Below are 56,979 nucleotides of genomic sequence, written 5' to 3' on the forward strand. Positions count from 1 at the left end.
CGGGCAAGAGCATGTGCGACGACCCCGGTTACCTGGCTTACCTGCGCCAGGTCTTCGAGCTGCCGCAGCCGGCGTAATCGCGCCGACCTTCAGGGCTGCTTACAGGTAGTCGACAACGACCAGGTAGGCGCCCTGCAACGGCTGCTGCTTCGAGGCCTGCACGCTGTAGCGCTCGGAGAAGGCGATATCGCCGGCGCGCATCGCGCTGGCCGACACCGACAGCTTCTGCCCCTGGCGCTTGCCATCGCGCAGCGTTGCGGCCTGGCCATCGGCCAGCGCCGTCACAGCCACCGTCGAGCCCTTGGCCGACGGCGGGCAGGCCGCCAGGCTCAGCTCGCCCTGGGACAGGTTGGTCGTGCAGCCCGGTTCGACAATGCGGCCGCTGAAGCGGATGCTGCCGCTGCTGGCCTGGGCCACGGCACTGATTGACATCAGGGCCACGCACAGCAGAAGGGAGGTTCTCATGACACGTTCTCTGGTTCGGTGTGTCCTAGTTAGCGACAGCTTCGATCAGCCTTTAATAGGACGATTCCGAATCTGCTAGGCCCATCACCAAGAAAGAGTGATGCGCATCAAAGAAGTCGATTTCCACCTGAAAAAGGCCTGTTTCCATGCATGCCGAACGCGCCACCCGAAGCGTCATCCAAGGTCGTTTCCAACCTCATCCAGCGACCGTCACCTTCCCGCACCTCCAAGGTCATCATTGCGCCTATCACGTCACATTTGCAGCGTCAATGAATTGACGTTCAGAAAAATAATGAGACTTTCATCACACTTGTGCATATACGTGCGTCACGGATTCAGGGGGCGTATGTCCGAATCCGGCCACAGGTGAGACGCAAGGATGGGTCTTGTTCGCCCGGCAGTGCTCCTTGCTTCCTCCTCTACTTCCATCTCTTCAGTAGGGTTAGGTAAAAGCGAATGCACAAGATCAACCTCATTGCCGCTCTGATGCTGGCCGCCGCTCCGCTGGCCGCCAACGCCGCCGACGGCACCATCACCTTCACCGGCAAGGTGACCGACAAGACCTGCACCATCTCGACCCCGGGCGGCAAGGACTTCGCCGTCAACCTGCCGACCGTGTCCAAGAACACGCTGGCCGCCGCCGGCAACGTCGCAGGCCGTACCCCGTTCGCGATCAACCTCACCAAGTGCAGCGCCGGCAACGTCGCGACCTACTTCGAGCCGGGTTCGACCGTTGACTTCAACACCGGCCGCCTGCTGAACCAGGCCTCGGCCAACGCTGCCACCAACGTGCAGCTGCAGCTGCTGGGCTCGAACAACCAGGTCCTGCCGATCAAGGCTGCAGGCGCTGGCCAGGCCCAGACCAACTCGCAGTGGGTCACCGTCGGCACCGACGGCTCGGCCGACCTGAACTACTACGCCGAGTACTACGCCACTGCCGCCGCCACCCCGGGCGACGTCACCAGCAGCGTCAAGTACACGATCATCTACAACTGATCGCAGCCGTACCCGCATTGGCCGGCGTACGCGCCGGCCAGTGCCTCGCGGCCTCTGGCCCCATACCTCGAGCGTAGTACTTCCGATGAAAGCATTCTTTCCCCGGGCGCTGCTGCTGGCAGCGTTCACGCTGCCCTTCTGCCAGGACGCACTGGCCGGCGTGGTGGTCAATGGCACGCGGGTGATCTATCCGGCGCAGGCACGCGAAGTCACCGTGCAGGTCGACAACGTTGGCGAATCGCCCGCCCTGGTCCAGGCCTGGATCGACAGTGGCGACGCCAACCAGACCGCCGATACCAGCGACGCCCCGTTCGTACTGACGCCGCCGATCGCGCGCGTCGAACCGGGCCGCAGCCAGGCGCTGCGCCTGATCTTCTCCGGTGCGCAGCTGCCGACCGACCGCGAGTCGGTGTTCTGGCTCAACGTGCTGGACGTGCCGCCGTCGCCGGACAACGCCGACAGTGGCGACCAGAACTACCTGCAGGTCGCGTTCCGTTCGCGCCTGAAGCTTTTCTACCGGCCGCAGGGCCTGAAGGGCGTCGCCAACGACGCGCCGGCAGCGCTGCGCTGGACCCGTTCGGGCGACCGTCTGCGGGTGGAAAACCCAAGCCCCTTCCACGTCACCCTGGCCGAAGTGCATGCCGTGACCGGCAGCACTGAAAAGGCTGTCGAGGACAAGGGCGCAATGGTCGCGCCGAAGCAGAGCCTGGAGTTCGCCGCACCGGCGGGCACCGACCAGGTCCGCTTCATCACCATCAACGACTACGGCGGCCGGGTGGAACACACGATCCGCCTCGGCAGCACCGGGGGCTGAACGCGCCGCGCTGGCCCACGGCCGGCGCATCCCGCCACCGCCGCCGTGCGGCGAACTGAAGGAATGTCAGTGTGATCGGAAACAGATTGACATTGTCGATCCATCAGGCGCTTTGCCTGCTGGTTGCTGGCATGGCCTGCCCAGGATGGGCGCTGGCTGCTCCGGCCAATCTCGGCGAACAGGCGCTGATGGCGCAGAGTGGTGCGGCCAATGCGCGTGCCCCGGAATCGGCCCAGTTCAACTCCAGCTTCCTGTCTGGCCAGGCCAAGCAGGTCGATCTGGCGGCCTTCAGCAACGGCAACCCGATGGTGGCCGGCAACTACCGTGTCGACGTCTACGTCAACGGAGCCTGGCAGGGCCGCCGCGACCTGCAGTTCAAGGCCGATGCGCAGGGCCGCGTAGACGCCTGCCTGCCGCTGCCGATGCTGGAAGAAATGGGCGTGGACAGCGAGGCCGTGCTGCTGCAGCAGGACCCGTCCGTGCCGACCGACAAGACCAGCTGCGTGCCGGTCCAGCAGCGCATGGCCAATGCCTATGGTGTCTACGACAGCGGCAACCTGCGCTACGACCTCAGCATCCCGCAGGTGTTCCTGCGCCGCGAGGCGCGTGGCTACGTCAACCCGGCACTGTGGGACCGTGGCATCAATGCCGGCTTCGTCGGCTACAGCTTCAATGCCATCGACAGCGACAGCCGCGTCGAAGGCGGCCAGCGCAACCGCAGTGCCTACCTGGGCCTCAACGCGGGCCTCAACCTGGGCGGGTGGCAGTTCCGCCACGATTCGAACCTGACCTGGTCCGAGGGCGACGGCCGTCATTGGCAGAGCATCGCGACCTACGCCCAGCGCGGCATCCCGCAGGTGCGCGGCATGCTCACCATCGGTGAGGCCTACACCACCGGCGAGCTGTTCGATTCGATCGGTTACCGCGGTGCCAGCCTGGCCAGCGACGACCGCATGCTGCCCGATTCGCTGCGCGGTTACGCGCCGGTCGTGCGCGGCATCGCCGAGACCAACGCGCGCATCGAAGTGCGCCAGAACCAGCAGCTGATCTATTCCTCGACCGTATCGCCGGGCAGCTTCGTCATCGACGATCTTTATCCGACCGGCTATGGCGGCGACCTGGAAGTAAGCGTGATCGAGGCCGATGGCCGTCGCCGCGAGTTCAAGGTGCCGTTCGGTTCGGTGCCGCAGATGCTGCGCGAAGGCGTGTCGCGTTACTCGCTGACCGCCGGCCAGGTGCGCAACAAGCTGCTGGCCGATGAGCCGTGGCTGGTGCAGGGCACCTACCAGCGCGGTATCGGCAACCAGCTGACCCTTTACGGCGGCAGTGCACTGAGTGATGGCTACCTGTCGCTGCTGTACGGCGTCGGCCTGTCCACGCCGGTCGGCGCGTTCGCCGCCGACGTCACCCATGCGCGTACCTCGTTCGACCACTACGGCAACCACACCGGTGCCAGTGTGCGCCTGAGCTACAGCAACATGATCGGCGAGACCGGGACCAACCTGACCCTGGCCGCCTACCGTTACTCGACCGAGGGCTTCTACAGCCTGCAGGACGCACTGTACGGTCGTGATTCGGACAAGCGTGGCATCGATCCGACCACCCGCGGCCGCCAGCGCAGCCAGTTCCAGGTGACGCTGAACCAGCCCCTGGGTCGTCGCGGCGGCGCGCTGTACCTGACCGGTTCGGTGCGCGACTTCTACGATCGCCCCGGCACCTCCAAGCAGTACCAGGTCGGCTACAACAATGCCTGGCGCTCGGTGAACTATGGCTTCTCGGCGCTGCGCACCGAAGAGGGCGTACTGGGCCGTTCCGATACCCAGTACCTGCTGTCGATGAGCGTGCCGCTGGGCCGTGGCACCCACCCGGTGTCGTTCAGCGCCGACCTCGGCGTGCGCGACCGCGGTGGCTACGACAACAGCCGCGTCGGCATCACCGGTTCGGCAGGCGTCGACAACAACTTCAGCTATGGCGCAGCCCTGTCCGACTCGCGCGAGGGTGGCACCACCGCGGTCGGCAACGTCGAATACCGCAGCCGCTACTCCGCGTTGAACGCCACCTACAGCCACTCGCGTGATTTCCGCCAGGCCTCGGTCGGTGCCAACGGCAGCGTGGTCGTGCATCCAGGCGGCTTCACCTTCACCCCGCAACGTGGCGACACCATGGTGCTGGTGGAAGCGCCGGGTGCACGCGATGCCATCGTCAGCAACGCCCCGGGCCTGCGTGTCGATGGCCGCGGCTACGCGGTGGTCCCGTACGTGTCGCCGTACCGCCTCAACACCGTCACCCTCGACCCGCAGGGCATGGCCCACGACGTCGAACTGGAGAGCACCAGCCAGGCGATCGCGCCGTTCGCCGGTGCCATCAGCTACCTGCGCTTCGATACCCGCAAGGGCAACGCGCTGCTGATCCAGGTACGCAACCCTGATGGCCGCACCATGCCGTTCGGTGCACAGGTCAAGGACGAGCAGGGCCAGCCGGTGGGCATGGTCAGCCAGGGCGGCCGCCTGTACGTGCGCAGTGAAAAGAACCAGGGCCGCCTGCTGGTGGAGTGGGGCGCAGGTGCCGACCAGCGCTGCACCGTCGATTACCAGGTTCCGGCGGACGCCGATGCGTCCAAGACCGGCTTCATCCCGCTGGAGGCAGCATGCCGATGATTTCTTCCCGTGGTCGCAAAGTGCTGGCCGCAATGGCACTGCTGGGCAGTGTGTTGATGGCGCAGCAGGCCAGCGCGGCCTGCCGCATCCAGATCAACGGTTTCGTTGCCCAGGATGTGCAGATGGACATGGGCCAGATCGTGATTCTGCCCAGCACCCCGGTGGGGGGCGTGATCAAGGAAATCAGCGTGCCGATCAACCAGCAGAACAGCGTCGCCCGCTGCGACTATTGGTATGGCGGCAGCTCGACCGGCGAGTATGTCAATGCCCCGCAGAAGCGGCCAGTGGCCGGCTTTGCCAACGTCTACGAGACCGGTGTTGCAGGCGTGGGTATCCGACTGTTCCGCGACTCCGGCGCGATCCAGACGTACTACCCGCATTCCATCAACTTCGGTGCCAACTCCACCATCTCGCTGATCGGTGGCCAGTTCCGCATCCAGCTGATCAAGACCGCCGCGCAGACCGGTTCGGGGGTGATCGCACCCAATGGCCGCTTCACTACCTATTACTTCGATGGGGATGGTCCCAGCCGCCCGGTACTGACCTCGACCTTCAGGGGCTCGGGCACCACCGTGGTCAGCCCGACCTGCGAAGTGCAGGCCGGCAGCCGCAACATCGCGGTCGATTTCGGCAGCGTGGCCAACACCACCTTCACCGGCGTCGGCTCGCGCGCGGTCGACCGTGACTTCGAGATCCGCCTGAACTGCCAGGGCAGCAACGTGGCCGCCTACCAGAGCAAGATCGGCATCCGCCTGGATGCCGATCAGGACAGCTCGAACATGCCCGGCGTGCTGAAGCTGAGCGCAGCCACCAACAGCGCCACCCGCATCGGCATCCAGATGGTCCAGCGCGACGGCAGCACCGAACGCGAGGTGCGCTTCGGCCAGACCATCAGTGTCGGCACGACCACTACCGGTACCAGTGTCATGAGCCTGCCGCTGCGGGCCCGCTATGTGCAGACCCAGGCCGGCACCGTCGGTGCCGGCACCGCCAACGGGCAGGCGACGTTCACGATCCAGTACGAGTAGTACGCGCTTTCCATTGCTGAGTTTCGAGCCTCACGTCGCCCGTTCCGCGGGCGGCGTTGACTGCGTCTTGATCCCGCAAACGTGAAGATCAGGGCTATCATTGCCGTACAGAAACATGAATGTGATGTACGTCATGAAAGTGACCTCCTTTTCACCGCAGCGCCTCCACTGCCGGGCTTTCCGCCCGGTTGAGGGGCAATGAAAGGATCCGGCGTGCCTGCGACCCACCTTGCCATTGCCGGATTGCCCGCCGAGTTCGTCGAGATGCGCAGCGGAGGCCTGTACTGGGTGGTGGCTGCCGGCAGCGCGCCGACGGACCTGCTCGGCGCCGGCGTGCTGGCAACGGCCGAGGCACTGGACGAGGCCGTGCTGGTCACGCTGGGGCGGGGGGCCGAATCGATGCTGGCGCTGCTGCCTGCCGACCAGGGGCCGGCCCGCCTGCGGCTGTTCCAGCGCTCGCACCACGGCATGCAGCAGGCGTTGCGCGGGCTGACCGGCGATCTGCCGCGCACCGCCTCGGCGCGCACCCGGCTCAGCCTGGTGCAGTTCCCGGTGGCGGCGCTGGACGGCTGGGATGATGCCCGGCTGGCGCGCTGGTGCCAGCAGCTGCAGGAATGGGCCGGACAGGCGCAGCAGGTGCTGCTGTTGCTGTGCCACGGCGAAGTGGCGACCCTGGCCCCGCGCTGTTGTCACTGAGCCGGAACTGCGCCGGTGTGGCCCAGCTGCATCCGCATCGTGGCGCTCTGCAGCTGCTGCTGCATTACTGGTCCAACAGCCATGGCGTGGTGGCCCAGCGATCATTCGGCGTCGAGCAGGAAAGCCGCGGGCTGCGCCACCTGGCCGAGGCCGATGCCGCCGACACTGGGATCGATGCGACCAGTGGCAGCGACCGCGATGTCTTCCTGGCCCAGGCCGAAGTACTGGAAGGTGCGCCGCCGTTGTCGGCGGCCTGGCGCCTGTATGACGGTTGGGCCGGATTGCTGCCGGCCGCGCTGCAGGCGCGCGAGGCCACCGTGGTGCTGGCCATCGACGAGAATGCCAAGGTGGATGCACTGGCCCGCCTGCTGCACCGCCTGCGCCGCGAACGTGGCAATGCGCTGAAGCTGGTGGTGCGCGAGCTGCAGCCCTGCCTGCGCTACGCCGATGAGCGGCTGCTGATGCAGTGCGGTTGCAGCCTGGTGGTGCCGTCAGCGACGCCTTTGCCGCGACTGCTGACCCTGCTGGAAACCGTGCAGCGGCAGCGTTGGCAGGGCCAGCTGGCGGAAGAACCAGAGCCGCTGATCCGTTCGCATCGACCGCCATCGGTGAGTGGCCTGGTCAACGCCGCACGCTTCCGCCAGATCGCAGGTGATCGCATCGACCAGGACGGTAGTGCGGTGGAAAGCGCCGTGCTGGCGCTGCAGCCGGTGGCCGGCCTGCGTGCCGAGCAGACCCTGCAGCAGCTGCGCATCCGCCGCCAGGGCGATCTGGCCTGTGTCTACCGCGGGCAGGTACGCCTGTTCCTGTTTGGTTGCCGGCGTGATGCGTTCGAGCAGGCCCTGGGCAATCTGTTCCGCCTGCCCTGGCGCGAGCTGTTCGATGGCTACCAGCGCTTGGCCGAGTACGACATTGCAGCGATGAACGCCCACGGCAGCGATCCGGAGGCCGAGGTACTGCCCGAAGCACCTGCGGCCCTGCCGGCTGTGGCCCCGGCGCTCGAGGCGCCTGTTTTCACCGCCCCGAAGCCGCTGCGGCTGGGAGATCGCGCATGACCACCGACCAGCAACTCTGGACCCTGATCGTCGCCTGCGCGCTGGTGATGATTCCCTTTGGAGCCATGCTCGGCACGCTGTGGCGCGGGCTGCGCCGCCGTGTCGCGCGCTGGCTGCCACCCCGCCATCTGCGCCGCGCCGGTGTACGCCAGCGTGCGCCGCGGAGGGCTGCATGAGTCCGCAGATGGCACCCGCATCTCCCTTCGCCTGGGCCGACCTGCGCGGCTGGAACCTGTATTTCCTGTCCAAGGTGGTACTGGCCTGGATGGGCGCGCTGGATCTGAAGATCCTGCCCAACCTGCTGTTCCTTGGCGCACTGCTGATTCCACTGCGCTGGCGCTGGGCACGCATCGCGCGCACCATCGTCGCGATACCGGTGGGCGTGGCCCTGTACTACCAGGACACCTGGTGGCCGCCGTTCCGGCGCCTGTTGGTGCAGCCTGGCGTGCTGGACTTCTCGGCGGACTACTGGCTCGAGCTGGCCCAGCGCTTCATCAACTGGCAGATGGTGGCGGTGCTGGCGATGCTGGTGCTGGCCTACGTACTGCTCAAGCCGTGGCTGCGCATCACCACCCTGAGCGTGCTGGGCATGCTTGGCCTGGCTGTGATGGCGATACCGGTGCCGGCGGGCTGGAACTGGGGGCAGGGTAGCGCCACCGCGGCCACCGCCAGCGCCGCAGGCACCTCGGGTGGCGGCCTGCCGCCGGCCAACAACGAGACGCTCAATGCATGGCTGGCCAGCTTCTACCAGCAGCAGGCCAGCCTCAAGACCAGCTTCCCGGCACCGGGCAGCGGCGCGCCGTTCGACGTCATCATCCTCAACATCTGCTCGCTGGCATGGAGCGATCTGGATGAAGTGGGGCTGCGCCAGAACAACCTGCTCGACCACATGGACGTGGTATTCGACGACTTCAACTCGGCAACCGCCTACAGCGGCCCGGCGGCGATCCGCCTGCTGCGCGCCAGCTGTGGCCAGACCTCGCACACCGCGCTGTTCGATCCGGTGCCGGCCGAGTGCCAGCTGTTCTCGAACCTGCAGCATCTGGGCTTCCAGAGCGAGCTGGCGATGAACCATGACGGCCACTTCGACGATTTCATCGGCGAACTGCACCAGTACGGTGGGCTGCAGGCGCAGCCGATGGACATCAGCGCGTTTCCTAAAGCGCTGGTGGCGTTCGACAAGTCACCGCTGCGCCGCGATGGCGATGTGCTGATGGCGTGGTGGAAACAGCGGCTGGCCGGGTCCAGCCAGCAGGTGGCGCTGTTCTACAACACGATCTCGCTGCACGATGGGAACCGCATCGTCGGTGCCGATGGCCGTTCGAATGCCGCCGACTACAAGGCGCGTGCGGAAATGGTGCTGGGCGACATGGCCGGTTTCGTCGATGCGGTGGAGAAGAGTGGTCGCCGCGCGATGATCGTGGTGGTGCCCGAGCATGGCGCGGCCCTGCATGGCGACCGCATGCAGATTCCGGGCATGCGTGAGATTCCCAGCCCGTCGATCACCCACGTGCCGGTGGGCGTGAAGCTGATCGGCATGGGCGCGCCGGCGGCCGGCGGCCCACGTCATGTCCCCGAGCCGAGCAGCTACCTGGCGGTGTCCGAGCTGGTGTCGCGCGTGTACGCGCTCAATGCCCAGTCGCCGCCGAGCGAGCGCAACTGGGACAGCCTGCTGAAGGGGTTGCCGCAGACACCGTCGGTATCGGAGAACGAAGGCGCCAAGGTCATCGAGTACGCCGGCAAGCCCTGGCTGCAGCTGCAGGGCAGCCAGACCTGGAGCCCCTACCCGGAGGAGGCGCGCTGATGCCTGCCGACATTCTTGCCGTGCCGGTCACGCTGTCCGTGGAAGAGGACGACATCGACCTGCTGCGCCGCAGCCTGGACATGCCGGGGTTGCCCTACGTGGACTTCTCGGCCCAGCAGGAACGTGCACGGGCGCTGGCGCGCTGGCCGTTGCTGGCTGAACTGGAGCCGCGCCGATGAGCACCGTGTTGTCGCTGCAGGGCATCCATGGCGGAACCGGCGTCACTACGGTGCTTGCCGCGCTGGGCCAGGGCCTGCACGCCCAGGGGCAGCGCGTGCTGCTGGTCGAATGCAGCCCGGACCAGATGCTCGGCCTGCACCTGGGCCTGCCTGCCGACGTGGACAACGGTTGGGCGCGCGCGCAGCTGGACGGTACGGATTGGCGTGATGCCGCCTACGCCGTCGCAGCAGGACTCGCGGTGCTGCCCTACGGTCGTGTCGACGCCGAGGCCGCGATGCACATCGAACAGCAGCTGCAGCAGGCACCTGCCACCTGGGTCGAACGCATTCCGCTGCTGGAGGCCCAGTTCGACTGGATCCTGTTCGACCTGCCGCAGCGCCTGCCGGCGCACGCTGCGGCCATCAACCAGCACGCACGCTGCACGCTGCCGCTGCGCCTGGCCTGTGTCGATCCGGTCAGCCATGTGTTCCTGCAACGACAGCCGGATGACACCCGCCTGCTGCTGGCCAACCGCTATGACCCGGTCATTCCGGTGCAGCGCGACCTGATGCAGCTGTGGCTGCACGCGCACGGCGCGCGGCTGGTGCCGCAGCCGCTGCACGAGGATGCGCGGGTACCCTCCGCATTGGCCAGCAAGCAGCCGCTGGGCCGCTATGCGACCGATTCGCTGGCTGCTGCCGATGTGGATGGCCTGGTGCTGTGGTGCCTGGCGGAGGCCGCACGGCGCCAGGCCACGGCGGGGGCACGCTGATGGGCGCCCGCGTCTACTACCTGGGCTGGGGGCGCCTGCGCGAACGCGTGCATGCGTCCTGGCCGACACGGTCGCTGCTGTGGCTGCTGCAGTGCGTGGGCTGGGCGTTCCTGCGCCTGGAAGGGCCGGCGTGGCAGGCACAGGCCCCGCGCCTGCGCAACGCCTTCCCGCAGATCCAGGGCGACCGTCGCTGGCGCCCGGGCGATCCGCTGCGGTTGCTGATCCAGGCCATGTGGCTGTCGGTGGTGCGGTTGGTACCGCAGCCTTCGCTGAGGCGGCAGCGGTTGGCCCAGGCCCGGCGCGAACGCATTGCCGAACTGCGTGGCGCGGCCGGTCGTGGCCGCCTGCGCTATCTGCGCGCCATGCGCGATGTGCCCAGTGAATTCTGGAACAGCCGCGTGGCGGCCTGGTTCGGCCGGAAGATGGGCAGCCTGTCGCCACGTTCGCGGCACCTGCTGACCCTGCTGGTCGGGTTGGCCACGCTGGGGCTGGCGGCGCTGTGCATCACCCAGCCGTTCACCTATCTCGCGCAGTTCGTGTTCGTCGTACTGCTGTGGGTCATCGCGCTGCTGGTGCGGCGCATGCAGGGGCGCTATGCGACGCTGGTGCTGGTGGTGCTGTCGATCACCGTGTCCTGCCGTTACCTGTGGTGGCGCTACACCGCCACGCTGAACTGGAACAGTACCTTCGACCTGGTCTGTGGCGTGGTGCTGCTGGCGGCGGAAACCTATTCGTGGCTGGTGCTGATGCTGGGCTACGTGCAGGTGGCCTGGCCGCTGCGTCGCCGTCCGGCGCCGTTGCCGGCCGATATACGCCAGTGGCCGACGGTGGATGTGCTGATTCCCACCTACAACGAAGACCTGGCGCTGGTGCGGCACACCGTGTACGCAGCAATGGGCCTGGACTGGCCGGCCGACAAGCTGCGCATCCATATCCTCGATGATGGCAAGCGCGAAGAATTCCGCGCATTCGCCGAGCGTGCCGGGGTCAACTACATCACCCGCGCCGATAACCGCCATGCCAAGGCCGGCAATCTCAACCATGCGTTGACCCTGATCGATGGTGAGCTGGTGGCCATCTTCGACAGCGATCACCTGCCGGTGCGTTCGTTCCTGCAGATCACCTGCGGCTGGTTCCTGCGCGACCCGAAACTGGCGCTGGTGCAGACCCCGCACCACTTCTTCTCGGCCGATCCGTTCGAACGCAACCTGCAGGTGTTCCGCAGCGACCCCAATGAAGGCGAGCTGTTCTACGGCCTGGTGCAGGACGGCAACGACCTGTGGAACGCGGCGTTCTTCTGCGGCTCCTGCGCGGTACTGCGGCGCGAGGCCATCGATGCCATCGGCGGGTTTGCCACCGAGACCGTCACCGAAGATGCGCACACCGCGCTGCGCCTGCATCGCAACGGCTGGAACTCGGCCTACCTGCGCATTCCGCAGGCGGCCGGCCTGGCCACCGACAGCCTCGGCGCGCACGTCAACCAGCGCATCCGCTGGGCACGCGGCATGGTGCAGATCTTCCGCATCGACAACCCGCTGCTGGGCAAGGGCCTGAGCCTGTTCCAGCGCTTCTGCTACGCCAATGCGATGCTGCATTTCCTGGCCGGTATTCCGCGCCTGGTGTTCCTCACCGCGCCGCTGGCGTTCCTGCTGCTGCACGTCTACATCATCTATGCGCCGGCGCTGGCCATCCTGCTTTTCGTGGTGCCGCACATGGCCCACGCAAGCCTTACCAACGCACGCATCCAGGGCAAGTACCGGCGGCCGTTCTGGGGTGAGGTGTACGAAACGGTGCTGGCCTGGTACATCGCACGGCCCACCACCGTGGCACTGTTCAGCCCGGGTCGTGGCAAGTTCAACGTCACCGACAAGGGCGGCACCCAGGCCGGCGATCGATTCGACTGGCGCGTGGCGCAGCCCTACCTGGTGCTGGCGCTGCTGAACGTGCTGGGCCTGTGCTTTGCCGTGTGGCGCTTCATGCACGGGCCGCTCGATGAACGCGGCACGGTGGTCGTCAGTTCGCTGTGGGTGCTGTACAACCTGCTGATCATCGGCGGTGCGCTGGCGGTGGCCGCTGAAGTGCAGCAGGTGCGGCGCACGCACCGCGTCACCACCCACCTGCCGATGGCGCTGCAGGTGCCCGATGGCCGCCGCCTGCGCGGCGTGCTGCAGGACTACTCCAACGATGGCGTAGGCGTTGAACTCGGCGAAGACGCACAGCTGGCCGAGGGCCAGCGCGTGCAGGTGCTGCTGGGGCGAGGGCGCCGCGAGTTCGCGTTCCCGGCGCGGGTGCAGCGCACGGTCGGCCAGCGACTGGGTCTGCTGCTGCTGTTCGAGAACGAACGCCAGCGCGTCGAGTTCGCCCAGTGCACCTTTGCCCGCGCCGATGCCTGGCTCGACTGGCACGCCGGTTACCAACCCAAGAGCCTGCCGCGCAGCCTGTGGAGCGTGCTGGTCCTGGGCTGGCGCGGCTATCGGCGGATGGGCGATTTCGCACCGTTCGACCTTGACCGCCCGGCACACTGGAACCGTCGCCTGCTGCGATGGCTGGCCAGCTTTGCTCCGCAACGTCCGCTTCTTTCCCACCCGGCTGACCCAGCCGCTGATCCAGGGCTTCGTCCATGACCCTTCCGTCCTCTCTGCGTTGGCTGCTGCTGCCCCTGCTGGCCCTGCCCGTGGCGTCAGGCAACAGCGCGCCTGCTCCGGCACCGGTCGCCCCTTCCACCACAGCGCCTGCCGCGCCGCCGGTGCCGAGCGTGACGGCCGCACCCGCCACCACTCCCGCCGCCGGTACCGAGCCCGCGCTGGCGCAGACCTGGACGGGCAGCGCCTGGCCCTGGCAGCGGCAGAACACCTTCGCGCAGCTGGGGCGCCGCCAGGACACGCTGCTGTCGGGGGTGCGCAATGCCACCACCTTCGAGTTCCAGGTCCGCCGTGACCGCCTGGTCCGTGATGCGGAACTGGATCTGAGCTTCACGCCGTCACCGTCGCTGCTGCCGACCCTGTCGCACCTGCGGGTCTACCTCAACGACGCGATGATGGGCGTGGTGCCGATCAGCAACGACCAGCTGGGCCGCCCGGTGCAGGCCAAGCTGCCGCTGGACGCACGCCTGATCGCTGATTTCAACCAGGTCCGCCTGGAGTTCGTCGGCCACTACACCGACATCTGCGAAGAGCCGACGCACAGCTCGCTGTGGGTCAACCTGTCCAGCAACAGCACGTTGCGCCTGGGAGGCCAGCCGCTGGCGATGCAGGACGACCTGGCCAACTTCCCGCTGCCGTTCTTCGATCCGCGCGATACCGCACGGCTGGAACTGCCGGTGGTGTTCGCCGCCGCACCGAGCCTGGCGCAGCAGCGCGCGGCGGCGGTGATGTCCTCCTACTTCGGCAGCCTGTCCGGCTGGTGGCGCCAGGCGCGCTTCCCGGTCAGCTTCGGCACGCTGCCGGACAAGGGCCACGCGGTGGTGCTGGCGGTCAACGGCAGGTTCCCGCCGGTGATCGCCAACCATGCCCCGGTGAAGGGCCCGATGATCGAACTGATGTCGCTGCCGGAGGATCCGCAGCGCAAGCTGCTGCTGGTGCTGGGCCGCAACGATGAGGATCTGCAGAAGGCGGTGGCCGCGATGGCGGCCGGCAACGTGCTGTTCCGCGGCCGCCAGGTCAGCGTCGACGAGATCAAGCCACTGGCCCCGCGCAAGCCGTACGACGCGCCGAACTGGGTACGTACCGACCGCGCCGTCCGCCTGGCCGAACTGCTCGACTACCCGCAGCAGTTGCACGCCAACGGCGTGTCGCCGCAGCCGATCACGGTCAACCTCAACCTGCCGCCGGACCTGTTCATCTGGCGCAACCAGGGCATTCCGCTGAACCTGCGCTACCGCTACACGCCGCCGTTCGGCAGCGATGAGTCGCGGCTGGGCGTGGCGATCAACGACCAGTTCATCTCCAGCTTCCCGCTGGTGCGCCGCAACGGCAAGCAGGGCCTGGAGGAAATCCGCCTGCCGGTGCTGGCCGGCGATGCCGGTGCCGACGACGGGCGCCTGCTGATTCCGGCGCTCAAGCTGGGCGACCGCAACCAGCTGCGCTTCGATTTCAACTTCGCCAGCGTGATGGGCAGTGCGCAGCGCGACCACTGCCAGACCGTGCTGCCGCCCAACCTGCAGGCAGCGATCGAAGAGGACTCGACCATCGACTTCTCCGGGTTCCATCACTACATGGGCCTGCCGGACCTGTCCGCATTCGCACTCAGCGGTTTCCCGTTCACCCGCATGGCCGATCTGTCCGAGACCGTCGTGCTGGTGCCGCCCAGCGCCAGCGAAGCACAGGTCAGCCTGCTGTTGAACCTGATCGGTGGGCTGGGCGTGCAGAGTGGCTACCCGGCCTATGGCCTGCGCCTGTCCGATGACTGGAAGCAGGCCAGCGCACTGGATGCGGACCTGCTGATGCTGGGCGCCTTGCCGGCGGAGCTGCGCGGCAGCCAGCAGCTGTCGCTGCTGATCGACGACCAGCGCACGCGCCTGCTCAACGGCCAGTCGCCGTCGCCGCAGCAGGCGATGGAAGAGGCCCGCCGTGGCAGCCGCGATGGCGACCCGGCGGTGACCGAAGTAGCAGTGAGCGCGCAGGCACCGTTTGCCGCGATCATCGGCATGCAGTCGCCGAAGCATGCGCAGCGCAGCATCGTTTCGCTGGCCGCCAGCAATGCCGCCGACTACGGCCTGCTCGACGATGCACTCAGCGATACCGGCAAGCGCGAAGCCATCGCAGGTTCGGTGGCGATCCTGCGTACCTCGGGCATCCACAGCCAGTTCGTCGGCGATCACTACTACGTTGGCGCGCTGCCGTGGTGGCTGCTGCTGTGGTACCACCTGGCCGACCACCCGGCACTGCTGGCGGTGCTGGCGACGCTGGTGGTGCTGATGGTCGCTTTCCTGCTGTGGCGCACGCTGCGCTGGGTCGCGGTCAAGCGCCTGGACCCGGGGCACTGATGGCACGTACGCGGCATCCGCTGGTCACCGCTTCCGGCCTGGTCCTGTTGGGACTGGCCGGTGCCGGGCCCTGCGCGGCGCAGGCCCTGCCCGATACACCGGGCGGAACCGTCGCCGAGCAGCGCCAGTGGCTGCTTCAGCAGGTGCGCATCGGAGAGGCCACCGGTCGCCAGAGCCTGATCGAAGACGCGCTGGCGCGGCTGCGCATGCTGGCGCCGGATGATCGCGGCACGCTGGTGGCGATCCTGGAAGTGCAGCTGTCGCAGCAGAAGCTGCAGGATGCCGAGGCGACCCTGAAGCGCCTGCGCGAGATCGGCACGGGCACCCGTGAACTGGCCGCCGGCGAGCGCCTCTGGCAGGCCTATCGCGGTGACCTGCAGCAGGATCTGCAGCAGGCGCGGCTGTTCGCTGCCGGTGGTCGCAGCGCCGAAGCGCTGGCGATCTACCGGCGCCTGTTCAACGATGATCCACCTGGCCTGCAGCTGGGCCTGGAGTACTGGCGCCTGCGCGGCGCCCAGGCGGATGGGCGTGCACAGGCGATCCGTGCGCTGGGCGAACTGGACCGCAGTTATCCGGGCAATGTGCCGTTGCTGCAGGCGCTGTCGCAGATGCTGTTCGCGGCCGGCCGCGATGCCGAGGCGCTGGCCGCGCTGCAGCGCATGGGGCGTAATCCGGAAGCCCGCGGCATGGCGGCGGACGCCGAGTGGGCCTACCTGAAGGATCAGCCGGCCGACGACCGCAGCGTGCGCCGGCTGCAGGACTTCATCACCCGCAACCCGACGTTCGCCGACATCGCATTGGTGCGCGAGCGCTACACCGACCAGCACAAGCGGGTCAGTGACCCGGCGTGGCGCGCCGGCCTGCGTGGCCAGCAGTTGCTCGACGCAGGCCGCAATGAAGAGGCCGAGCGCGCTTTCCTGCAGGCGCTGCGCGGCTATCCACGCGAGCCCGATCTGCTGGGTGGACTGGGCATGGCGCTGATGCGCCAGGGCCGCCGCGAGCAGGCCATCAACTATTTCCAGCGTGCGGTGCAGGCCACCCCGGCCGGTGACAGCAACGACAAGTGGCGTGACCTGATTGCCAGTACCCGCTACTGGCTGCAGCTGGACCAGGCCGATGCGGCGCTGGCCGCCGGCCGGCTGGACGAGGCCGAGCGCCTGTATGCGCAGGCGCGTCGCCAGCAGCCCCGCGACGTCAATGCTGCAATGGGCCTGGTCGACGTGGCCGTGGCCCGCGGCGATGACGCCGCAGCCGAACGCCAGCTGCAGGTTGCCCGGCGGATGGCGCCCAACGATGCCAACGTGATCCGCAAGCTGGTGCAGCTGTACGGCCGCACCGACCCGCAGCGGCTGGAAGCCTTCATCAACGCATTGCCCGCCGCCCAGCGCAGGCTGTATGCCGAAGATCTGCGCCAGCTGCAGATCAGTCGACTGCGTGAGCGGCGCGAGCAGGCGTTGGCTGCCGGCGATGCAACCACTGCGATCTCGCTGGGACAGCAGCTGCGCGGCGAACTGCCGGGCGATGCATGGCTGGCCTATGCGCTGGGCAACGAGCTGCGCGCCGCCGGCCGGCAGGACGAGGCCGACGTGGTGGTGGCCGACATGACCACGCACAACCACAGTGCCGAGGCGCGCTACGCGCAGGCGCTCTATCTGTCGGGATCCGATCGGCTGCCGCAGGCGCTGGCGGTGCTCGATGCGCTGCCGCAGGCGCAGTGGGACGATGACATCCGCGCGCTGTCGGCGCGCCTGCAGCGGCAGCAGCTGGTCGATCATCTGTGGGATCTGCGTGCGCAGGGCAGGGAGGCCGAAGCCATCGCGCTGCTGCAGCAGCAACCGCCCAGCACCGACAACGATCTGCTGATGGCCGAATGGGCGCGCCTGCGCGGCGACCACGCGCAGGCGCTGCACTACTACCAGCGCGTGCTTGCTGCACAGCCGGACAACGTGGATGCGCAGCTGGGCCAGGTGCAGGCCTGGATCGGCACCGGCGATCTGGCCAGCGCACGCCGCCAGATGCACGACGCACCGCCGGCAGTGGACGATGCCGGGATCGGCCAGCAGCGCCAGCTCGCCACCATCTGGACCGACCTGCGCGAGGACACGAAGGCGTTGGCGATCCTGCGCGCGTTGCTGGCGCGCAAGACCGGGCCCGACGCACAGTCCTGGCGTGATGCTGCACGGCTGGTGCGCCGCGATGATCCACAGCAGGCGCTGGACATGTATGCGCATGCGATGGCCGACAACGGCCTGTTGGCCCCCAGCCAGGCCGCGCCACGCGACAATCGCGCGCTGACCCTGGCCAGCCGCGAGACGGCCGGCGATGACTGGTTGCGGCGCAGCCTGCGCAGCGACGTGGAGACCCTGTACCAGCAGGAGAATCCCACCCTGACGGTGATGCAGGACACCGGGCGCCGTAGCGACGGAACCCCGGGTATTTCGCGGCTGTCGCGCGATACCCGCATCGCGCATCTCGACGCGCCGTTCGCCGGTGGCCTGGGCTGGGCGCGCATCGAGCAGGTGAGCTTCGATGCCGGCCGCTTCCAGACCGACGGGAACGGGGCCTACGACGAGGATTTCGGTAGCTGCGACCTGGATCTGCTGCAGGCCGACAACAGCCGCCTGCGCGCACCGGGTTGCACCCGTTTCGTGCACCAGCGGCGCACCTCCGGCGCCGGCTTCGCCGTGGGCTGGCGCACCTTGGATGACCGCTGGAACTTCGATATCGGCCACACCCCGTCCAACTACGTGGTCGGCAACTGGCTTGGCGGTGTCACCCTCAATGGTGACCTCGGGCGCTTCGGCTGGGGCGCCACGGTGTCGCGGCGGCCAATGACCAATTCGCTGCTGTCGCAGGCCGGTGCGGTTGATCCGCGCAGTGGCATCAGCTGGGGCGGCGTCACCGCCAACGGCGTGACCTTCAGCCTCGGCTACGACCAGGGTGGCCGCGATGGCGTGTGGTCGAACTGGAGCTGGCATCGGCTGACCGGCCACAACGTGGTCGACAATACCCGTGCACGCGCGATGGTGGGCTGGTACCACAAGCTGATCCAGCGCCCCGACATGCGGCTGGATGTGGGCACCACCGCGATGTACTGGCGCTACCAGAAGGACCTGGGCGGTTACTCGCTGGGCCAGGGCGGCTACTACAGCCCGCAGCGCTATGCGTCGCTGAGCCTGCCGGTCAGCTTCGCCTGGCGCAACGACGTGTGGTCGGTGCGCCTGGATGGCTCGGTAAGTGTGTCCAGTGCGCGTACCTCGTCGATCAGCCGTTTCCCCGACCAGGCATTGATCGAGCGCGTGATCGCACAGCTCGAGCCGCAGTATGGCCCCCTGCAGCTGGACGAGGCCGGCCTGTACACCGGCGACAGCAGCAGCACCGGCACCGGCTACCGCTTGTATGGTGCGGTCGAGCGCCGCCTGGGCGACCACTTCGTGCTGGGTGCCGCCGGCACTCTGCAGCGCAGCCGCGATTTCTCGCCGAATTCGTTCCAGCTCTACCTGCGCTACACCTTCAAGCCCTGGCAGGGAAACCTGCCGTTGCCCGTATCGCCACTGGTGCCGTATGGCGAGTTCCGCTGACCTGCAGCGCCGGCGCCTGCTGCAGGTGGCCGCCACGCTGCCGCTGCTTGGCTGGCGCAGTGCACAGGCCACGCCCGTACCGCGCTGGCCGGCGTGGCAGGTACTGGTGGACAGCAGCCTGAGCCGCGATGGGCGCATGATCGATCGCAGCCAGGACGATCAGCGCAGCACCTCCGAAGGCCAGTCCTATGCGTTGTTCTTCGCCCTGGTCGACAACGACCAGGCGCTGTTCGACCGCGTCCTTGGCTGGACCCAGGACAACCTCGCCGAAGGCGACATGGGCAAGCGCCTGGCGGCCTGGCTGTGGGGACGCGATGGCGCTGGAGCGTGGCGGGTACTGGATGACAACCCGGCCTCGGACTCCGATCTCTGGCTGACCTATGCGCTGCTGGAAGGCGCGCGGCTGTGGCGCCGTCCCGCGTTGAAGGCCATCGCCGAGGGCATGCTCGCGCAGGTGCGGGCACGCGAGATCGTGGACCTGCCCGGGCTCGGCCCGATGCTGTTGCCGGGCCCACAGGGATTCACCGAAGGGGACGCCATGCGGGTCAACCCCAGCTATCTGCCACTGCCGCTGCTGCGCCGCTTTGCGGTGGAGGATCGCAGCGGGCCGTGGCAGGCGCTGGCGCGCAACAGCGTGCAGCTGTTGCAGCAGACCAGCCCAAACGGGTTCGCACCGGACTGGGCGGCGTGGAAAGGCGATCGCTTCGTCGTCGATCCGGTGCGCGGTGCGGTCGGCGGCTACGATGCCATCCGCTGCTACACCTGGGCGGGCATGACCGCACCGCGCGATCCGTTGTTCCGTGCGCAGCTGGCGGCCCTGTCCGGGCCGCTGCAGCGCCTGCGCAGTGGTGCGCCGATGTGGGAGAAGATCGACACCCGCAGTGGCCAGGGGCAGGGCGAAGGCAACTACGGATTCCGCGCGGCCCTGCTGCCGTATCTGATCGCGCAGGGCGACACGGAGCACGCGCAGTCGCTGCGGGCCAGCCTGCCCAGTGCCGAACAGCAGCGTGCTGATGCACCGGCCTATTACTCGCAGATGCTGGCCCTGTTCGGCTTGGGCTGGGCTGAAGGACGCTGGCGTTTCGCCGCCGACGGCCGCCTGCAGCCGCGCTGGTAGCTGCAGTGCTGCGGGGTCGGATCCCATTGCATCGCAATGGGCTCTGGCCCCACACAACGGTCATTCCAGCGCGTAGCGCAGGGTGAACAGCACCGCCACCAGCCACACCGCCGGATGCACTTCGCGCCAGCGCCCGGTGCCGGCCTTCAGCGCGGCATAGGCGATGAAGCCGAACGCCAGGCCGTTGGCAATCGAGTAGGTGAACGGCATCGCCAGCGCACACAGCGCCGCGGGCACCGATTCGGTCAGGTCGCTCCAGTCCACTTCCACCAGTTCGCGCAGCATCAGGCCGGCGACGAACAGCAGCGCGGGCGCGGTGGCATAGCTGGGCACCATTGCCGCCAGCGGCGAGAACAGCAGCGCCGCCAGGAACAGTGCCGACACCACCAGCGCGGTCAGGCCGGTACGGCCGCCTACCTGCACGCCCGAGGCGCTTTCAGCGAAGGCGGTGGTGCTGCTGGTGCCCAGCATCGAACCCGCCACGATGGCGGTGCTGTCGGCCAGCAGCGCGCGGCCGAAACGCTTCTGCGCGCCCGGCAGCTTCAGCAGGCCGGCACGGCCGACCACGCCGTACAGCGTGCCGGTGGCATCGAACACCTCCACCAGCACGAACACCAGCACCACCTGCAGAAGTACTGCGATGGGTGCGCCGCCGTCATGGTGCAGCAGGCCCGGCAGGTCCAGCTGCAGGAAGGTGGGTGCAAGGCTCGGCGGCAGCGAGACCAGGCCCTGGTACTGCACGTCGCCCAATGCCCAGCCAGCGCCGGTCACGGCCAGGATGCCGATCAGGATCGCACCGCGGATGCGCCGCGCTTCCAGCACCGCGATCAGCAGGAAGCCGGCCAGTGCCAGCAGCGGCGGCGCCGTGTTCAACGGGCCCAGCGCCACCAGTGTGTCTTCATTGCCGACGATCACGCCGGACTTCTGCAGCGCGATGATCGCCAGGAACAGGCCGATGCCGGCCACGATGGCCGAGCGCAGCGATGAGGGAATACCCGATACCAGCCACGCGCGTACTCCGGTCAGCGACAGCACCAGGAACACCAGGCCTGAGATGAACACCGCACCCAGTGCCTGCTGCCACGGCAGGCCGGCGGCGCCGACCACGGTGAAGGCGAAGAACGCGTTCAGGCCCATGCCGGGCGCCATGCCGACCGGGAAGTTGGCGGCCAGCGCCATCACTGCCGAACCCAGTGCGGCGGCCAGGCAGGTGGCCACGAACACCGCGCCGGCGTCCATGCCAGTGGTGCCGAGGATTTCGGGGTTCACGAAGACGATGTAGGACATCGTCAGGAAGGTGGTGACACCGGCCAGCAGCTCGGTACGCACGGTGGTGCCGTGCTGCTGCAGCTGGAACAGGCGCTCGAACAGGGACATGGAGATTCTCGCGACAATAAGGTGTCACGACCAACGGTCGTGACCTACCCGAATGCAGAACGGCCGCGCAGAGCGCGGCCGTTCTTCCTTTCTTATTTCAGCGCCTTGAAGCGCAGGCGCTTCGGCGCGGCGTCGTCGCCCATGCGGCGGCGCTTGTCTTCTTCGTACTCGCGGTAGTTGCCCTGGAAGAACTCCACGTGCGAGTCGCCTTCGAACGCCAGGATGTGGGTCGCGATGCGATCCAGGAACCAGCGGTCATGCGAAATGACGAAGGTGTTGCCCGGGAACTCCAGCAGCGCATCTTCCAGCGCACGCAGCGTTTCGATGTCCAGGTCGTTGGACGGTTCGTCCAGCAGCAGCACATTGCCACCCTGCAGCAGGGTCTTGGCCATGTGCAGGCGGCCACGCTCACCACCGGACAGCGAACCGACCATCTTCTGCTGGTCCTGGCCCTTGAAGTTGAAGCGGCCGATGTAGGCGCGCGACTGGATCTCGATGCCGTTGATGTTGAGGATGTCCAGGCCGCCGGCGATTTCCTGGAAGACGTTGTGGTTGCCTTCCAGCTTGTCGCGGCTCTGGTCCACGTAGGACAGCTGCACGGTCGGGCCGATCACGATCTCGCCCGAATCCGGCTTTTCCTGGCCGGTGATCATCTTGAACAGGGTCGACTTGCCGGCGCCGTTCGGGCCGATGATGCCGACGATCGCGCCCGGCGGAATCAGCATCGAGAGGTTGTCGATCAGCAGGCGGTCGCCGAACTTCTTGGAGACGTTCTTGAACTCCATCACCATGTTGCCCAGGCGCTCGCCCGGCGGAATGAAGATTTCGTTGGTCTCGTTGCGCTTCTGGTAATCCTGCGACTGCAGCTCTTCCAGGCGGGCCAGACGGGCCTTGCCCTTGGAGCGGCCGCCCTTGGCGTTCTGGCGCGACCACTCCAGCTCCTTCTGGATCGCCTTCTGGCGGGCCTTTTCCTGGTTTTCTTCCTGCTTCAGGCGCTCATCCTTCTGCACCAGCCATTCGGTGTAGTTACCCTTCCACGGAATGCCGCGGCCGCGGTCCAGTTCCAGGATCCACTCGGCGGCGTTGTCCAGGAAGTAGCGATCGTGGGTAACGGCCACCACGGTGCCGGTGTAGCGCGCCAGGAACTGTTCCAGCCATTCCACCGACTCGGCGTCGAGGTGGTTGGTCGGTTCGTCCAGCAGCAGCATGTCCGGCTTCTGCAGCAGCAGGCGGCACAGCGCCACGCGGCGCTTTTCACCACCGGACAGGTTGGCGATCTTGGCATCCCACGGCGGCAGGCGGAGCGCATCGGCGGCCACGTCCAGCTGGTTTTCCAGGGTATGCGCATCACCGGCGGCCAGGATCGCCTCCAGGCGCTCCTGCTCCTTGGCCAGCGCGTCGAAGTCGGCACCTTCCTCGGCGTAGGCGGCATACACCGCTTCCAGCGCAGCCTGCGCCTGCAGCACTTCGCCCACGCCTTCCTCGACCGACTCGCGCACGGTCTTGTTCGGGTCCAGTTCCGGTTCCTGCGCCAGGTAGCCGACCTTGATGCCCGGCTGCGGGCGGGCCTCGCCCTCGAAATCGGTGTCCACGCCGGCCATGATCTTCAGCACGGTGGACTTGCCGGCGCCGTTCAGGCCCAGCAGGCCGATCTTGGCACCCGGGAAGAAGGACAGCGAGATGTCCTTGATGATCTGCCGCTTGGGCGGGACCACCTTGGACACGCGGTTCATGGTGTAGATGTATTGCGACGACATGAGGTCTCCGTAGGCGCGGCCCTGCACCCGACCCGTCACGGGAACATCCCGTTGCGGCAGCGGGCACAGGCTGGAATGGAATACCGCCAATTATAGCCGGAACCGGTTCCGGGCCGCGCCCGGCGCAGGGGCGCCGGCTGGCCGTGGCCTGAATACTCCGTCACAGTCCTGCAGCGGGAAGCGTTTCCAGCCGGAAACGGTTCAGATCGGTTGCGCAATATGGGCTCACCACCACCCAAACAGAGGTCTGACATGCGCATCAATCGAGTAATGGCCAGCGCCGTGGCCTCTGTGCTGGCGCTCGGTGCCGTGGCTCCCGCCTTCGCCGACAACGACCACCGCCGCGGCCACGACCGCCGCGAGTGGCGCGAGGACCGCCGCGAGTGGCGACAGGACCGCCGTGACTGGGAACGCGACCGCCGCGAGGCCCGGCGCGACTGGGAACGCGACCGCCGCGACTGGCACCGCGACCATGACCGCTACTACCGCCCGGCACCGCCGCGCGTGGTCTATCGACCGGCCTATGGCCCGGGCTACGGCTGGAAGGTCGGCCACCGCTACCGCGACTACTACCGTGGCCCGATCTACGTGGTGAACGACTACCCGCGCTACAACCTGCGCCGCCCGCCGTACGGCCACCAGTGGATCCGCGATGATCGCGGCAACATGCTGCTGGTCGCCATCGCGACCGGTGTGATCGCCCAGTACGTACTCAGCAGCCGCTGAGGGGCGCGGCTGGGGTCGGATCCCTTTCCAACGGAAAGGGCTCTGACCCCACGACATCAATCGAAACCATACGGGGCCGGATTCCTTCGGGGATGCCGGCCCCGTCTGTTTCGGCCCCAGCGGGCCGGTGCGGGGCTACAATCGAGGGCTGAGCCGTACCCCTTTCCCTGCCTGCTGGAGTACCCGATGTTCCCGCGTGACGTCCGCATCGAATCCTACGATCCCGAACTGGCCAAGGCCATTGCCGCTGAAACCCAGCGCCAGGAAGACCACGTCGAGCTGATCGCCAGCGAGAACTACACCAGCCCGGCGGTGATGGAAGCCCAGGGCAGCCAGCTGACCAACAAGTACGCCGAAGGCTACCCGGGCAAGCGCTACTACGGCGGCTGCGAATACGTGGACATTGCCGAGCAGCTGGCGATCGACCGCCTCAAGCAGCTGTTTGGTGCCGACTACGCCAACGTGCAGCCGCACAGCGGTTCGCAGGCCAACCAGGCCGTGTACTTCGCCCTGCTGCAGCCGGGTGACACCATCCTTGGTATGAGCCTGGCCCACGGCGGCCACCTCACCCACGGCGCCAAGGTGAATGCTTCCGGCAAGCTGTTCAACGCCGTGCAGTACGGTGTGAACGATCAGGGCCTGATCGATTACGACGAAGTCGAGCGCCTGGCCCTGGAGCACAAGCCGAAGATGGTCGTGGCCGGCTTCTCGGCCTACTCGCAGGTGATCGACTGGGCGCGCTTCCGCGCCATCGCCGACAAGGTCGGTGCGTACCTGTTCGTGGACATGGCCCACGTTGCCGGTCTGGTCGCCGCAGGCGTCTACCCGAGCCCGCTCGAGCACGCCCACGTGGTCACCTCCACCACCCACAAGACCCTGCGCGGCCCGCGTGGCGGCATCATCATCGCCAAGGGCGCCGACGAAGACCTGGTCAAGAAGCTGCAGTCGATCGTGTTCCCGGGCATCCAGGGCGGTCCGCTGATGCACGTCATCGCCGGCAAGGCCGTGGCCTTCAAGGAAGCGCTGGAACCGGGCTTCAAGGCCTACCAGCAGCAGGTGGTGAAGAACGCCCAGGCGATGGCCAACACGCTGATCTCGCGCGGCTACAAGATCGTTTCCGGTGGCACGCAGAACCACCTGATGCTGGTCGACATGATCGGCAAGGACGTGTCCGGCAAGGATGCGGAAGCTGCGCTGGGCAAGGCTCACATCACCGTCAACAAGAACTCGGTGCCGAACGATCCGCGTTCTCCGTTCGTGACCTCGGGCCTGCGCCTGGGCACCCCGGCCGTGACCACCCGTGGCTACGTCGAGCAGGACTGCGTGGACCTGGCCAACTGGATCGCCGACGTGCTCGACGCGCCGAACGATGACGCCGTCATCGCCCGCGTGCGCGATGCCGTCAGCGCGCAGTGCCGCAAGTACCCGGTCTACGGCTGATCAGGGCCGGGGTCAGAGCCCTTTCCTGGCGGAAAGGGATCCGACCCCGCCTTCCGGATCGACGCAGGGGTCGGATCCCTTCCCGCAGGGAAGGGCTCTGACCCCGTCATCAGGAATCCCGCGCATGGATGAGCGCCGCCTCAAGTACCTGTACATCGCACTGGCGGTGCTGTTCGGCCTGCCCAGCCTGTTCTTCGGCGGTGCCGGCGCCTGCATCGCCGTGGTCATGGGCGTGATCGGGCTCGTCTCGCTGGACGCGGACAAACTGTTGTTTGCCGCCGGCATGCTCGCGTGGGGATCCTGCGCGATCACCGGCCTGGTGGCCTGGGTCGCACTGAGCATCGTCTGGCTGCGCGATGGTGCACGCGGGCTGCACATGGCATCACGCCGCTGGTGGCTGCTGCTGGGCCTGGGCGTGCTGGCAGGCCTGCCCTTGCTGGCGATGGCGCTGTATTACTTCGCCGAGCTGGGTTCGTCCGTGCTCAGCGGGCTGTTCGCCGGGCCGTCCCTGTTGGTGCCCACCGGTACGTTGATCCTCCTGCGGCTGCGTGCTGACGCCCTGGGCGAGCCATCCGGCCCGGCGCGATCAGAGGAGTAGGCCCGCGTGGATGAGCGCCGCCTCAAGTACCTGTACACCGCGCTGGCGGTGCTGTCTGGCCTGCCCAGCCTGGTGGTGGGCGGTGCCGCAGCGACGATGCTGCTGCTGACGGGGCTGGGCCAGTTCGGTCATGGCACGCTGGCCTCGGTGACGGTGATGCCGCTGTGGGGCCTGGCCGGCATTGCCGGCTGCCTGGCCTGGTTGTGGCTCAGCGCGGGTTTTCTGATGCAGGGGCGTGCCGGGCTGCACGTGCACCGCCTCTGGTGGTGGATGCTGCTGGCGGGCGGTCTCGCCGCCTTGCCCCCGCTGGGGCTGGCGCTCTGGTGGGGCATCGCCGTGCATGCCGAAGGCATCGGCTTGTTGCTGTTGGGCCCGTCGATGCTGGTGCCGGCTGCGATGCTGCTGTGGATCAAGCGCCGCGGATGACGTGGCCCATGGAAGGAGATCGAACGCATGGATGAGCGTCTGCACAAACGCGGGATGACCATTGCCGGCCTGCTGGTGGGCCTGCCGACCGTGGCGGCAGGCGGCACGGGTGCCGTGCTGGGGTTGATGGTCGTATGGGACGGCAAGTATCTGACGGGCGACGAGCACTGGCTGCTGCTGCTGTGGTCGTCGGCCGGAATCATCGGCCTGCTGTCGTGGTTGTGGCTGAGCGGCCTGTTCCTGTGGCGAGGTGTCACCGGCCTGCGCCACTCCCCGGTTGTCGCCTGGGTAGGGCTGGGGGTGGGTGCCCTGGCCGCATTGGGCGTCGTTGCCGCCACGCTGTACTTCACCTTCAAGCATGGGGAGATCTCGACATTGGCCTTCCTCGGCTTTGGCCCACCGCTGCTGGTGATGGCAGGGCATCTGGCGTGGTTGCGTTGGGCGCGCGCGGCCTCGGCGCCGCCGGCACCCGCTTGAACGCGCAGCGCTGACCGCGCTGAAGGCTCGGTTGGACCGAAATACAGGCACTTCCGCGCAGACAGCATTTGCTGCCGGGCCCCTTCTCAGGTACCTTTGCGACGCTGCCATGACCGTGGCAATAGGTACTTCCCTGAGCCAGGCGTTCCATGCATTGCCCCTTCTGCCAACATGCCGATACCCGGGTCATCGACTCGCGCGTCTCTGAAGACGGCGCGACGATCCGCCGTCGGCGTGAATGCGAAGCCTGCGGCGAGCGCTTCAGCACCATGGAAACAGTCGAGCTGAAGCTGCCGGCCATCGTCAAGAGCGATGGCACCCGCGAAGCGTTCGACCAGCGCAAGGTCCGCGCTGGCTTCGACCGCGCGCTGCAGAAGCGTGCGGTGGCCGAAGACAAGATCGAAGCGGCAGTACGCGCTGTGGTCCACCAGCTGCGCATCAGCGGCGAGCGCGAAGTGCCATCGATCAAGGTCGGCGAGTTCGTCATGAACGAACTGCGCAAGCTCGACCATGTCGGCTATGTGCGCTTCGCTTCGGTCTACCGCAGCTTCGAGGACGTGGCCGATTTCCGCGAGGAGATCGAGAAGCTTGAACGCGACCTGCCGTCCAGTACCGAACAGCTGCAGCTGCTGGGCGACGTGATTGCCCTGACCAAGAAGAAGAAGGGCTGACCGCCTCTTCCCTGGTAGATGCCAACCTTGGTTGGCTCCGGTGGCCGCATCCACTGGTGGGTGCTGCCCATCCACGCATGGCCTGGATCTACTTTGCTCTGGTGGGTGCCAACCTTGGTTGGCACCAATGGCATGGATCCACACCGGCGGCGTTACCATGGCCGCATGACCACCCCGTTCTCCGCCCTCGACCACCTGCACATGGCCAACGCGCTGCGCCTGGCCGTGCGCGCTGCCTACACCACCCGTCCCAACCCGATGGTCGGCTGCGTCATCGCCCATGGCGAACGCGTGGTCGGGCAGGGCTGGCACCAGCGCGCCGGTGGCCCGCATGCTGAAGTGTTCGCGCTGCGCGAGGCCGGCAGCGACGCCCGTGGCGCCACCGCCTACGTCACCCTGGAACCCTGCGCGCACTACGGGCGCACGCCACCGTGTGCGCTGGCACTGATCGAAGCGGGCGTGTCGCGTGTGGTCGCGGCGATGCGCGATCCGTTCCCCAAGGTCGATGGCGGTGGCTTCGATCTGCTGCGCAATGCCGGCATCGACGTCGCCGAAGGGCTGATGGCGGCACAGGCGCGCGAGCTCAACAAGGGTTACCTGTCGCGCGTGGAGCGCAACCGCCCGTGGCTGCGGGTGAAGCTGGCCGCCAGCCTCGATGGCCGCACCGCGATGGCCGATGGCAGCTCCAAGTGGATTACCGGGCCGGCCGCGCGCGAAGACGTGCAGCACTGGCGCGCACGTGCGGGTGCAATCCTGACCGGCGCCGACACCGTGATTGCCGACGACCCGATGCTGACCGTGCGCCTGGCCGATACCGAGGTGATGCCACCGCTGCGCGTGGTGCTCGATTCGCGCCTGCGTTCGCTCGAATGCAGCCGCGTGCGCGAAGGCGGGGCCCCGACGCTGTACCTGCACGATGCGGCGGTGAGCGCGCCGGATGCGGCCGACGCCGAATTCGCCAGCGTGCCCAGCGCAGAGGGACGGTTGGATCTGGGCGCGGTGCTGGCCCTGCTGGCCGAACGCGGTATCAACGAAGTGCATACCGAAGCCGGCGCGACGCTTGCCGGTGCCTTGCTGCGCGCTGGCTGGGTGGACGAACTGCTGCTGTACCAGGCGCCCACGCTGCTGGGCGACAACGGTCGTCCGCTGCTGGCGGGCCTGGGCATCGAGGCAATGGGCCAGCAGCGCCGCCTGCACGTGGTTGATCAGCGCCAGGTCGGCGAGGACATCCGGCTGCTGCTGCGGCCGTGAGGGAATGGCGGTATCTCCGGCGTCGTCAGGTGCCCTTGTCCTCGTCCTCGTCTTCGTAGGCGGGGCACTGTTCTTTCCACTGCTGCTTCCACAGCACGTGCAGGTCGCGGCAGTAGGCACTGAGCGCTTCCCCCGCCAGCTCTGTCGACTTCGACCGTAGTCTGCGGCGGCTGATGCCGTCGTCGTACTCGTCCGGCAGGACCGTCGGTGCACATCGATCGTGGTACTGCAGGAACGCGCGGCAGTCGTCGTTCTCGCTCAGCTGTGCATCGATGTCCCTGTCACGTAGCTGGTTCGACTCGAAGGCAACCGATGGGCGGATGATGAAGGTCTTGGGCCTGTACGCTTCGGCCTGCCCACTCACCATCAGCGCCAGCAGCATGACGGTAGTCGACGTCGTACGATGTTTCATGCGGTTGCCCCGGTGGAAGAGGGCAACAGCATTGACCATGCGGGCCGCGCAAGGCCATGCAACGGTTCTGAAAGTGCGCTCGCCGTTGCCGCAGGTAACGATGAGCCGAGCGTGGACCCGGCTCTAGCTCGCGCTTACGCGCATTCGTCGGTCCACATCATTTCGGCGATCGGGCGCAGCGCCTTGCACTCCTGCGTCATCTCGTCGGCCGACTTCACCTGGGCCTTGGCCTTCAGTTCCTCGGCCATCGCGTCCACGCCGCCGATCTGGTCCGGTGCGATCTTCGCCACGCAGCTGCGGTGCTGCTGCAGCAACAGGTCGCAACCCGGAACGCCGGTCACCTTCGGCGCGTTGGCCGCCTGCGCGTCCTGCATCCAGTCCTCGAACGGTGCCAGCGCACCGGCCACGGTGCCCACCAGATCATCGAAGTTGCCGCTGTACCAGTAGCCATTGTCCTTGGCCGGATACAGGGTGAAGGTGCCGCTGGCCGGAACGCGCGCGCCACTCTGCAGTGCCTGGGTATAGGCATCGGTGAACTGCTTGCGCGCGGCCGGGCTGGCATCGTCGGCCAGGCTGGCGGCGAACAGCGGGCGGACCTTGCCCAGGTCGGGCACCTGGCAGCTGTAGCTGATCCGCGCCAGCTTCTGGTCTTCAACGTATTCGTTGTCTTCGATCACGCTCTTGGTCGCGCGGCACTTCGAATCGCGCAGCGCCTTGGCATACAGCGCTTCGGTGCCCGCAGCGTCGACCTTGGCGCCGGTGCTGGCCAGTACCGTCTGCCAGGGTTCGGCCAAGGCCTTGGCCAGCGCACCCGGGTTCGGGGTCACGGCGTCCTGGCCCTCGAACGCCGGCTTCAGTGCGTCGTTGAGCGTGCGCGTGGCGGCCGCGTCGTCTTCCAGCAGCACGCGTGCATACAGGTCGAAGGCCTGCTCGGGCGTCAGTTGGGCCGGTGCTGCGCTGGCAATCAGCGGGGCGCACAGCAGCACGCTGGCCAGAAGGGTTCGGGTGGGGGTCTTCATGACGGTGTTTTCCTGTTCCAGACGCGCGCAAGCCTAGCGCATCTGCCCACACTTTCGATGGCGCGATGCAACCAGGTGACGGTGTGCAGCGGACAAAAAACGGGCCCCTTGCGGGGCCCGTTCGATCGCACGACGAGGAGCGATCGTTGGATCAGAAGCTGGCGCGCACGCCAACCGAGTACTGGGTGACGTCGCGGTAGCCGGAGATTTCGCCCACCAGACCCCAGGTCTTGGTGAAGTTGATCTGGCCGCCGACGGTGCCGACCCAGGTGCCCATGTAGTTGTTGCCGCCGTCCATGTAACCGGCCTTGGCCCAGGCTTCGGTCATGCGCGACGGCTTGCCGCGGATGCCCATGGTGACGCGGCCCAGGTTGGTGTGGTCCTTGCCGTGGTAACGCACGCCGTCATAGCGCAGGGTCGATTCGGCGTTCTGGCGAACCCAGGCGGCATCTGCGGTGAAGTCCACGCGGTCGGTCCATGGCATGTGGTAGCCGATGCCGAGCTCCGGCTGGTTCAGTTCCAGTTTCAGCGAATCCTCGCCGTAGTGGCGGGTCTTGCTGGTACGCGACCATCCGCCGAACACGTAGACCTGTTCAGCCAGCGCGACCGAACCACGCAGGTAGCCGCCGTCGACCTTCGGGTCGTCCAGTGCGTTGTCGTCAACCTTGACCTGCGTCCAACCGCCTTCGACGTAGGTGTAGCTAAGGGCGTCGGCCGAGGCCGAGAACGGGGCGGCGGCCAGCAGGGCGGCCACGATCAGGATCTTGCGCATGGGAATTCCTGTGAATTTCAGTCCATTGGCGGGCCTGCCGTCGCGGCTGCCCGTGGCGACATCATGTCGTCCAGGGCGGAATTTTAATGAAAGTTTTACAAATTGCGAGCGACGGCCGTCACAGCTGCGGCATCCGACCCCGTTCAGCCTGGGCTGTTACACTGGTCACGCCGGTTCGCCGGTATACAAACGTCTTCAGGGCGGGGTGCAATTCCCCACCGGCGGTAGGTGCGCAAGCACGAGCCCGCGAGCGCCCCGGCCCACGGCCGGGGGTCAGCAGATCCGGTCCAATGCCGGAGCCGACGGTCATAGTCCGGATGAAAGAAGACGGTGCCACAGGGCTCATGCCCTGCGTGCGCCTGTTTGCCTTGCGGCGTTTTTCGCTCACTTTTCGCGGAGAACGTTACTTGTTTACTGGAATCATCGAAGGCGTCGGCCGTCTGGCCGCACGCGAATCCATCGGCGGCGATGTCCGCTTCACCTTCAGTGTCGGGAATCTGCCGTTCGACAACGTGCAGATGGGCGAGAGCATTGCCATCAACGGCGTCTGTCTCACTGTCATCGCATTCGACGCCAGCAGCTTCCAGGCCGATGCCTCCACCGAGACCCTGGGCCTGACCACGCTGGGCCAGCTGGGCGAAGGGGCAGTCATCAACCTGGAACGCGCCATGCGGCCAACCGACCGCCTCGGCGGCCATCTGGTCAGCGGCCACGTCGACGGCCTCGGCCAGGTGCTGTCCATCCACGAAGACGCGCGTGCCCAGCGTTGGCGTTTCGCCGCGCCGGCCTCGCTGCGCCGCTACATCGCCAAGAAGGGCTCGATCTGCGTGGATGGCGTCAGTCTCACCGTCAACGAAGTGGACGATGAAGGCTTCGAAGTCGCCCTCATTCCGCACACCGTGGCCAACACCGCGTTTTCCGCTACCGGCGTGGGCAGCGCGGTGAACCTGGAAATCGATCTGGTCGCTCGGTATGTCGAGCGGTTGTTGGGTGAAGGAGCCCGCGCATGAACTTCGCACCCATCCCCGAAATCCTGGAAGACATCCGCCTGGGCCGCATGGTGGTCATCGTCGATGACGAAGACCGCGAGAACGAAGGCGACCTGATCATGGCCGCCGAGCTGGTGAAGGCCAGCGACATCAATTTCATGGTCACCCACGGCCGTGGCCTGGTGTGCCTGCCGCTCACCCGCACGCGTGCGGCCGATCTGGGCCTGGCGCCGATGGTGCAGGCCAATACCGCCCAGTTCCAGACCAACTTCACGGTCAGCATCGAGGCTGCCGAGGGCGTTACCACCGGCATCTCGGCGCATGACCGCGCGCACACCATCCGCACCGCGGTGAAGCCCAATGCCAAGCCATCGGACCTGCACCAGCCGGGCCACATCTTCCCGCTGATCGCCCAGCCGGGCGGCGTGCTGACCCGCGCCGGCCACACCGAAGCCGGCGTCGACCTGGCCATGCTGGCCGGGCTGGAGCCGGCCGGTGTGCTGGTGGAGATCCTGAACCCGGATGGCAGCATGGCGCGCCGCCCGGAGCTGGAAATGTTCGCCCGCGAGCACGGGCTGAAGATGGGCTCCATCGCCGATCTGATCGCCTACCGCCTGGCCACCGAAAAGACCGTTGAACGCGTGGACGAGCGCGAGATTGACACCGAGTTCGGCCCGTTCAAGCTGGTGACCTACCGCGACCGCATCGCCCACGACCTGCATTTCGCGCTGGTGCGCGGGATCTCGGATGCGGACACCCCGACCCTGGTACGCGTGCAGGTGGAAAATCCGCTGGCTGACCTGCTGCACTGGCGCCGTGACGACTTTGGCGTGGCCGCCACCGATGCCCTGCGTGCGATCGATGCCGAAGGCAGTGGCGTGATGGTGGTGCTGTCGGCCCCGCGCGACGGCGAAGCCCTGCTGGCCCGCCTGCGCCAGCAGCCGGCGCCGGTGGTGCCGGGCAAGGACAAGGATGTGGGCCAGTGGCGCCGCAATGGTGCCGGCGCGCAGATCCTGTCCGACCTGGGCCTGGGCAAGCTGCGCGTGCTGGGCACCCCCCGCCGCCAGATCGGCCTGGCCGGGTACGGCCTGGAAGTGGTGGAGACGGTGACCCTGTAATGGGTAGTGCCGGCCGCTGGCCGGCAACCGCATCCCCGGGCTTGCCGGCCAGCGGCCGGCACTACCGGTGGGTGCCGACCCCTGCCATCGGTGGGTGCCGACCGTTGGTCGGCACGCCCTTGCGCGCCCGCCAGCCACGGCCGGGGTCCATCCACGCTAGAATTACCCCCTTATCGAGTCCCCCAAGCCGCATATGAGCCACTTCGAAGGCGATCTTCGCACTCCCGAATCGGCGCGCTTCGCCATCCTGGCCAGCCGCTGGAATGCCCGCATCACCGACACGCTGGTCGCTGGCGCCCGCCAGAGCCTGGCCGGCAACGGCATCACCGAAGCCAACATCGACGTGATCCGCGTGCCGGGTGCCTGGGAGCTGCCGCTGGTGGCCGCGCGCCTGGCCGCTGCCCACGAACACGCCGCCATCCTCACCCTGGGCTGCGTGATCCGTGGCGATACCCGTCATTACGAGCACGTGGCCGACCGCTGCGCTGAAGGCTTGATGCGCGTGCAGCTGGATTTCGGCGTGCCGGTGCTGAACGGCGTGCTGGCGGTGGAACGCGTTGAAGACGCCGAGGCCCGCGCAGGCGGCAGCCACGGCAACAAGGGCGAGGAAGTCGCACTCGCCGCATTGGAAATGGTCAATCTTCTGGAGCAGCTGCCATGAACAAGAACACCCAGGGCAAGCCCTCCGGTAAACCCGTCCGCCGCGATGGCGTCGATCCGGTGCTGCGCTCGCGCGCACGCCGTCGCGCGGTGCAGGCCATCTACGCCTGGCAGATCTCCGGCGGCAACGCCCAGTCGCTGATCGCCCAGTTCGCCCACGAGCAGGCCCGCGAAATCGCCGACCTGGCGTATTTCGAGGCGCTGCTGCACGGTGTGCTCGACAACCGCCGCGACATCGACGAAGCGCTCGGCCCGTACCTGGACCGTGGCATCGAAGAAGTGGACGCGATCGAACGCGCGGTGCTGCGCCTGGCCGGCTACGAGCTGCGCTACCGCCTGGACGTGCCGTACCGCGTGGTGATCAACGAAGCCATCGAATCGGCCAAGCGCTTCGGTTCCGAACATGGCCACACCTACGTCAACGGCGTGCTGGATCGTGCCGCCGTGGAATGGCGCAAGGTCGAATCGGGTCACTGACCCACCCGTGGTAGTGCCGGCCGCCGGCCGGCAGCTGCAGGGATCCTGAGGTTGCCGGCGAGCGGCCGGCACTACCGCCCACCGCGCCTTGCGCGGCACGTACAACAGCGGGAACGCCCCATGTCCCTGGCCGAATTCGCCCTCATCGACCGCATCCGCGCCCGTACCCTCGAGCGCGACGACATCCTGCTCGGCATCGGCGATGACGCCGCGCTGCTGCAGCCGCGTGCCAATGAACAACTGGTGGTTACCGCCGACACGCTCAACAGCGGCGTGCACTTCCCGGTGGAAACCCCGGCCTTCGACATCGGCTGGAAGACCCTGGCGGTCAACCTGTCGGACCTGGCCGCGATGGGCGCGCGGCCGGCGTGGTGCACGCTGGCGTTGTCGCTGCCGGAAGCGTCTGAAGACTGGATCGAGGCCTTCGCCGATGGCTTCTTTGCCCTGGCCGACCAGCACGACATCGCGCTGATCGGCGGCGACACCACGCGCGGTCCGCTGTCGCTGTCGGTGACTGCGATGGGCCAGGTCGGGCGTGGCCAGGCGCTGCGCCGCGACCGCGCACAGGTGGGCGATGACATATGGGTGAGCGGCACGCTGGGCGATGCCGCCGGTGCGCTGCGCCTGTGGCAGCAGGGCGCGCTGAACCTGGCCACCGCCACGTTGCTGGCCGACTACGAGAGCCTGCGCCTGCGCCTGCTGCGGCCGACGCCGCGTGTGACCCTCGGCCTGCGCCTGCGTGCCTTCGCGCATGCGGCGGTGGATGTGTCCGACGGCCTGCTGGCCGACCTGGGCCACATCGCCACGCGCAGCAACCTGGCCGCACACGTCGATGCCGATTCGCTGCCGATCTCGCACGCGCTGCGTGAGCTGCTCGGCCGCGACGATGCGCGCGATTGCGCATTGCGTGGTGGCGACGACTACGAACTGTGCTTCACCGCCGCCGCCGACCAGCGCGATGCGCTGCATTACCTGGCCGAATCGCTGGACCTGCCGCTCACCCGGATTGGTCGTATTGCCGAAGGGCTGGGCGTGCACGTGGATGGCGAAGCCGCCGACGGCGGCTATCAGCACTTCGCGTAGCCGCAGCGGTACTGCCCTGCTGGGTCAACCTTCGGGGTGGGGCCAGATCGATGTTGCTCTGGTAGGTGCCAACCTTGGTTGGCACGAATGTGTCAGCCGCGCGTGCCCACACCGTGTCGACCAAGGTCGACACCTACCCGGGCGGAGGCACATCGATGTTGCTCTGGTAGGTGCCAACCTTGGTTGGCACGGATGTGTCAGTCGCGCGTGGCAACACCATGTCGACCCAGGTCGACACCTACCAACGTGGTCTGGTTATACGTGCGGAACCGGCGCACCGAAGCGATTGTCGCCCGGCGTGCTGGGCAGCACCAGGAACACCAGCAGCACCAGGCTCGCAAACGGCACGAACGCCAGCAGCATCCACCAGCCCGAGCGATCGGTATCGTGCAAGCGGCGAATGGTTGCGGCAATGCACGGCAAGGCGAACACCAGCCACATCACTACGCTCAGCCCGGTAGCGACCAGCGCCAGGCCCTGCGAACCACTGTGACCGGCATAGAAGCTCAGCAGATACAGCGGGATCGAGACGATCAGGATGAACAGCTGGAACCACCAGAACTCGCTGCGGCTTGCACGGCCATTGAACTGTGCATAGCGTTTTGTTAGTGGGGTCATCATCTTGTGCATCAGTACCCTCCAGGAAAGAAAAGAGCACTATCGACACCGGTGCACTGACGGGCCATACAATTTCTTGCAAACACGGGCCCCAATTGCCCCGAATGTGGGCACATCGACAGCTGCCATGGTTGTGTGCTCACGTGCAGTGCAACTGCACATCCACATATTGAGACAGCCCTCGGCACGCCAGAAGCAAGCCTTCGCGCACGTCCTCTCCAATCTGTTGATCTTCATCGCCATCCACACGCGTCCGTTCGCTCGCATGCAGCAGTTCCAGCAACACGGTCAGCCCGGCATTGGCGCGGTCCGCGCGTGCCATGGCCATCCGGTGACCCGACGTGTGGCCCTTCTTTGGCCAGGGTTGGCCGTCGGCGGCGTCCACCTGGCGGATGCGCTGCAGGCATGCCAGCAGCGTGGTGGCTGAAGGTGCGGTACTGCCTTGGGTGGCACTGAGTGTGGTTTCGAGCGCACGGGCGATGGCCTCGGGCAGTTCGTTGGCGGCCTCGCCGAGGGTGGCGAACAGGTACGGGTAGTGTGTGGCAGTCATGGCGGCTTCCTTGTGCGTGCGACGAAGGGGCCACCCTGCTTAACAGCGAGGGTGGCGGACGGTGCGTGGTTGCAATACCGGTGACCGATGTACAAACGCCGGCGGGCACAAGGCCCCCATGCACCGCCCGCCATGTGAGCGCGGACAGAATGCCTGCCGACGCCGCCCGGGGGATGGGCGACGCCGGCAGGCAAGCGTAAACAACATCGATCAAACGGGATTGCAAGCCCGTGCCACCCGTTGTCGGTGGCGCCACATGATTCGCATGCAGTGTCATGTATGCCAATGAGAAAGATTTGAAAATTCAAAAAAGTTGCAGGCGCGTGACGCGCGCCTCAGCGTGGCAATCGCGACAATCCTGTAGAGCCGAGCCTACGCTCGGCTCACCGCGTTCTGACCGAAAAGCAGCCTCGCATGGCTAGGCTCTACAGCAACAGCGTTGTGCGGGCGCACTGCAGGAAAAGCCAATCGCGATGGCGCATGTCTTGTCTGGCTGGTCGCAGCTTTCGTACTGCGGATGGATTTGCAACAAGTTGCATGGCATTCGGTGGCGTACGGGACGAAAGTTCCTGCATATCCACCTTTCGATTTCTGGACGCCATGACCACCCTCACCCGACAGCCTCTGGCGGCCGCATTGATGCTGGCCTTGGTTCTGCCCGCAGCATCGGTTGCCGCCGCTCCTCCCGGCGTGCCTTGCCCGAGCATTCCGCGCCCGGCCAATCCGGGTGATCCGGCTGTAGAGGTGTCCTACCTGTGTGGCGTTGAGATCGCCGCCCACGATCTCTGGTTCGATCGGTCGCTGGAGGTCTACGACACAACCGTGATCGGCAGTCGCGATCGCTGGCCAGGCGTGGAGATGGATATCAATCACCGTGGCTATCTGGTCATGCAAGACAGCCGGGTCGAGACTACAGGGATGATGTCCGACGCCGTGGTGATGACCAGCAACCATGCGGACGGTGCAAGGATCAGCCGGTCGAACCTGCGGACCTCTGGCGAGGCTTCGACGGGGCTGTACGTAGGCAATATTTCGCCGGACGCGTCAGGATTCATCGCCAAGGCGAATACGACCACCGTGATCGACAGCTCGATCATCACGCAGGGCCAGGATAGTGCGGGCGTCGCGCTCAATCCCAGTGCGTGGCTGCAGCTGCGCAACGTGGACATCGCGACCCAGGGTGACAGGGCGTTCGGCCTCTGGAACTATCGATCGGATGTGGCCATGCAGGGCGGTAGCATTCGCACAGCGGGGGAAGACAGCACGGGGCTCTACGTCGAGTCGGGTCACATTGGTTTCGGAGGCCCGTCGTACGCCTACGCGGGCCGTGCCCAGCTGTACGGCGTGCAGGTTCGCGTTGAGGGCAGCGGCAGCAGCGGCATCATCGCAGGCTATCGCGGCGCTGACGCGGGCCGTGCAGGCATGGGCGCCGAACTGATGCTGCAGGACAGCCAGGTACAGGCGCTGCAGGGCGATGCAGTGCGCTTCCTCGATGGCGATGCCAATCGATTGGACATGGTCAACAGCGTGGCAGAGGGCAGCGACGCGGCGCTGCGCATGGCGGTGCGGCATGGCCAGGCACAGCTGAACCTGCACGCATCGCAGTTGCTTGGCGGAGGAACTGCGGCGATCGTCCTGGAGGCACCCGATACTCGCCTGCAGCTGCACGCGCAGGCGGGCAGCGTACTTGCGAACGAGCGCGGTGCACTGTTCGATATCGGCCGCTTCGCCGCGGCCGATGTCCAGCTGCAGGGCAGCCTGATGCGGGGGGGCGCCCGCGTCGCGGATGTTGGTCGGCTCGATGTCGCATTGCGCGAGCGCAGCGTCTGGCAGGTGGACGGCAACGCCATGGTCGATCAGTTGAGTGTGCAGCGCAGCGAAGTGTCGCTGGCCAACGGCCATGCAGGCGATCGCTTCGTCGTGCGCGGCGATCTGCTTCTTGATGAAGGTCACCTGCGCCTGGATACGGTTCTTGGCGGCGACGCTGCGGCCAGTGATCGCTTCGACGTCCAGGGCGATTTCCTGGGCAATGGTACGGTCTCGGTGGTCGGCGTTGGCGACGGGGCCGCAACCGACAAGGGAATCCCTTTGATCACCGTGGGCGGGCAGTCGCTGGCGACGCTGGCCCTGTCCGGTCGTGCGGTCGGCGGCATGTATGAGTACTTCCTGCATCACGATGGCGCCGATGGTGACTGGTACCTGCGCTCGCAGTTGTCCGCCGTTGACCCATGTGATGACGATCCGACCCTGCCCGGCTGTGGTGTCGATCCAGTACCCGATCCCGATCCAGTACCCGATCCAGTACCCGATCCGACACCGGAGCCGGGCCCTGATTCGACCCCGGAAGTTCCATCACTGCCTGACCCGGCAGGCGTGCTGCGACCGGAAGCGGGTGCCTATCTGGCCAACCGGTGGGTGCGACAGGCGCTGCTGCAGCCTCGACAGCATCTGGCCACGAATGAGGGGCAGGAGGGCGTACGGGGGTGGACCCGCGTCGATAGTGGCCAGGCACAACTGCCGGGCCTGGTGGATCAGCTGCAGCAGTCGGCGCAGTGGAACAGCCTGCAGCTGGGCGCCGACCTGGGCGTGTTCGACGCCGGGCGTGGCCGCGCTGGCGTGCTGCTGTCGTCCGGGCGTGCCGATGCGCAGTCGCGCTCGACCCTGACCGGCTATGCCGCCCGCGGCCGGGTGCAGTCCAATGCCCTCGGCGTGTACGCCGGTTGGCAGGGTGAGGCCGCTTATGTGGATGCTGCAGTTGTGCATGCACGCTTCCGCAATCGCGTGCAGGGTGATGCGCTGGCGCCAGAGCACTACCGGTCGCGCGCACGCCAGGCATCGCTTCAGGCCGGCTACCGCCTGCCGCTGGGCACGCTTGGCGGCACCGCGTTGACCTTGCAACCGGATGTACAGATCGTCCAGTTCCGCGATCGCGGCAACCTGCACGTGGAGACAACCGGCACCTCGATCGCACATCCAACCAGTACCGCGTGGTCACGGCGCCTGGGGTTGCGCCTGGAGGGGCAGGGTGCCGGAGGAGAGGGCGCAGTGGTCAGTCCATGGCTGGCCGCCCACGGGTATCGTGATACTGGTCGATCCGAGCTCGGTTTCGGCAACGAGACAATCGCCGGTATTGCACCGCGCAGTCGCTACGAAGTGGGAAGCGGGGTGCGCATCCAGTTCCGGGGCGGCCTGTCCGCCTGGGGCGGCCTCAACGTCTCGCGTGGTGATCACGGCTACCGCCAGACGAGCGCACAGCTCGGCGTGGCACGGCGCTGGTAGCACAGCATCGTTGTAGCGCCGGGCCTACGCCCGGCGGCGTTCCTGGCTGCCAGCGCGGGTCTGCAATGCGGGCCGCGCAACGCCCGATGAACCCACCGACCCCTGTACTGCCTGATTGCAACAAGTTGCATGGATGAGCTCTGCGACAGAAAGGACCATTTGCGACATTGCCTTTCGTCGGAGCGCTTTCATGTGTCGCAATCATCGTGTCGTCCCCTCTTTGGGGCTGCTTGCTGGCGTGCTCGCCGGCTTCTCGGCGCATGCGCAACAGGTCATCGCCGACGGTGATGAGCAGACGCCTGCAGCCGGTGAATATCGAGCCTACAGCAGTGACGCTGCGCCGGTATTCCACGCGCTCAACGGCGGTTCGATCATTCCCTCAGGATCGGTGAATCTCTACCAGTGGGACGACGACGTTCCAGCTGTCCGGGTCGAAGGCTCGGGAAGCCGCGTTGCGCTGGAAGCGGGCAGTATCTACTCTGGGGGGAGCAGCGCGCCCGGCATCTCTGTTGGCACGGGAGGATACGCCCGTCTTTCCGGCGTGCATCTGGAAACCCGCTATTCGGGTGCCGTGGCGGTGGCAGTTGATGGTGAAGGGAGCCGGGTCGTGATCGAGGGTGGCAGCATCCAGACCAACGGCAGGCGCGCGCATGGCATCTCGGTGGGTGCCGGCGCGGTCCTGCAGGCGTCCGGCACACGCATCACAGTGAGTGGTGAGAGCAGTAGCGGCGTTCTGGTCGAGGGAGGGGACGTTGCTCTGGAGGATCTGCATATCCAGGGTTCTGACAAATGGCCCACGGGCCCTGCGGTCGACGTATCAGGCGGCCTGCTGCGGATGCGGGGAGGGACGATCCTGGCGGGAGGTGGACACGCCTTGAATGCGAGCGGAGGGACCTCGACGCTGGACGGGGTGCTGGTGGAACTGCCGGTGGGCCCGGGAGAGGGCATCATGGTTGCCGGCACAGCGCACGTGATGCTCAGGGACGTACGAATTGTCGAGCAGCCCATGGCACCCAGCGATACCGATGCCATCAGGGTGCAGGAGAACGCCAAGATGACGCTGGATCGTGTCGCGATCGATCTGGGCGAAGAGAATCGTGGATTCACGGCGAAAGGGCTGTCCCTGGAGGCCGGCGCAACGGCAACGGTCAATGACAGTCGCATAGATGCCGGAGCGGGTGCAGCTATCGAAAGCTACAACGGCACGCTGGTTGTTGCCGACAGCGAACTGAGCGGCGCCGTCGCTCTGGTCCTTGGCAGCAGTGCTGTCGCGGTATCCGGAAGCCGATTGCGCAGCAATGGGCCTCTGCATCGCGCCATCGACATGCGCAGTGATGGAAGCCGGCTGAGCCTTCACGACAGCAATGTTTACGCAATAGGCAATGCGCTGGCGATGACTGGAGCGGACAATCACGTCGACGTCGTGGGCAGTCGGCTTGAAGCCTCTGAGGGAGAAGACCGGTATTTCCGCGCCGGCCTGCGGCTTTCCGGCGAGCGAAGCACGGCCCATGTCGATGCCAGTGTGGTTGTGGGTGGCACCGGCGTGAGCCAGTCTGGAAACACCTCGCTGGAGGTGCGCCATTCGGAACTGCAGTCCACATCCGCGGGGGGCGCAGCGCTGTGGCAGGAAGGTGGCGTGGCGAGGGTGCATGAAAGCACGCTGCGCGCATCTGGCACCGGTGCGGCTGGCTTGTGGGTCGATGGCAGGCATTCTGCCACGCCGCAGGCCGAGGTGATCGGATCCTGGGTTGAAACGACTGGTGACGATTCGCCTGCGGTGGTTGCACGCGATGGCGGCACAGCGCACTTGCAGGAAAGTGCCGTCGTCACGCGAGGTGCCCAGGCGCATGGCGTACTGGCAGCGGGTACGGGCGAAATCGTCCTGCATGACACCCACGTATTGACCGAAGGCGAGGGCTCGTGGGCGGCAGTGGTCAACGATGGCGGCCGCCTGCAGATCGATGGCGGATCGCTGGTGAGCCAGCAGCACGGCGGTGCCTGGATCCGTTCCATGCGTGATGCCGGACTGGCGCTGGGCAAGGGCGCGCTGCTGTACGGTGGCAACGGCAGCGCCGTGCAGCTGGATGCGGCCGTGGCCGGTCGCTTCGACCTGGCCTTGGCGGAGGGCGCGCGGATGCAGGGCGACATCGTCATCAATCCCGACGATCTGGCGGCGGGCCGGGGGCCGCAGTCGGAGCTGCACGTGCGCCTGTCGGAGGGCTCGCTGTGGGTGGGCCGCTCGGATCGGCTGCACGGCGTCACGCTGGACAGTGGCAGCCAGTGGACGTTGACCGGCGATACCGCGGTCAAATCGCTGCGGGTCAACGGCAGTGGCCTTGCACTGTCCGACGGGCGCGTTTTCAACACGTTGACTGTGGCTGGTGATCTGGATACGACCGCTGCGACGTTCCTGTTCAACGGTGCATTGCAGGGCGACGGGTCGATGATCGACCGTCTGCACGTGCGCGGCGATGCGTGGGGCGATGCGCAGGTAATGGTAAACAACGTCGGCGGCCTCGGTGCGCAAACGTTGGACGGGATCGAACTGATCCGGGTCGATGGCGCGTCGCTGGCCCGCTACACGCTGGCCGGACGTGCCGTGGCGGGTACGTATGAGTACTTCCTGCACAAGGGGGGCGTGGCCGGCGGCGAGGGCAACTGGTACCTGCGCTCCGAACTGCCGACGACGCCCGACCCGTGCCAGGTCGATCCGTCGCTGCCGGACTGTACGCCGATAGACCCGATCGATCCGGTCGACCCCATCACTCCGCCTCGGCTGCTGCGACCGGAAGCCGGTGCGTACCTGGCAAACCAGTCGGCTGCGATCAACATGTTTTCCCATCGTCTGAACGACCGCATCGTTACCGTCCCGCTGGATGAAGGCCGTGCCGCGTGGGCGCGCGTGGGCCGGCAGCAGGCGGACTTCAGCGCGGTCGGCGGTCAACTGTCGATCGACGGCAACACCTCGGTGCTGCAGATCGGCAGTGACCTGGTTCGCCGAGGCAATGCAGCGTTCGGCGTGATGTTGGGCACGGGTCGTGCCGACAGCAGCGCAGTGTCCGATCTGACCGGCTACAACGCCAAGGGGCGGGTGCGTGGCAGCGCGGTGGGTGTGTACGGCACCTGGTTGCAGGCGGCTGACGGCACGCAGGGCGCGTACATGGATGCGAACCTGCAGTACGGCCGCTTCGATAACCGTGTGCAGGGCATCGGCCTGGCGCCGGAGCACTACGATTCGCGCATGGCCAGTGCGTCGCTGGAGGCCGGCTACACCTTCAACGTGTGGCAGGGCAGCGCCAGCGCGCTGTATGTGCAGCCGCAGCTGCAGCTGAGCCAGGTCGATTTCCGCGCCGATCGCCACGTGGAGAGCAACGGCACGGTGATCGACCAAGCCGATGCCGGTGGCCTGAGCGGGCGTTTGGGCGTGCGCGTGTTTGGCCATGGCACTGCAGCCGGCAATGCGGTGCAGCCGTACCTGGCCGTGAACTGGCTGCGTGGCAGCGGCACCAGCGCGTTGCAGTTCAACGGTGACACGCTGGGCGCGGATATGCCGCGCAATCGCTATGAAGTGCAGGCCGGTGCCGAGCTGAAGCTGGGCCAGCGCTGGGGCGCGTGGGGTGGCGTGAGCGTGCAGCGCGGCGACCACGGTTACCGCAACGTGGGCGGCCAGCTGGGCCTGCGCAAGGCCTGGTAAGCGGGCTTGCAGCGGCGGCGGATTCCATTGTCTGGGCAATGGGCTCTGACCCCACTGCTGCTGTAGAGCCGAGCCCATGCTCGGCTCAACGCGATCTGGACGAAGGGCGGCTGAGCGGGGCTCGGCCCTGCAGTGGCCCACAGGCTGCATCGAACCTAAACACACCCCCGCCCTGTCGCGATCGTCCATTGAATGACTGCGCAAACGGTGGCGATGCTGCCGGATCGCTCGCTGCCGGTCACCCGCATGTCCCCTCCCGAACGTTCCCACAATGCGGCCATTGACGGCCTGCGCGCATTGGCGGTGCTGGCCGTCATCCTGTTCCACACCAATGCGGCATGGTTGCCCGGTGGCTTCACCGGCGTGGACCTGTTCTTCGTGGTGTCCGGCTTCGTGATCAGCCAGTCGTTGGCCTCGCGCACCCATGCGTCGCTGGGCGCGCTGTTACTCGATTTCTACCGGCGTCGCGTGCTGCGCCTGCTTCCCGCGCTGCTGGTGATGCTGATGGCGACCTTCGTGCTGTCGGCACTGTTCATTCCCCGCGCATGGCGCAATGAGCAGTTCGACCAGACCGGCTGGTCCGCGTTGGTCGGCTTCAGCAACATCGTGCTGGCGGGTCAGCAGAACGACTACTTCTCACCCGGCGCGGAATTGAACCCTTTCCTGCACACGTGGACGCTGGGCGTGGAGGAACAGTTCTACCTGGTCTTCCCGCTGCTGTTCTTCGTGTGGCTGCGCGGGCGTGAGCGCTGGCCGTGGTCGCGTTGGTTGTTGCCGGTGCTCACCCTGCTGTCGCTGGCGTGGGCAGGCTGGCAGGCGCAGACGGCACCGGCGGCAGCGTTCTACCTGCTGCCGGCGCGGTTCTGGGAGCTGGCCGCGGGCGCGCTGCTGTACCAGTGGATGCGCACGCGCACGCCGGGCCAGAACGCTGACATGGTCGCAGCGGCCGGCCTGGCGATGCTGGCCGCAGGTGTGGTGATCGCCCCGCAGCTGGCGATGCCGGTGCCGGGGGTGCTGGCGACCGTGGCCGGTACCCTGCTGCTGTTGGCGAGCGTGTCGACAGCGGGGTCATCGCGCATTGCCCGCGCGCTGGGCTGCGCACCGCTCGCCTACCTGGGGCGCCTGTCCTATTCGCTGTACCTGTGGCATTGGCCGCTGCTGGTGCTGCTGCGCTGGACCTACGGCCTGCACGGTGCTGCGCTGTGGCTGTATCCGGTACTGCTGCTGGCGGTGTCGGCCGCGTCCTACCACTTCGTCGAACGCCCATTGCGCCGTGCGGCGCCGCTGCTGCGGCTGGCACCGGGCAAGGTGCTGGCGATGGCATTGCCGCTGGTGGCGCTATGTGGCGCGGGTGCCTGGGCCACCGTGGAGTACCACGAGCAGGTCTCGCTGAGTGTTACCCGTGACGGCTATGCATGGCAGGCGCGGCGCTACCCGGCATGGCGCCCATTGGAGCCGGTGAGTGCGCCGGCGCTTGAAGGGCGGCGACTGTTCGTGTCCGGCGATTCGCACGCGGCGGCGTATCGCACCATGGCCAGCATGGTCGCGCGCCAGACCGGCATGGAGGTGCGCCAGCAGGATCGCGGCGGCTGCAGCTTCGTCAACCTGCTGCGGGCCAGCCCGTCCGACTGCCAGGGCTTCATTGAGGACGCGTTGTCGACCATCGAGCGCGAGGCGCGCCCCGGTGACTTCGTGCTGCTGGTGGCCCTGCGAATGCCGGAGCTGCGCGGATTTGACTGGCAGCGGGAGGATGCACAGCAGATCTATCGTCAACTGCTTGCCGAGCGCACCCCGACCCATGCGCAGGCCGCGCGTGATGAGGCTGATCGTGTTCTTGGACGTCTGCAGAAGCTGGGCGTGCATGTGGTTTTGGATGCACCGCTGCCGTTGTTCAAGGCCGGTGCGTACCGCTGTTCGGACTGGTTCAACCGCCGCAATCCGGCTTGTGCCGGCGGTCTGAGCATGCCGCGTGCGGATCTGGAAATGCTGCGCGTGCCGCAGATGGCACTGCTGGCGGACCTGGCCGCACGTTACCCGTCACTGACCGTGTGGGATCCGCTGCCGTTGCTGTGCGGGCCAGACACCTGTTCGGCGGTGGAAGACGGTGAACCCCTGTTCTTCGACAATGACCATCTGAGCGGGCATGGTAATCGCGTGCTGTTGCCCAGCTTCCGCCAGACCCTCATCGACAGCGTAGGCAGCGCGCCCCGGTAGCGCCGGGCATGCCCGGCGGCGTTCACACCGGCGGCAGCACTTTGCCCGGGTTGAGGATGCCGTCCGGGTCCAGCGCGGCCTTGATCGCGCGCATCGTCGCCAGCGTGGCCGGGCTGAACGCCTGCGCCATGAAATCGCGCTTGGCCAACCCAATGCCATGCTCGCCGGACAGCGTGCCGCCCAGTGACAGCGTCAGTTCGAAGATCTTCGGCAGTGCGGCATGCGCGCGTGCGTTTTCGTCGGCGTCGTCCGGGTGGTAAAGAATGTTGACGTGCAGGTTGCCGTTGCCGGCATGACCGAAGGTGACGATGGTCAGGGTGTAGTCGCGCGCCAACGCCTGTACACCGGCCACCAGTTCCGGAATGCGCGACACTGGGACCACCACGTCTTCATTGATCTTGCCGGGCGCGACCGTCCGCAGTGCCGGCGACAGCGCCTTGCGCGCCGCCCAAAGCTGGTCGCGCGCGCGGCCTTCCATCGCCACGTCCAGCTCGATCATGCCGTCGCCTTCGGCGGCGCTGGCCAATGCCTGCAGCAGATAGGGCAGGGTGTCGTGGTCACCATCGGCCTCGACCAGCAGCATCGCACCAGCCTCCGGAACATTGGCGCCATTGAGCCGCAGCAGCTCCAGGCTGCGTGCGTCCATGAATTCCAGGCGGGTGGGTACCACCGGCTGCGACATCAACCGCGACACGGCGGCTGCGGCGGCATCCGCATCGCGGTACAACACGCGCAGCCCGGCCTGGCTGACCGGCAGCGGGGTCAGTTTCAGCGTGGCTTCCACGATCAATGCCAGCGTACCTTCGCTGCCCACCAGCAGATGGGTCAGATCGTAGCCAGTGGCGTCTTTGGTGTAGGCGCCGCCGCAGCGGATCACCTCGCCGGTGCCGGTCACTGCCACCAGGCCCAGCACGTTGTCGCGGCTGGTGCCGTACTTCACCGCGCGCGGGCCACCCGCATTGCAGGCCAGGTTGCCACCGACGCTGCAGATCTCCGCACTGGACGGGTCCGGTGCCCAGAAGAGGCCGTGCGGGGCCAGTGCCTGCTGCAGGGCGCCATTGAGCACGCCCGGTTGCACCACCGCGCAGCGATCGCCGGCGCGGATCTCGACGATGCGGTCCATGCGGGTGAACGACAGCACGATGCTGCCGGGTAGCGGCACGGCTGCGCCGGTGGTGCCAGTGCCGGCGCCACGTGCGACCAGAACCACGCCATACGCGCGGCAGGCACGCACCAACGCCTGCACCTGTTCGATGCTGGCGGGCAGCGCGACGGCAGCGGGGCGCTGGTGGCGCCACGAGTTGTCCTGCGCGTTCGCCTCCAGCGCGTTGTCATCCATGCGCCAGCCATCGGCACCCAGCAGGGCGGACAGTTCGGCAACCAGGGCAGCAGGCAGGGCAGGACTCATGACGGATCTCGTGGGGCAGCAGGAGCGGGTTGGATCAGTTTCCAGGTGACAACGGCGCCAGCCAGTGGCAGCCACACCCAGCGCAGTTCCGACAGCAGGGTGGCCAGGCCGCGCGCGCTGAAGAACTGTGGGGCGAACGGTGAAACGCGGATCGGTCGCCACGGCGCGAAGAAGCGTTGTTCGCTCCAGGGCCAGGCGAGGGCCACGCCGAGGCCGCCCGAGGTCATCGCATCCAGCAACGGGTGGCTGGCAGCGCAGATGAAGACGAACACTGCCGCCTGCACGGTAGATGCCACCGTTGGCCGCGCCCAGGTAGGTGCCAACCTTGGTTGGCACGAAACCGCCGACCAAGGTCGGCGACTACCGGGCCTGTGTGGTGCCGACCAAGATCGGCGGTTACCAAAGAACGCCGGCACCGCGGCCAATGCCGCCAGCATGCCGGCAAACAGCAGCGAATGGCTGGCGCCGCGATGGCCGAACGCATCGGCGTAGGGAATGTGCAGCGCGAAGGCCAGTACATCGGCATCGGGCAGCATCGCTGCAATCACGCCGGCCGCCAGCAGGTGCGGCGGGATGCGGCCGCGATCAGCGGCGCACCACAGCGCCAGCGGCACGGCAGCATGGGTGATGATCGAAGGCATCAGTCACACACCGTGGTCGTGCCGGCCTGGCTGCGCGCTGGCAGGTGCCAACCTTGGTTGGCACAGAAGCGCCGACCAGGGTCGGCCTCTACCAGAGCGGACGGTACCCATCAGCAATCATCCAGCCGGAACGCATCACGCAGCCACCGCAGCTGCGGCGGCTCGCCGGTGGCGTCGACCACATCAAAACGGCAGGGTGCATCGGCCAGCGCCGGGTTGTCCTGCAGGTACAGCTGCGCGGCGTGCGCCAGGCGTCGGCACTTGCGCACATCCACCGAAGCGGCACCGCCACCGAAATCCGATCGCGCGCGATAGCGCACTTCCACGAACACCACGGTGCCGGCATCGTCCATCACAAGGTCCAGTTCACCGCCGCGATAGCGCACGTTGCGCGCACGCGGCTGCAGTCCCGCCTGTTGCAGATGCTGCTCGGCGGCGGCTTCCACCGCCGAGCCCCGTTGGCTGCGCTCAGCGACCACCGGCGATCGGCATCGGCCGGCCGCCATTGAAGGTGGACCAGGCCGGCTGGCGCAGGATGTTGCCGTTGCTGTCCAGGAACAGGGTGCCGGTGGCACCGTCCAGGCCGCCTTCGTTGGACAGCTTGTCCAGATAGGCGGTGATCTTCCAGGCATCGGCGCCGAAAGCGAACAGGCGGCCGGCTGCACCGCGTGCGCTGGGCAGGGTGCTGGCGACCTGGCTGGCCGACGGCAGGCCCGACACGCTGCGCACGTTCCAGGCTTCGTTCGGGTAGACGATGCCGTCCAGCGCCACGTCTTCTTCCACCTTGCCGCTGCCGATGGTCAGTTGCGAGGTGCCGACGCGGGTGGCGCCGCCGGCACCGGCCAGCGCCAGCTGCGGTGCCAGCAGGCGCGCCTGCGGCGCACGCACGGCGAGGAACACGGCATCGACCTGGCCGGCATTGCGCACCTGCGCACCGACATCGCCGACTGCATCGCTGACGCCGATGGTGGCCACCACCTGGCCGCCACGCTGGGCGAAGCGCTGGGCGAAGGCGGCGGCGGCACGGCGGCCGGTATCGTCGGCGCTGTTGATCACCAGCGCCTTGCCGCGCTCGCGACCACGCAGGTATTCAGCGGCGACGATGCCGTCATCTTCCGGTGCCAGCGAGAAACCGGCGCTGCCGGCCGGCGGCGCATCCTTGCCACGGTTCAGCGCCAGCACCGGCACCTGCAGCTGCTTACGGCCGTACACCGCGTCCACTTCGTCGCGGCCCAGCGGGCCGACCACGAAGTCGGCACCGGAGGCCACGGCCTTGTCATAGGCGGCGAGGGCACCGGCCGGGGTACCGGCGGTGTCGATGAAGTTGATGTCCGGGCGGCGGCGGGTCTCGCCGTAGTACGCGGCCAGCAGGCCATCGCGCACCGGCTGCGCGGCGGTGGCCAGGCGGCCGCTGAGCGGCAGCAGCACGGCCAGCTTGGCCGGCGGGCGGTAACCGTCGCTCATCGCCGGCGGGCGCTTGCTGGTGTCGAACTGGGCGGCGCCATCGCGGTCGAACGGTCGCGGCAGCGGCAGGCCGCGTGCAATCAGTGCGCGGCCGGCGAAGTTGTACAGCGGGTCGTTGGCCGGCAGGGCGGCGGCACGACTGCGCAGGGTGGCGTCGTCGAGTGTACCGAGCAGGCCGGCGATGGCGGCCTGGTTCTCGCTGCGCGCACTGCCGGTCAGGCTGGCATGGGCGCGGGCACGTTCGGTGGCGGCGCCGAAGGCATCGCCGGTGCCCTGCAGCGCAGTGGCGCGGGCCAGATACCAGCGCGTCCGCAGTGCCGGCAGCACGTTGTCGCCGTGGTCCTTCAGCAGGGCCAGGGCCTGCCCCGGCTGCTTGTCGGCCAGCGCCAGCTCGGCACCGGTCAACTGGTAGCGCTGCAGGCTGGCGCCGGTCAGCTGGCGGGCGGTGAGCTGACCCAGCAGGCTGCGCGCGCGGGCGCTGTCGCCGGCCAGGTGCCAGGCCCAGGCCGCATCGGCCAGGGCATTGGTGCGGGCTCCGCCGCGCAGGGTGGCAGCAAGGCCTTCCAACTGCAGTGCGGCGTCGCGCGGCTTGCCCTGGTCGATCAGCGCCAGCGCCTGGCTCTGGGCCGGCGATTCGGGCGCGCTGGTCAAGCTGGTGGTGGCACAGCCGGCCAGCAGCATCAACGACAGCGACAGGGCGGAGATCCGTGCGGCGGGCTTGTTCATGATCGGGTCCATGCGATGAGGGCAGCGGCCTTGGCCGGGTACACGCTACGATTCTACCCTTGCCCCGTGAGTACCGCTGAAATGAGTGTGCCAACCCTGTACGTCGTCGCCACCCCGATCGGCAACCTGGCCGATCTGAGCCCGCGCGCGCAGGAGGTGCTGCGCTCGGTGGCGGCCATCTGTGCCGAAGACACCCGCCGCAGTGGCCAGCTGCTTTCCCATTTCGGCATCCAGCAGCCATTGGTGGCCCTGCACGAACACAATGAAGAGGCCCTGGCCCAGCGCTTGGTGTCGCGCCTGCAGGCCGGCGAATCGCTGGCGCTGGTCAGCGATGCTGGCACCCCGCTGGTCAGTGACCCCGGTTTCCGTCTGGTGCGTGCCGCGCGTGCGGCGGGCATCAAGGTCAGCCCGATTCCCGGCGCCTGTGCCGCCATCGCCGCGCTGAGCGTGGCCGGCCTGCCCAGTGACCGCTTCAGCTTCGAGGGTTTCCTGCCGGCCAAGGCCAGCGGCCGCCGCGACCGCCTGCAGGCGCTGGCCGGTGAAGTACGCACGATGGTGTTCTACGAATCCTCGCATCGCATCGCCGAGTCGCTGGCGGACATGGCGGCGATCTTCGGCGGCGAACGCCCTGCGGTGCTGGCGCGTGAGCTGACCAAGCTGTTCGAGACCGTGCTCGATGGCGACCTGGCCGGCCTGCTGGCGAAGGTGGAAGCTGACGAGAACCAGCGCAAGGGCGAGTTCGTGGTGATGGTGCAGGGCGCCGGCGACGATGAGGAAGCGCAGCTGGCGCATGGCCGTCGCGTCTACGCCAAGCTGAGCGAGCACCTGCCGCCGTCGACCGCGGCGAAGCTGGCGGCAGAGTTGACCGGTGCACCGCGCAAGGCGTTGTACGGCAGTTGATGGATCGTGCGGACCAAGGTCCGCACCCACCAGAGCGGAATCCGCACCCACCAGAGCAGCGGAGTCGGTAGATCCACGCCATGCGTGGATGGATGAACCGGATGCCGCGATCAGCACGGCAGGAAGGGCGTGCGTAGGCTAGAATGTGCGCTGGCGGAGCCGGCCAGACAGTCGCGTCATCCCTTCGGGGGTGCCGAGGAAAGTCCGGGCTCCATAGGGCAAGGTGCCAGGTAACGCCTGGGCGGCGCAAGCCGACGGAAAGTGCAACAGAAAGATACCGCCTACGTCTTCTTCGGAAGGCCGGTAAGGGTGAAATGGTGCGGTAAGAGCGCACCGCGAGTCTGGCAACAGACCGGCACGGCAAACCCCACCTGGAGCAAGACCAAATAGGGATCCTTTGGCGCGGCCCGCGTTGGATCCGGGTAGGTTGCTTGAGCGTTGCGGTGACGTAACGCCTAGAGGAATGACTGTCCACGACAGAACCCGGCTTATCGGCCGGCTCCGCCTCTTTCTTCTACATGCGTGCTTGCATATGCGTGAACCGCGCATCGGTAGTGCCGGTCGCTGGCCGGCAGCTTCACGCTGCCAGCAGCGGCGGACAGAATACCGGCCAGCGGCCGTCACTACCTCGACGTCGCGCGGTCTTCAACCCGGCGTACGGTACTGCCCGGCGGAGATGAACTGCTCGAACCGTTCACACCACACCACCACGGTGGTGTAGTCGTCCACGTCCACGTTCGCAGGCACCTCCACCAGGAAGCGGTTGAACGTCTTCACCTCGCCGATGCGCTGGGCCTGCGCCTTGATCTTCAGGAAATCGGCCTTGTTGTCGACAAAGTCGCGGACCAGGTAGACCTTGTAGTCCGGCCCCGGGCCCATCTTGCCGTCGAACGCGACCTGGCGGGCGCTGACGCTGACGTTGCCTTCGGCCCAGTGCACCGCGTCGCTGCCCTTGAGGTCGCGACGGAAGGTGGTGTGGTAGCGGGCGTCGCCCATCGCCGCCTGCACCTTCGCGACCGGCGGGTCATCGGGAGCGATCAGGATCGGCAGCAGGTAGATGCCCAGGCCGAAGCCCAGGCCGAGGGTGAGCAGGTGGGTGGCGAGCAGGATGAGGGTACGGCGCATGGGGCCTCCATGTGGATGTGGATCGCGCGGCATGGCGCCGGGCATGAGCACCTTGGGAGGTTGCGGGCGGCATTTATAGACACAGTGCGAGACGCAAAAGGGGCACAGTGGGATGACCTCAGCGGCGCAGGCCCTGTGGCGCGGGCGAGAAGGCGCTGCGCCGGGAAGCTGAATGACGCCGTTGGCAGTCCTGGAGCAGGTAGTGCCGGCCGCTGGCCGGCAGCTGCGTGGCCTACCCGAAGATCCGGAGGTTGCCGGCCAGCGGCCGGCATTACCCGGTCAGAAAATGACGTGGCTCTGTCCGTTGGCTGCGCCCTGCGGGCCAAAGCGGCGCTCGTGGATCTCGCCGTGGCCCTCGGCGTCGATCAGCAGCACGGTGCTGGCGCGGGTGCCGTAATCGTCGCCACGGATGAACGCCGGGCTCAGCCAGCGCTCGCGTTCCAGGCCGATGCCGGTGTCGGGCAGGTCGCTGTCGGCGGGGCGATGTTCGTCGGCCAGCGCGGCCCAGAGCGGGGCCAGATCCTCATCGCCGGCCTGCAGCCACGCAGACAGCGCGTCCATCAGCCGTCGGGTCTTCGGCCAGGGCGCGTCCAGCGCGCCGTTGGACATGCCATGCACGCCCGGGCCCAGGCTCTGGCGCTCGGCGGGGTGGTTGCCGAGGTACTCCAGGCTGTCGCCATCGGCCAGCAGCAGGTTGAAGGGCGCATACGCGCCCGCCACGGTGGCCAGCCGGTCGATATGCACGGCGGCGGGGTCGCGGCCGCGCAGGAAGTCGGCCACCAGTGCACCCCGGGACGGGCCGGTCTGTGCGGCCAGCGGATCACGGACATTGGTGACCACGGCCATGCGGCCGCCGGCGCCGACGCCGGCCCAGCCACCGCCGGAGCGCAGGTCGCGCCCTCCGATGACGGAGGTCTCATCCTGCCAGGGGGCCAGCGCCGCGGTCGGGCGGGCGTGGAACTCATCACGGTTGCCGGTCATCACCAGCCGCCAGCGCGGGTGGTGCATCCAGCCAAGAGCGAGCAGGCACATGGCCTCATTGTGCATCGTTTGCGCAGTCCGGCGGCGTTTCCGGCCGGTTCCGGATGAATGCGCGGGCGATGTTTCACGCCTTGTCCACAGCCCTGAACTTCCGTTCAATCTCAAAAATTGAGACGGATCAGCAACTTGTGGATAAGCCTTGAACAATTCTCTAAAGGTTGTTGCAAGCCATTGATGCGGCTGGCGATTTCCCCGCTGAAAGTTGTTGACAACCCCTCGGCCGCTGCTAAGGTGGGCATCAGAGGGAAATCCGGGTGTTTTGTGGGTTTTCGTGGTTCAATGTTTCACCGGGCGAAGGATAGGTGCACGCGTCGTGTTCCAGGGCGAGACGGCCATCACAGTTGACGATAAAGGGCGCATGGCGGTTCCCACCGCTTACCGCGACCTCGTCGCGCGCGCCAGCAACAACCGTCTCGTGCTGACCTACAACCCGTTCGAAGCCGGCTGCCTGTGGCTGTATGCAGAGTCGGAATGGGAGCGGGTCCGCGACGACGTCATGTCCAAGCCCAACACCCAGCGCGTCGTGCGCCTGTTGCAGCAGAAGCTGGTCGGCTCGGCCGCCCATCTGGAACTGGACGGCAACGGTCGCATCAGCATCCCCGCCAGCCACCGCGGTGCGGTGGGCATTGAGAAGAAGGCGGTATTGCTCGGTATGGGCGACAAGTTCGAATTGTGGAGCGAGCAGGCGCATCGGGCCCTGATCCAGCAGACGTTGTCTGACGAGGATCTGGGTGATGGGTTGCTCGACCTGAAGTTGTGAGCCGGGGTGCCCGGATGCGCCCAGAAGCGCAGACCGGTCACCTTCCGGTGTCGCAGTCGCCGGCGGTGCACCTGCCGGTCCTGTACACCCAGGTCCTTGAAGGCCTGAGGGTGATCGAAAACGGACGTTATCTGGATGGCACGTTCGGTCGTGGCGGTCATGCACGTGGCGTGCTCACCCAGCTCGGTCCCGAGGGGCGCCTGCTGGTCATGGACAAGGATCCGGAAGCCATCGCCGTTGCCGAGCGCGATTTCGCGCCGGACCCGCGCGTGTCCATCTTCCGTGGCAGCTTCGCCCAGCTGCTGCAGTGGGATGCGACGGCCGAAGGCCTGGACGGCGTGCTGTTCGACCTGGGCGTGTCGTCGCCGCAGCTGGACGTGGCCGAACGTGGCTTCAGCTTCGGCAAGGACGGCCCGCTGGACATGCGCATGGACCCGGACAGCGGTGAAAGCGCCGCGCAGTGGATCAACCGCGTGGAAGAGCGCGAAATTGCCGACGTGCTGTGGACCTATGGCGAAGAACGCCAGAGCCGCCGCATCGCCCGTGCCATCGTGGCCCGCCGTGAGAAGCAGCCCTTCTCCCGCACCGCCGAACTGGCCGAGCTGATCGCCTCGGTGATGCCGCGTGGGAAAGACAAGATCCACCCGGCCACGCGCAGCTTCCAGGCCATCCGCATCCACATCAACCGCGAGCTGGCCGATCTGGAAGCGGGGCTGGATGCGGCGGTGGAGCGGCTCAAGCCCGGTGGCCGGCTGGCGGTGATCAGCTTCCATTCGCTGGAAGACCGCATCGTCAAGCAGTACATGAACCGCCTGGCCAAGGCGCCGCCGGCCAACCGCCGCCTGCCTGAGGCGGTGGCGTTCGTGCCGACGCTGGACCTGATCGGCGGTGCCATCAAGGCTACCGACGAGGAACTGGCCGCCAATCCGCGTGCGCGCAGCGCCGTGCTGCGCGTGGCCCAGAAGCGGGAGGCCGACGCATGAGCCGGCTGCTGCTGATCATCCTGCTGGCGTCCACCGTGGCCTCGGCGATCGGCGTCGTGTTCGTGCGTCACCGTCATCGGCAGACGTTCATCGAACTGTCGCGCGCCGAGCGCAAGCGCGATGACATCAACCTGGAATTCGGCCGCCTGCAGCTGGAGCAGGCGACCCTGGCCGAGGCCAACCGCGTGGACCGCATTGCCCGCGAGAAGCTCGGCATGAAGTTCCCCGAGGCCGCCGACATCGTGGTGGTGCGGCCATGAGCAAGGCCGGCCGCAACCGCCCGCGCAATGCCTTCAACCTGCGCCAGCGCCTGCGCTGGGTCGCGCTCGCGCTCGGCCTGTGCTCGGTGTCGCTGGTCGGTCGTGCTGCCTACGTGCAGATCATCAACAGCGACTTCTACCAGCGCCAGGGCGAGGCCCGTTACCTGCGCGAGCTGCCGATCAAGACCTCGCGCGGCATGATCACCGACCGCAACGGCGAGCCGCTGGCGGTATCCACGCCGGTCGCCTCGATCTGGGTCAATCCGCAGGACCTGTTGCGTTCGCCCGAGCGCATCCCGGAGCTGGCCCAGGCGGTCGGCATGTCGGTGGACGAGCTGAGCAGCCGCCTGTCGCAGAAGTCGGACAAGGAATTCATGTACCTGCGTCGCCGGATCAATCCGGACGAGGCAGAGAAGGTGGTCGCGCTGAAGATTCCGGGCGTGGCCGCGCAGCGCGAGTTCCGCCGCTTCTACCCGCAGGGTGAGGCGATGGCGCACGTGCTGGGCTTCACCAACATCGACGACCGCGGCCAGGAAGGCCTGGAGCTGGCGTTCGACGAATGGCTGCGCGGCAAGGCCGGTGCGAAGCGGGTGATCCGCAACCGCAAGGGCGAGACCGTCGAGAGCGATCTGCTGCGCGCCGCTGAGCCGGGCAAGGACCTGACCCTCAGCATCGACCGCCGCATCCAGTACCTGGCGTTCAAGGAACTGCGCAACGCGCTGGTGGCCAACAAGGCAGCGGGCGGTTCGATGGTGATCATGGACGTGACCACCGGCGAGATCCTGGCCATGGTCAACCTGCCGACCTACAACCCGAATTCGCTGACCGGCGCGCTGCCCGATGCGCGCCGCAACCGTGCGGTGACCGATCTGGTCGAGCCGGGTTCGACGATGAAGCCGTTGACCATCGCTACCGCACTGCAGGCCGGTGCGGTGACCAAGGACACCATCATCGATACCAATCCGGGTTACATGACCCTGGGCCGCTTCACCATCCGTGACGTGCCGCGCAACAACGGCGTGCTGAACGTGACTGGCGTGATCACGCGCAGTTCGAACGTGGGTGCGGCCAAGGTCGCGGCGAAGATGCCGGACCAGGTGTTCTACGACGGCGTGCGCCGCTTTGGTTATGGCTCGGTACCGCACAGCGGTTTCCCCGGTGAATCCGGCGGCGTGGTGCTGCGCCCGGCGCGCTGGTCGGGTACCACCAAGACCACGATGTCCTACGGCTACGGCCTGAACGTGACGCCGCTGCAGATCGCTACCGCCTATTCGGCACTGGCCAACGGCGGTCGTCTGATCGCGCCGACCTTCGTCAAGGGCCAGCGCAATGAAGGCCAGCAGATCATCGACGAGAACGTCGCCAGGCAGGTGGTGGCGATGATGGAAACCGTGGTCACCCAGGGCGGCGCCAAGCAGGCGGCGGTGCTGGGCTACCGCGTGGCCGGCAAGACCGGTACCGCGCGCAAGGCCGGTCCGGGTGGTTACGAACGGGGTCATTACAACGCGCTGTTCGCCGGCGTGGTGCCCGCCACCAACCCGCGCTTCGCCACCGTCATCGTCATCAACGATCCGCAGGCCGGCAAGTTCTACGGCGGCCTGGTGTCGGCGCCGGTCTATCACAACGTGATGGAAGGCACCCTGCGCCTGATGGACGTGCCACTGGACGACCTGCAGTCGTGGCTGGCCGCACAGCAGTCCGGCAAGGTCGGTCACTCGGCCTCGATCCTGCCTGCGCCGCCGGCCGAGACCGCGCTGCCAGTGGATGCCGCCGCTGAATTCGATGCTGCGCTGCCGAGCGCGCACGCCCAGACGCCGCCCACTACGGGAGGCACGCAATGAGTCCTTCGATGTTGCTTTCGCAGTTGCTTCCGGACGTTGCCCTTGCAGGGCACGACCCCGTTCTGACCGGCCTGGTGCTGGACAGCCGCGCCGT

50 protein-coding genes, 1 other RNA gene and 1 riboswitch (2 of these 52 running past the window's edge) are annotated in these 56,979 nt (G+C 67.2%); of the genes, 37 read left to right on the forward strand and 14 right to left on the reverse strand.

Translation table 11 applies throughout. From position 1 onward, the window contains the following. Window positions 1–77 carry the final stretch of a nicotinate phosphoribosyltransferase gene (gene pncB / locus AC5P8Y_RS07410; protein ID WP_049402409.1) on the forward strand. 1,105 nt of this gene lie to the left of the window's left edge, so the window shows 77 of its 1,182 coding nt (coding positions 1,106–1,182); its start codon lies off the left edge, out of view; the stop codon is at window positions 75–77. Between the two features lie 22 nt (window positions 78–99). Here the strand turns inward: pncB and AC5P8Y_RS07415 are convergent, their stop codons facing one another. After that, on the reverse strand, window positions 100–465 hold the full coding sequence (locus tag AC5P8Y_RS07415) for a hypothetical protein (RefSeq protein ID WP_033834854.1): 366 nt from the start codon (window positions 463–465) through the stop codon (window positions 100–102). A 456-nt stretch (window positions 466–921) separates the two neighbouring features. On the opposite strand from AC5P8Y_RS07415, the gene AC5P8Y_RS07420 reads away from it, so the two are divergent. The 14 genes from AC5P8Y_RS07420 (at window position 922) to bcsZ (ending at window position 20,128) form a co-directional block, all read left to right on the forward strand. Next, window positions 922–1,461, forward strand: a complete 540-nt coding sequence (locus tag AC5P8Y_RS07420; RefSeq protein ID WP_033834853.1) for a fimbrial protein — start codon at window positions 922–924, stop codon at window positions 1,459–1,461. An 85-nt stretch (window positions 1,462–1,546) separates the two neighbouring features. Beyond that, on the forward strand, window positions 1,547–2,275 hold the full coding sequence (locus AC5P8Y_RS07425) for a fimbrial biogenesis chaperone (RefSeq protein ID WP_049430310.1): 729 nt from the start codon (window positions 1,547–1,549) through the stop codon (window positions 2,273–2,275). A gap of 92 nt (window positions 2,276–2,367) precedes the next feature. Then, window positions 2,368–4,932, forward strand: a complete 2,565-nt coding sequence (locus AC5P8Y_RS07430) for a fimbria/pilus outer membrane usher protein (protein ID WP_049402405.1) — start codon at window positions 2,368–2,370, stop codon at window positions 4,930–4,932. Then, window positions 4,923–5,960 (forward strand): fimbrial protein, encoded by a 1,038-nt coding sequence (locus AC5P8Y_RS07435; protein WP_049402403.1) that lies wholly within the window; start codon window positions 4,923–4,925, stop codon window positions 5,958–5,960. The genes AC5P8Y_RS07430 and AC5P8Y_RS07435 overlap by 10 nt, the downstream gene beginning before the upstream one ends. 213 nt (window positions 5,961–6,173) lie before the next feature. After that, window positions 6,174–6,656 carry a BcsE family c-di-GMP-binding protein gene (locus tag AC5P8Y_RS07440; protein ID WP_495201881.1) on the forward strand — a complete coding sequence of 161 codons (483 nt, stop codon included), beginning with the start codon at window positions 6,174–6,176 and terminating at the stop codon, window positions 6,654–6,656. A gap of 17 nt (window positions 6,657–6,673) precedes the next feature. Then, window positions 6,674–7,711 (forward strand): hypothetical protein, encoded by a 1,038-nt coding sequence (locus AC5P8Y_RS07445; RefSeq protein WP_495201882.1) that lies wholly within the window; start codon window positions 6,674–6,676, stop codon window positions 7,709–7,711. Then, entirely contained in the window at window positions 7,708–7,887 is a 180-nt protein-coding gene (gene bcsF, locus AC5P8Y_RS07450) for a cellulose biosynthesis protein BcsF (RefSeq protein ID WP_033836073.1), read from the forward strand. Before AC5P8Y_RS07445 ends, bcsF begins: the two co-directional genes overlap by 4 nt. Beyond that, entirely contained in the window at window positions 7,884–9,515 is a 1,632-nt protein-coding gene (gene bcsG / locus AC5P8Y_RS07455; RefSeq protein ID WP_288469676.1) for a cellulose biosynthesis protein BcsG, read from the forward strand. Before bcsF ends, bcsG begins: the two co-directional genes overlap by 4 nt. After that, complete coding sequence (gene bcsR, locus AC5P8Y_RS07460; protein ID WP_049402398.1) at window positions 9,515–9,694, forward strand: cellulose biosynthesis protein BcsR; 180 nt, start codon at window positions 9,515–9,517, stop codon at window positions 9,692–9,694. The genes bcsG and bcsR overlap by 1 nt, the downstream gene beginning before the upstream one ends. Then, complete coding sequence (bcsQ, locus tag AC5P8Y_RS07465; RefSeq protein WP_288469678.1) at window positions 9,691–10,446, forward strand: cellulose biosynthesis protein BcsQ; 756 nt, start codon at window positions 9,691–9,693, stop codon at window positions 10,444–10,446. The genes bcsR and bcsQ overlap by 4 nt, the downstream gene beginning before the upstream one ends. Next, complete coding sequence (gene bcsA / locus AC5P8Y_RS07470; protein WP_164133300.1) at window positions 10,446–13,070, forward strand: UDP-forming cellulose synthase catalytic subunit; 2,625 nt, start codon at window positions 10,446–10,448, stop codon at window positions 13,068–13,070. The genes bcsQ and bcsA overlap by 1 nt, the downstream gene beginning before the upstream one ends. After that, window positions 13,067–15,430 (forward strand): cellulose biosynthesis cyclic di-GMP-binding regulatory protein BcsB, encoded by a 2,364-nt coding sequence (gene bcsB / locus AC5P8Y_RS07475; RefSeq protein ID WP_495201883.1) that lies wholly within the window; start codon window positions 13,067–13,069, stop codon window positions 15,428–15,430. Before bcsA ends, bcsB begins: the two co-directional genes overlap by 4 nt. Next, the gene (bcsC, locus tag AC5P8Y_RS07480) at window positions 15,430–19,011 is read left to right on the forward strand and encodes a cellulose synthase complex outer membrane protein BcsC (protein WP_111188428.1); all 3,582 of its coding nucleotides are present in this window, start codon (window positions 15,430–15,432) and stop codon (window positions 19,009–19,011) included. Before bcsB ends, bcsC begins: the two co-directional genes overlap by 1 nt. Then, complete coding sequence (bcsZ, locus tag AC5P8Y_RS07485) at window positions 18,995–20,128, forward strand: cellulose synthase complex periplasmic endoglucanase BcsZ (protein ID WP_111188429.1); 1,134 nt, start codon at window positions 18,995–18,997, stop codon at window positions 20,126–20,128. The genes bcsC and bcsZ overlap by 17 nt, the downstream gene beginning before the upstream one ends. 60 nt (window positions 20,129–20,188) lie before the next feature. On the opposite strand, the gene AC5P8Y_RS07490 is transcribed toward bcsZ, so the two are convergent. Together AC5P8Y_RS07490 and ettA are read right to left on the reverse strand one after the other, a co-directional pair. Beyond that, window positions 20,189–21,505, reverse strand: coding sequence for an NCS2 family permease (locus AC5P8Y_RS07490; RefSeq protein ID WP_005408048.1), 1,317 nt, complete (start codon window positions 21,503–21,505; stop codon window positions 20,189–20,191). A gap of 92 nt (window positions 21,506–21,597) precedes the next feature. Beyond that, window positions 21,598–23,262, reverse strand: coding sequence for an energy-dependent translational throttle protein EttA (gene ettA, locus AC5P8Y_RS07495; RefSeq protein WP_184013778.1), 1,665 nt, complete (start codon window positions 23,260–23,262; stop codon window positions 21,598–21,600). A gap of 252 nt (window positions 23,263–23,514) precedes the next feature. Between ettA and AC5P8Y_RS07500 the strand changes: the two genes are divergently transcribed. The 7 genes from AC5P8Y_RS07500 to ribD all read left to right on the forward strand — a co-directional run bounded on the left by AC5P8Y_RS07500 (window position 23,515) and on the right by ribD (window position 28,851). Beyond that, entirely contained in the window at window positions 23,515–23,988 is a 474-nt protein-coding gene (locus AC5P8Y_RS07500) for an RcnB family protein (RefSeq protein ID WP_111188430.1), read from the forward strand. 186 nt (window positions 23,989–24,174) lie between these two features. Beyond that, window positions 24,175–25,428 (forward strand): serine hydroxymethyltransferase, encoded by a 1,254-nt coding sequence (glyA, locus tag AC5P8Y_RS07505; RefSeq protein ID WP_111188431.1) that lies wholly within the window; start codon window positions 24,175–24,177, stop codon window positions 25,426–25,428. Window positions 25,429–25,552: 124 nt separating this feature from the next. Then, complete coding sequence (locus AC5P8Y_RS07510; protein ID WP_111188432.1) at window positions 25,553–26,026, forward strand: hypothetical protein; 474 nt, start codon at window positions 25,553–25,555, stop codon at window positions 26,024–26,026. A gap of 6 nt (window positions 26,027–26,032) precedes the next feature. Then, complete coding sequence (locus AC5P8Y_RS07515) at window positions 26,033–26,452, forward strand: hypothetical protein (protein ID WP_111188433.1); 420 nt, start codon at window positions 26,033–26,035, stop codon at window positions 26,450–26,452. A gap of 27 nt (window positions 26,453–26,479) precedes the next feature. Beyond that, a complete protein-coding gene (locus tag AC5P8Y_RS07520; protein WP_495201884.1) occupies window positions 26,480–26,929 on the forward strand; it encodes a hypothetical protein in 450 nt (149 codons plus the stop codon). Between the two features lie 149 nt (window positions 26,930–27,078). Continuing rightward, entirely contained in the window at window positions 27,079–27,600 is a 522-nt protein-coding gene (nrdR, locus tag AC5P8Y_RS07525) for a transcriptional regulator NrdR (protein ID WP_004143350.1), read from the forward strand. 165 nt (window positions 27,601–27,765) lie between these two features. Continuing rightward, the gene (ribD, locus tag AC5P8Y_RS07530) at window positions 27,766–28,851 is read left to right on the forward strand and encodes a bifunctional diaminohydroxyphosphoribosylaminopyrimidine deaminase/5-amino-6-(5-phosphoribosylamino)uracil reductase RibD (RefSeq protein WP_164133299.1); all 1,086 of its coding nucleotides are present in this window, start codon (window positions 27,766–27,768) and stop codon (window positions 28,849–28,851) included. A gap of 25 nt (window positions 28,852–28,876) precedes the next feature. On the opposite strand, the gene AC5P8Y_RS07535 is transcribed toward ribD, so the two are convergent. The 3 genes from AC5P8Y_RS07535 to AC5P8Y_RS07545 form a co-directional block, all read right to left on the reverse strand. Next, window positions 28,877–29,263, reverse strand: coding sequence for a hypothetical protein (locus AC5P8Y_RS07535; RefSeq protein ID WP_227852434.1), 387 nt, complete (start codon window positions 29,261–29,263; stop codon window positions 28,877–28,879). A gap of 134 nt (window positions 29,264–29,397) precedes the next feature. Further along, window positions 29,398–30,282 carry a hypothetical protein gene (locus AC5P8Y_RS07540; RefSeq protein WP_164133297.1) on the reverse strand — a complete coding sequence of 295 codons (885 nt, stop codon included), beginning with the start codon at window positions 30,280–30,282 and terminating at the stop codon, window positions 29,398–29,400. 151 nt (window positions 30,283–30,433) lie between these two features. After that, window positions 30,434–31,054 (reverse strand): hypothetical protein, encoded by a 621-nt coding sequence (locus AC5P8Y_RS07545; RefSeq protein WP_495201885.1) that lies wholly within the window; start codon window positions 31,052–31,054, stop codon window positions 30,434–30,436. A gap of 187 nt (window positions 31,055–31,241) precedes the next feature. Next, window positions 31,242–31,387, forward strand: a riboswitch (FMN riboswitch). Window positions 31,388–31,461: 74 nt separating this feature from the next. Here AC5P8Y_RS07545 and AC5P8Y_RS07550 point away from each other — a divergent pair. From AC5P8Y_RS07550 to thiL, 5 genes are all read left to right on the forward strand, one after another. Beyond that, complete coding sequence (locus AC5P8Y_RS07550) at window positions 31,462–32,064, forward strand: riboflavin synthase (protein ID WP_033834707.1); 603 nt, start codon at window positions 31,462–31,464, stop codon at window positions 32,062–32,064. Further along, the gene (gene ribB / locus AC5P8Y_RS07555) at window positions 32,061–33,161 is read left to right on the forward strand and encodes a 3,4-dihydroxy-2-butanone-4-phosphate synthase (protein ID WP_164133295.1); all 1,101 of its coding nucleotides are present in this window, start codon (window positions 32,061–32,063) and stop codon (window positions 33,159–33,161) included. Before AC5P8Y_RS07550 ends, ribB begins: the two co-directional genes overlap by 4 nt. Before the next feature lie 193 nt (window positions 33,162–33,354). After that, window positions 33,355–33,822, forward strand: a complete 468-nt coding sequence (gene ribH, locus AC5P8Y_RS07560; protein WP_005408061.1) for a 6,7-dimethyl-8-ribityllumazine synthase — start codon at window positions 33,355–33,357, stop codon at window positions 33,820–33,822. Next, complete coding sequence (gene nusB / locus AC5P8Y_RS07565; protein ID WP_012479139.1) at window positions 33,819–34,298, forward strand: transcription antitermination factor NusB; 480 nt, start codon at window positions 33,819–33,821, stop codon at window positions 34,296–34,298. Before ribH ends, nusB begins: the two co-directional genes overlap by 4 nt. Before the next feature lie 120 nt (window positions 34,299–34,418). Continuing rightward, a complete protein-coding gene (gene thiL / locus AC5P8Y_RS07570) occupies window positions 34,419–35,381 on the forward strand; it encodes a thiamine-phosphate kinase (protein ID WP_049402384.1) in 963 nt (320 codons plus the stop codon). 255 nt (window positions 35,382–35,636) lie between these two features. On the opposite strand, the gene AC5P8Y_RS07575 is transcribed toward thiL, so the two are convergent. Further along, window positions 35,637–36,011, reverse strand: coding sequence for a DUF805 domain-containing protein (locus AC5P8Y_RS07575; protein WP_049402382.1), 375 nt, complete (start codon window positions 36,009–36,011; stop codon window positions 35,637–35,639). A gap of 127 nt (window positions 36,012–36,138) precedes the next feature. Continuing rightward, window positions 36,139–36,549, reverse strand: a complete 411-nt coding sequence (locus AC5P8Y_RS07580) for a hypothetical protein (RefSeq protein ID WP_049402380.1) — start codon at window positions 36,547–36,549, stop codon at window positions 36,139–36,141. Window positions 36,550–37,149: 600 nt separating this feature from the next. Here AC5P8Y_RS07580 and AC5P8Y_RS07585 point away from each other — a divergent pair. The 3 genes from AC5P8Y_RS07585 to AC5P8Y_RS07595 all read left to right on the forward strand — a co-directional run bounded on the left by AC5P8Y_RS07585 (window position 37,150) and on the right by AC5P8Y_RS07595 (window position 45,736). Next, on the forward strand, window positions 37,150–39,828 hold the full coding sequence (locus tag AC5P8Y_RS07585; RefSeq protein WP_495201886.1) for an autotransporter family protein: 2,679 nt from the start codon (window positions 37,150–37,152) through the stop codon (window positions 39,826–39,828). 115 nt (window positions 39,829–39,943) lie between these two features. Then, window positions 39,944–43,522, forward strand: coding sequence for an autotransporter family protein (locus tag AC5P8Y_RS07590; protein ID WP_495201887.1), 3,579 nt, complete (start codon window positions 39,944–39,946; stop codon window positions 43,520–43,522). Window positions 43,523–43,714: 192 nt separating this feature from the next. After that, window positions 43,715–45,736: an acyltransferase family protein gene (locus AC5P8Y_RS07595; protein WP_495201888.1), complete on the forward strand. Its 2,022-nt coding sequence runs from the start codon at window positions 43,715–43,717 to the stop codon at window positions 45,734–45,736. 22 nt (window positions 45,737–45,758) lie between these two features. On the opposite strand, the gene AC5P8Y_RS07600 is transcribed toward AC5P8Y_RS07595, so the two are convergent. The 4 genes from AC5P8Y_RS07600 to AC5P8Y_RS07615 all read right to left on the reverse strand — a co-directional run bounded on the left by AC5P8Y_RS07600 (window position 45,759) and on the right by AC5P8Y_RS07615 (window position 49,975). Next, the gene (locus tag AC5P8Y_RS07600) at window positions 45,759–47,144 is read right to left on the reverse strand and encodes an FAD-binding oxidoreductase (RefSeq protein WP_111108793.1); all 1,386 of its coding nucleotides are present in this window, start codon (window positions 47,142–47,144) and stop codon (window positions 45,759–45,761) included. After that, entirely contained in the window at window positions 47,141–47,785 is a 645-nt protein-coding gene (locus tag AC5P8Y_RS07605) for a metal-dependent hydrolase (protein ID WP_049402372.1), read from the reverse strand. The genes AC5P8Y_RS07600 and AC5P8Y_RS07605 overlap by 4 nt, the downstream gene beginning before the upstream one ends. Before the next feature lie 110 nt (window positions 47,786–47,895). Beyond that, a complete protein-coding gene (locus tag AC5P8Y_RS07610) occupies window positions 47,896–48,264 on the reverse strand; it encodes a YraN family protein (RefSeq protein WP_174842129.1) in 369 nt (122 codons plus the stop codon). Then, the gene (locus tag AC5P8Y_RS07615) at window positions 48,254–49,975 is read right to left on the reverse strand and encodes a penicillin-binding protein activator (protein WP_049402415.1); all 1,722 of its coding nucleotides are present in this window, start codon (window positions 49,973–49,975) and stop codon (window positions 48,254–48,256) included. The genes AC5P8Y_RS07610 and AC5P8Y_RS07615 overlap by 11 nt, the downstream gene beginning before the upstream one ends. An 81-nt stretch (window positions 49,976–50,056) precedes the next feature. Between AC5P8Y_RS07615 and rsmI the strand changes: the two genes are divergently transcribed. Further along, window positions 50,057–50,875: a 16S rRNA (cytidine(1402)-2'-O)-methyltransferase gene (gene rsmI, locus AC5P8Y_RS07620; RefSeq protein ID WP_005412235.1), complete on the forward strand. Its 819-nt coding sequence runs from the start codon at window positions 50,057–50,059 to the stop codon at window positions 50,873–50,875. Window positions 50,876–51,030: 155 nt separating this feature from the next. Beyond that, window positions 51,031–51,382, forward strand: an RNA gene (gene rnpB, locus AC5P8Y_RS07625) — RNase P RNA component class A. Window positions 51,383–51,520: 138 nt separating this feature from the next. On the opposite strand, the gene AC5P8Y_RS07630 is transcribed toward rnpB, so the two are convergent. Both AC5P8Y_RS07630 and AC5P8Y_RS07635 read right to left on the reverse strand, forming a co-directional pair. Beyond that, complete coding sequence (locus AC5P8Y_RS07630; RefSeq protein ID WP_005412238.1) at window positions 51,521–52,000, reverse strand: DM13 domain-containing protein; 480 nt, start codon at window positions 51,998–52,000, stop codon at window positions 51,521–51,523. Between the two features lie 279 nt (window positions 52,001–52,279). Then, window positions 52,280–53,032, reverse strand: coding sequence for an NRDE family protein (locus AC5P8Y_RS07635; protein ID WP_033834460.1), 753 nt, complete (start codon window positions 53,030–53,032; stop codon window positions 52,280–52,282). Window positions 53,033–53,354: 322 nt separating this feature from the next. Between AC5P8Y_RS07635 and mraZ the strand changes: the two genes are divergently transcribed. The 5 genes in view from mraZ to AC5P8Y_RS07660 are tightly spaced (at most 14 nt apart) and all read left to right on the forward strand, a layout consistent with a single transcriptional unit that may run on beyond the window. Continuing rightward, window positions 53,355–53,801 carry a division/cell wall cluster transcriptional repressor MraZ gene (mraZ, locus tag AC5P8Y_RS07640; RefSeq protein ID WP_004143635.1) on the forward strand — a complete coding sequence of 149 codons (447 nt, stop codon included), beginning with the start codon at window positions 53,355–53,357 and terminating at the stop codon, window positions 53,799–53,801. 14 nt (window positions 53,802–53,815) lie between these two features. Continuing rightward, a complete protein-coding gene (rsmH, locus tag AC5P8Y_RS07645; RefSeq protein WP_012479154.1) occupies window positions 53,816–54,784 on the forward strand; it encodes a 16S rRNA (cytosine(1402)-N(4))-methyltransferase RsmH in 969 nt (322 codons plus the stop codon). Continuing rightward, window positions 54,781–55,044: a cell division protein FtsL gene (gene ftsL, locus AC5P8Y_RS07650; RefSeq protein ID WP_005412242.1), complete on the forward strand. Its 264-nt coding sequence runs from the start codon at window positions 54,781–54,783 to the stop codon at window positions 55,042–55,044. The genes rsmH and ftsL overlap by 4 nt, the downstream gene beginning before the upstream one ends. Next, complete coding sequence (locus AC5P8Y_RS07655; RefSeq protein WP_005412243.1) at window positions 55,041–56,885, forward strand: peptidoglycan D,D-transpeptidase FtsI family protein; 1,845 nt, start codon at window positions 55,041–55,043, stop codon at window positions 56,883–56,885. The genes ftsL and AC5P8Y_RS07655 overlap by 4 nt, the downstream gene beginning before the upstream one ends. Continuing rightward, window positions 56,882–56,979, forward strand: partial view of a UDP-N-acetylmuramoyl-L-alanyl-D-glutamate--2,6-diaminopimelate ligase gene (locus AC5P8Y_RS07660; RefSeq protein ID WP_033834433.1) — the beginning only. It continues 1,411 nt past the right edge of the window; the window shows 98 of its 1,509 coding nt (coding positions 1–98); its start codon is at window positions 56,882–56,884; its stop codon lies off the right edge, out of view. Before AC5P8Y_RS07655 ends, AC5P8Y_RS07660 begins: the two co-directional genes overlap by 4 nt.

The organism is Stenotrophomonas sp. YJH_SMC_12-1 (assembly GCF_059370935.1).

Bases quoted from the DNA above. Each gene is read 5' to 3' on its own strand.
- AC5P8Y_RS07630 (WP_005412238.1), bottom strand. From the start codon at position 52,000: ATGCGCCGTACCCTCATCCTGCTCGCCACCCACCTGCTCACCCTCGGC.
- bcsR (WP_049402398.1), top strand. From the start codon at position 9,515: ATGCCTGCCGACATTCTTGCCGTGCCGGTCACGCTGTCCGTGGAAGAG.
- AC5P8Y_RS07575 (WP_049402382.1), bottom strand. From the start codon at position 36,011: ATGCACAAGATGATGACCCCACTAACAAAACGCTATGCACAGTTCAAT.
- AC5P8Y_RS07520 (WP_495201884.1), top strand. From the start codon at position 26,480: ATGGATGAGCGTCTGCACAAACGCGGGATGACCATTGCCGGCCTGCTG.
- AC5P8Y_RS07600 (WP_111108793.1), bottom strand. From the start codon at position 47,144: ATGAGTCCTGCCCTGCCTGCTGCCCTGGTTGCCGAACTGTCCGCCCTG.
- ribH (WP_005408061.1), top strand. From the start codon at position 33,355: ATGAGCCACTTCGAAGGCGATCTTCGCACTCCCGAATCGGCGCGCTTC.
- bcsA (WP_164133300.1), top strand. From the start codon at position 10,446: ATGGGCGCCCGCGTCTACTACCTGGGCTGGGGGCGCCTGCGCGAACGC.
- ribD (WP_164133299.1), top strand. From the start codon at position 27,766: ATGACCACCCCGTTCTCCGCCCTCGACCACCTGCACATGGCCAACGCG.
- AC5P8Y_RS07535 (WP_227852434.1), bottom strand. From the start codon at position 29,263: ATGAAACATCGTACGACGTCGACTACCGTCATGCTGCTGGCGCTGATG.
- AC5P8Y_RS07580 (WP_049402380.1), bottom strand. From the start codon at position 36,549: ATGACTGCCACACACTACCCGTACCTGTTCGCCACCCTCGGCGAGGCC.
- AC5P8Y_RS07510 (WP_111188432.1), top strand. From the start codon at position 25,553: ATGGATGAGCGCCGCCTCAAGTACCTGTACATCGCACTGGCGGTGCTG.
- AC5P8Y_RS07425 (WP_049430310.1), top strand. From the start codon at position 1,547: ATGAAAGCATTCTTTCCCCGGGCGCTGCTGCTGGCAGCGTTCACGCTG.
- rsmI (WP_005412235.1), top strand. From the start codon at position 50,057: ATGAGTGTGCCAACCCTGTACGTCGTCGCCACCCCGATCGGCAACCTG.
- thiL (WP_049402384.1), top strand. From the start codon at position 34,419: ATGTCCCTGGCCGAATTCGCCCTCATCGACCGCATCCGCGCCCGTACC.
- nrdR (WP_004143350.1), top strand. From the start codon at position 27,079: ATGCATTGCCCCTTCTGCCAACATGCCGATACCCGGGTCATCGACTCG.
- glyA (WP_111188431.1), top strand. From the start codon at position 24,175: ATGTTCCCGCGTGACGTCCGCATCGAATCCTACGATCCCGAACTGGCC.
- AC5P8Y_RS07585 (WP_495201886.1), top strand. From the start codon at position 37,150: ATGACCACCCTCACCCGACAGCCTCTGGCGGCCGCATTGATGCTGGCC.
- AC5P8Y_RS07655 (WP_005412243.1), top strand. From the start codon at position 55,041: ATGAGCAAGGCCGGCCGCAACCGCCCGCGCAATGCCTTCAACCTGCGC.
- AC5P8Y_RS07420 (WP_033834853.1), top strand. From the start codon at position 922: ATGCACAAGATCAACCTCATTGCCGCTCTGATGCTGGCCGCCGCTCCG.
- ftsL (WP_005412242.1), top strand. From the start codon at position 54,781: ATGAGCCGGCTGCTGCTGATCATCCTGCTGGCGTCCACCGTGGCCTCG.
- ribB (WP_164133295.1), top strand. From the start codon at position 32,061: ATGAACTTCGCACCCATCCCCGAAATCCTGGAAGACATCCGCCTGGGC.
- bcsG (WP_288469676.1), top strand. From the start codon at position 7,884: ATGAGTCCGCAGATGGCACCCGCATCTCCCTTCGCCTGGGCCGACCTG.
- rsmH (WP_012479154.1), top strand. From the start codon at position 53,816: ATGCGCCCAGAAGCGCAGACCGGTCACCTTCCGGTGTCGCAGTCGCCG.
- bcsB (WP_495201883.1), top strand. From the start codon at position 13,067: ATGACCCTTCCGTCCTCTCTGCGTTGGCTGCTGCTGCCCCTGCTGGCC.
- AC5P8Y_RS07545 (WP_495201885.1), bottom strand. From the start codon at position 31,054: ATGCGCAAGATCCTGATCGTGGCCGCCCTGCTGGCCGCCGCCCCGTTC.
- AC5P8Y_RS07490 (WP_005408048.1), bottom strand. From the start codon at position 21,505: ATGTCCCTGTTCGAGCGCCTGTTCCAGCTGCAGCAGCACGGCACCACC.
- bcsC (WP_111188428.1), top strand. From the start codon at position 15,430: ATGGCACGTACGCGGCATCCGCTGGTCACCGCTTCCGGCCTGGTCCTG.
- bcsQ (WP_288469678.1), top strand. From the start codon at position 9,691: ATGAGCACCGTGTTGTCGCTGCAGGGCATCCATGGCGGAACCGGCGTC.
- AC5P8Y_RS07635 (WP_033834460.1), bottom strand. From the start codon at position 53,032: ATGTGCCTGCTCGCTCTTGGCTGGATGCACCACCCGCGCTGGCGGCTG.
- bcsZ (WP_111188429.1), top strand. From the start codon at position 18,995: ATGGCGAGTTCCGCTGACCTGCAGCGCCGGCGCCTGCTGCAGGTGGCC.
- AC5P8Y_RS07500 (WP_111188430.1), top strand. From the start codon at position 23,515: ATGCGCATCAATCGAGTAATGGCCAGCGCCGTGGCCTCTGTGCTGGCG.
- AC5P8Y_RS07615 (WP_049402415.1), bottom strand. From the start codon at position 49,975: ATGAACAAGCCCGCCGCACGGATCTCCGCCCTGTCGCTGTCGTTGATG.
- AC5P8Y_RS07435 (WP_049402403.1), top strand. From the start codon at position 4,923: ATGCCGATGATTTCTTCCCGTGGTCGCAAAGTGCTGGCCGCAATGGCA.
- nusB (WP_012479139.1), top strand. From the start codon at position 33,819: ATGAACAAGAACACCCAGGGCAAGCCCTCCGGTAAACCCGTCCGCCGC.
- AC5P8Y_RS07605 (WP_049402372.1), bottom strand. From the start codon at position 47,785: ATGCCTTCGATCATCACCCATGCTGCCGTGCCGCTGGCGCTGTGGTGC.
- AC5P8Y_RS07415 (WP_033834854.1), bottom strand. From the start codon at position 465: ATGAGAACCTCCCTTCTGCTGTGCGTGGCCCTGATGTCAATCAGTGCC.
- ettA (WP_184013778.1), bottom strand. From the start codon at position 23,262: ATGTCGTCGCAATACATCTACACCATGAACCGCGTGTCCAAGGTGGTC.
- AC5P8Y_RS07540 (WP_164133297.1), bottom strand. From the start codon at position 30,282: ATGAAGACCCCCACCCGAACCCTTCTGGCCAGCGTGCTGCTGTGCGCC.
- bcsF (WP_033836073.1), top strand. From the start codon at position 7,708: ATGACCACCGACCAGCAACTCTGGACCCTGATCGTCGCCTGCGCGCTG.
- AC5P8Y_RS07595 (WP_495201888.1), top strand. From the start codon at position 43,715: ATGACTGCGCAAACGGTGGCGATGCTGCCGGATCGCTCGCTGCCGGTC.